Raw genomic sequence first — 57,671 nt, 5'->3', positions numbered from 1 at the left:
TGAGGATACTTTGGCACTTAAAAAGTATCAGTCTGAGCCTTCAAGTGAAGAAGATCTTTTAAAGATTCCTCTACTTAGCAGAGATGATATAAGCAGAGAAGTAAAGATGCCTGAGTATGAAGAAAAGAGTGTAAAGGCTTCGGGAAAAGATATACCTGTAATTCATTCAAATGTGTTTACTGCAGGAATCAATTATATGAAGTTTATCTTCAATATTGACTTTGCAAATGAAGAAGAACTTAATTATTTGGCACTTTTAAAGGAAATACTGGGCTATATAGATACAGAGAAGCAAAGCTATGCGGCACTTTCCACAGATGTAAATTTAAATTCAGGTGGAGTAGGATATGTTATTGAGGCATTTGCAACCGATGCAAATCCTATAGACTTTACATTTGCATTCAGTGTAAATGCAAAAATATTGTATGGCAAAGAATCCTGGCTATATTCAAATGTGGCTGAAGTACTTACAATGTCAAAGCTTGATGATAAAAAGAGAGTTAAGGATATAATTGCGGAAGTAAAAGCAGGTAAGGACAGACTGGTATCATCAGGTCATATGAGCGCACTTACAAGAGCCGGATCTTATATATCCAAGGAACTTTTATTTAATGATTTGACAAAGGGTATTGCTTATTTTAACTTCCTTGAAAATATAGATATAGAAAAAGACTTTGACAGAGTTTATGAAAATCTCTCAAGACTTTTGAAGATTACTTTCAGTGCTGATAATCTTTTGATACATACCATATGTGACGAAAAGGGATATAAGAATGCATTTAACGGAATAGAAAGCCTTACAGACAGTCTTTTTACAGAAGGCAAGAAGCCTAAAAAGGCCGTATTAAAAACGGAAATCAAAAATGAGGGATTTGTAACACCTTCAATGGTAAATTATGTTGCAAGATTCGGAAATTTTGTAAACCATGGCTTTAAATACACAGGAGTATTAAGAGTGCTTAAGGTGCTTTTAAGTTATGACTATCTGTGGAACAATATCAGAGTAAAGGGAGGCGCATACGGATGTAGCGCAATCTTTGGAAGAAGCGGAAACTCAGGTTTTATTTCATTCAGAGACCCCAATGTATCAAATACAAATAAGGTATATGAGGGCGTAGTGGACTATGTGAAAAACTTTACGGCAAATGACAGAGAGATGACAAAGTCTGTAATAGGTGCAATCAGTGAGATGGACACACCTTTGACACCTTCAAGAGAGGGACTGAAGGGATTAATCTCATATTTCTCAAAAGTAAGACATGAGGATTTGGTAAAGGAAAGAGAAGAGGTATTGAATACAAGCGAGGAAGATATCAGAGCTTTGGTACCGCTTATCGAGGCTGTGCTTTCTGACAAACTTATTTGTGCTATCGGTAATGAGGATTTGATAGAAAAGGATAAGGAACTCTTTAAAGAGGTAAAGCATCTTTATAAGGATTGATAGGAGAATATATGAAATCAGGATTTGTTGCCCTTATAGGGAGACCGAATGTAGGAAAATCAACATTGATGAATACGCTGATAGGACAAAAGATAGCTATAACATCAAATAAGCCGCAGACTACAAGAAACAGAATACAGACAGTATTTACAGACGAAAGAGGTCAGATAGTATTCCTTGACACTCCGGGTATACACAAGGCGAAGAATAAGCTTGGAGAGTATATGGTAAAGGTATCTACAAGAACTTTAAGGGATGTGGATATGGTGCTCTGGCTTGTAGAACCGAGTACCTTTATAGGTGAAGGTGATGAGCATATCTTCGAGATTTTATCAAGTGTAAATATACCTGTAATACTTGCCATCAATAAGATGGATTCGCTTAAGCAAAAGGAAGATATGCTTGAGGTAATAGCCAAGTACTCATCAAGAATGCAGTTTGCAGAAGTGGTGCCGGTATCCGCACTTAAGGGAACAAATACGGATAAACTTCTTGATATTATATTTAAATATCTGTCGGAAGGTCCTATGTATTATGATGAAGATACGGTTACAGACCAGCCTATAAAGCAAATAGCGGCGGAGCTTATAAGAGAAAAGGCTCTTAGATTTTTGCAGGAGGAAATACCTCACGGTATAGCTGTGGAGATAGATACCTTTAACTACAGAGACTCCGGAGATATGGTGGATATCGAGGCTGCAATAGTATGTGAGAAAGACTCACATAAGGGAATTATTATAGGAAAGGGCGGCAGTATGCTGAAAAGAATTGGTACTGCAGCCAGAAAAGATATAGAAGGTCTGCTTGAGAGCAGAGTGAATCTTAAGCTTTGGGTAAAGGTCAGACCGAAGTGGAGAGATTCGGATGTGCAGATGAAGAATTTCGGTTACAATCCAAAGGATTTATAATGTGAGAGATTTTGTTGAATTGACGGGCATTGTTATAAAATCAATGCCCATCGGTGATTTTGACAGGCGTGTGACTATCTTTACAAAAGAGAGGGGCAAGATATATGCTTTTGCAAAAGGTGCAAGGCGTATCAACAATCAGATGATGGGATTTGCCAGAATATTTGCATATGGAAAGTTTAAACTGTATGAGGGCAGAGATTCCTATAATATAGTCAATGCGGATATTGCCAATTATTTTGAAGAGGTAAGTGCGGATATTGAAAGTACCTGCTACGGCACGTATTTTCTTGAAATGCTTGATTATTACACGAAGGAAGCTTTGGTGGATATAGAGAGCTTAAAGCTTATATATTATACATTGCTGGCTTTAACCAAAAAATCCATACCGAACAGACTTGTAAGAAGAATTTTCGAGCTTAAGCTTATGACAATAAACGGCGAGTATGATTTGACTCCGGGACTTAAGGATAAAACCGCATTATATACCTGGGAATATATAATATATTCAAAGCCTGAGAAACTTTTTACCTTTGTAATAACAGAGGAGGCACTTACAGAGATAGAAAAATATATGGATATCATGATAAGAAAATATATAGACAGACATTTTCATTCTCTTGATATTCTGGAGGATATTTTATAATTTTATCTGGAGGATATTTTATAATTTTTTCTTGACATTTGAAGAAATTCTGCTAAAATGACTTGTGTTCGGCAAAGACGCCTATGTAGGGAGTCTTTGCCTTTTTATATATATTTAAGATTCAACCGTTTATTTAAGAGTTGAACGTCAGGAGTATTTTGAGTATTCAAAGTACCGACAAAGCCTAGGAGGTAAGAATTATGTCATACGTAGAAGAGATTTTAGAGAAGGTTGTAGCTGCAAACCCGAATGAGCCGGAGTTTCATCAGGCTGTTAAGGAAGTTTTGGAGTCATTAAAGCTTGTTGTTGATGCAAATGAGGAGCTTTACAGAAAGAACGGTATCTTAGAGAGACTTGTAGAGCCTGAGAGAATTATTTCATTCAGAGTTCCATGGGTTGATGACAATGGAAATGTACAGGTAAACAAGGGATATCGTGTACAGTTCAACAATGCAATAGGTGCTTACAAGGGAGGACTTCGTTTCCATCCTACAGTAAACCAGTCAATACTTAAATTCCTCGGATTTGAGCAGGTACTTAAAAACTCACTTACAGGTCTTCCTATGGGTGGAGGAAAAGGCGGTTCAAACTTTGATCCTAAGGGAAAATCAGACAGAGAAGTAATGGCATTCTGCCAGAGCTTTATGAACGAGCTTTATAAGCATATCGGAAAAGACACAGATGTACCTGCAGGTGATATCGGTGTAGGCGGTAGAGAGATCGGTTACCTTTTCGGTCAGTACAAGAGACTTACAACATTGTTTGAGGGTGTTCTTACAGGAAAGGGAATTCCTTTCGGAGGTTCTTTAGCAAGAACAGAGGCTACAGGTTACGGTCTTGTATATATTCTTGATGAGATGCTTAAGGCAAACAACAAGGAACTTGCAGGAAAGACAGTTGTAGTTACAGGTTCAGGAAATGTTGCAATCTATGCAATACAAAAGGCTCAGCAGCTTGGAGCAAAGGTTGTTGCACTCTGCGATTCAAACGGTTATGTATATGATGAGAACGGTATACAGGTAGATATTGTTAAGGATATCAAGGAAGTTAAGAGACAGAGAATATCAGAGTATGCAAACAGAGTACCTTCTGCTAAGTATACACAAGGCAAGGGTATCTGGAATATCAAATGTGATATCTATCTTCCATGTGCTACTCAAAACGAGCTTGATCTTGACGGAGCAAAGGCGCTTGTAGCTAACGGATGCTTTGCGGTAGCAGAGGGTGCAAACATGCCTACAACTCTTGAGGCAACAAAGTATCTTCAGGACAACGGAGTACTCTTTATGCCGGGTAAGGCTTCAAATGCAGGAGGTGTTTCCGTTTCAGGTCTTGAGCAGAGCCAGAACGCTATGAGACTTTCATGGTCATTTGAGGAAGTTGATGAGAAGCTTAAAGGCATCATGAAGGATATCTTTACAAAGGTTGACGATGCGGCTAAGAGATACGGTCAGGAAGGCAACTATGTGGCAGGTGCCAATATTGCCGGATTTGAGAAGGTTGCAAACGCAATGATCTCACAGGGAATAGTATAAAAATATTGTACAAAATTAAATACATAAGCATTTAAAAGCCCTTTTTTAAGGGCTTTTTTTTAATTCCTATTGACTTACTGGGAATTAAGCTTTAAAATTCCAATATACTTAATAGAATACTAGTTTTCTATTATAGATTACCCCTAAGCTCAAGGGAGAGGTGAAAGGAAAGATCAATGTCATTATTAAATGTAAATAATTTAACAGTTTCCATAGAAGATGATGAGAATTTAAAAGAAATTCTTCATGGAGTAAATATAGAAATTAAAAAAGGCGAAACACATGTACTTATGGGACCGAACGGAGCAGGTAAGTCAACTCTCGGCTATGCTCTTATGGGAAATCCGAGATATGTTGTAAACAGCGGAGAAGTCATATTTGACGGTAAAAATATAACTGAAGACGAGGCTGACAAACGTGCAAAGGCGGGAATGTTCTTATCATTCCAGAATCCTCTTGAGGTACCGGGACTTCCACTCAGCAGTTTTATCAGAAATGCTGTAGAGTCTGTAAGCGGCAAGAGAGTAAAGATGATGCAGTTTAAAAAAGACCTTGCAAAGGACATGGAAGTTTTGAACATGGACAGCGAGTATGCAAACAGAGCCTTAAATGTAGGATTTTCAGGCGGTGAGAAGAAAAAAGCCGAGATATTACAGCTTCTTATGCTTTCACCGAAGCTTGCAATACTTGATGAGACAGATTCAGGACTTGACGTGGATGCTGTAAGAACGGTTTCAGCCGGTATCAAGGAATACCAGAAGAAAAAAGACGGTGCTCTCCTTATAATTACTCACAGTACAAGAATACTGGAGTCATTAAAGGTTGACTATACACATATTATGGTAGACGGAAAAATCATAAAGACAGGAGATGCTTCTTTGGTTGATGAAATCAATGAGCATGGATTTGAAAAGTATATTCAGGAGAGCAAATAATGAAGGAAAAGACATATGTAGAAGACATTAACAGAAGTATGTATGACTTCAGAAATGAAGACAAGGACAACTTCAAGATAGCTGCAGGTCTTACACCTGAGTTGGTGTCTCAAATTTCAAAAGAAAAGAACGATCCTGCCTGGATGCAGAATTTCAGATTGCAGGCATTACAAATATATAATCAGATGGAAGTTCCGCCATGGGGTCCGTCTATAGAAGGTCTTGATATTGACAATATTGTTACTTATGTAAGACCTAATACAAAGATGAGCGGCAAGTGGTCCGATGTTCCTGAGGATATCAAAGATACATTTGAAAAGCTCGGTATTCCACAGGCGGAGAGAAAATCTTTGGCAGGTGTAGGTGCACAGTATGACTCAGAGCTTGTATACCACAATGTAAGAGATGAAGTTTCACAGATGGGCGTTGTATATACGGATCTTGAGAGTGCAATGCATGGTGAATATGCAGATATGATACAAAAGCACTTCATGAAGCTTGTAAAGCCGAACGATCATAAGTTTGCAGCATTACATGGTGCGGTATGGTCAGGCGGTTCATTTGTATATGTACCGAAGGGTGTTCATCTTGATATTCCTTTGCAGTCATATTTCAGACTTAATGCAAAGGGTGCAGGACAGTTTGAGCATACACTTATTATCGTAGATGAGGGTGCGGACCTTCACTTTATCGAAGGATGTTCGGCACCGAAGTATAATGTAGCCAATCTTCACGCAGGATGTGTGGAGTTGTATGTAGGAAAGAATGCAAGACTCAGATATTCAACAATTGAGAACTGGTCAAAGAATATGTACAATCTCAACACAAAGAGAGCTGTTGTGGAAGAGGGCGGAAGAATTGAATGGGTTTCAGGTTCATTCGGTTCACATGTATCATATCTTTATCCTATGAGTATTTTAAAGGGTAGAGGTGCAAGAATGGAGTTCACAGGAATTACATTCGCAGGTGCAGGACAAAATCTTGATACAGGTTCAAAGGTAGTACATGCGGCACCTGATACATCCTCATTTATCAATACAAAATCAATTTCAAAGGGTGGCGGTATATCTACATTCAGAAATGCCGTAGTGGTATCTGAAAAGGCAAAGAATTCAAAGTCTGCAGTATCATGTGAGTCTTTGATGCTTGATGATATATCACGCTCGGATACAGTGCCTGCTATGGATATCAGATGTGCTGATGCCGATATAGGTCATGAGGCAAGAATAGGCAGAATCAGTGATGATGCGGTATTCTATCTGATGAACAGAGGTATCAGTGAAGAAGATGCAAAGGCAATGATTGTAAGTGGATTTGCCGACAATGTATCCAAAGAATTGCCGCTTGAGTATGCGGTGGAGATGAATAATCTCATTCAATTAGAAATGAAAGGAAGTATTGGTTAATGAGAGATATTACTTTAAACAGAATACCGGTTCTTACCTGGAGATGGCTAAAGATGAATGAGACTGCTGTTTCTATACCAAGTGAAACAGGCAGTGCAAATATAAAAGTTTTAACTGAAAATGCAAACATTGAACTTTCAAAAGAGATTATTGAAGCTATGAAAGCCCTTCCTACAGGAATGGGAGCAAATATGACAGAGCTTTGTGACTCTGAAAGTGAAGATATTATTATAAATACTCTTGCAGGTGAAAAGTCAAACAGCCATATAAATATATGCAGAGATAAGGAAAGCCTGTCAAAGGTAAGAGTATATATCTATGCGGCGGAAGGCAGTGAAGCCAATGTATGGATGGATTACTCTTCAAATGAGGAGAATACCGGTGCTTTGGCGGTACAGACATTCGTTATTGCTGAGAAAGATGCAAAGGTAAAATTGTACCAGGTAGGACTTCAGTCAGACAGTGATATTTCACTCAATGATATTGGTGCAAAGGTTGAAAAAGACGCTTCATTCGAGCTTGTACAGCTCTTACTTGGCGGAGAGAAGATATTTGCAGGTGCCAGAGCAAGTCTGGTAGGTAAAAGAAGTGAGTTTATATCAGATCTTGGCTACTATGGTAAGGCCGAGGAGCAGATAGATCTTAACTATGTGGCGGATCATATAGGAAAGTCAAGTAATTGCAAAATGATAACCTCGGGAGTACTTAATGACAATTCAAAGAAGCTTCTAAGAGGTACTATTGACTTTAAGAGAGGTGCAAAGGATGCAATCGGTGAAGAGAGTGAGGATGTACTTCTTTTAGGTCAGAATATCCACAATCAGAGTATACCTGTAATACTCTGTGCCGAGGAAGATGTAGTGGGAACACATGGTGCTTCCATAGGAAACCTTGATGAGGAGATGCTTTTCTACCTCACATCAAGAGGCATGGACAAGGAAAGTGTTACAAAGATGGTGGCAAGAGCCAGAATAGATGCTATCAGCAAGAAGCTTGAAAATGCTGAACTTGAAGAAAAGGTAAATCTTTATCTTGGAGGCAGTGAAGATGAGTAAGAGTATATACAGAAATGATTTTCCGCTTTTAGCATCCGACGATGTTATTTACATGGACAATGCGGCTACATCACAGAGACCACAGGCAGTACTGGATGCGATGAATGATTTTTATAAGCATCACAATGCCAACCCTTTAAGAGGAGTATATAAGCTCAGTGTTGAAGCTACGCAGGACTATGAGAATGCCAGAAGCAAAGTGGCAAAGTTCATAAATGCAGCCGGAAGTGAAGAGATAATCTTTACCAGAAATGCATCAGAGAGTTTAAACCTTGTGGCATACAGCTACGGATTGAACAATATAAAGGCCGGTGATGAGATAGTTGTAAGTATACTTGAACATCATTCAAATATGCTTCCATGGCAGATGGTGGCAAGAACTACAGGAGCCAAGCTTGTATTCCTTGACTGTGAGGAAGACGGTGAGATCACAAAGGCTGAAATAGATTCTAAAATAAATGAAAATACAAAGTTGGTAGCTTGTACACAGATATCAAATGTACTTGGAATACCTACACCTATAGAGTATATTATTGAAAAAGCTCATAGTGTGGGAGCTGTAGTAGTGGTTGACGGTGCACAGAGCATACCTCATAAGAAAATAGATGTAAGAGCACTGGATGCGGACTTCTTTGCATTCTCAGGTCATAAGCTTTGCGGACCAATGGGTATCGGTGTACTCTACGGTAAGAAGGAATTACTTGATGCCATGCCTCCGTTCCTTAGCGGTGGAGAGATGATAGAGTATGTTACCAGAGAAAAAGCTACATTTGCGCCATTACCTCATAAATTTGAAGCAGGTACGGTAAATGCGGAAGGTGCTGTAGGACTTGCAGCAGCTATCGACTATATAGAGAGCATAGGCTATGAGAAAATAGAGAGTGTCGAAAGAGAACTTAGTGAGTATGCTATGGAGGTTCTTTCAAAGAATAAGTATATAAGAATACTTGGTTCAAAAGATCCTGCTAAGCATAGCGGTATAATTAACTTTATACTGGATGGAGTACATCCGCATGATGTATCAACGATACTTGATTCAAAGGGTATTGCGGTAAGAGCCGGACATCACTGTGCACAGCCGCTTTTACAACATTTAAAAATAAGTTCAACCACAAGAGCAAGTCTTTCTTTCTATAACACAAAGGAAGAGATAGATGCACTTTCAGCTGCTCTTTTAGAGATAAGAAAGGAGATGGGATACGATGAGTGAGAACAGAGCCTTTTATAATGAAATTCTGACAGAGCATAATTTAAGACCTTATCATAAACATGATCTTGCAGATGCCAATCTTATACTGGACGGTGTCAATCCAAGCTGTGGCGATCATATCACTTTAAAGCTTAAAGTAAACGATGAAGGCATCATAGAAGACGGAGCTTTCGTAGGAGACGGATGTGCCATATCACAGGCTTCAGCAGATATAATGCTTGATATGGTAATAGGTCTTGAAAAGGATGAAGCTATCAGACTTTCAGATATGTTCTTCCGTATGATAAAGGGAGAAGCGAGCGAGGAAGAGATAGAGGAACTTGATGAGGCCGGAGCCCTTAGAGATATCTCTCATATGCCTGCACGAGTAAAATGTGCAGTACTTGGCTGGCATACAATGGGAGAGTTGTTGAAATAATAGATAATAAATAAATGAAAAACAGGGATGAAAGTCCCTGTTTTTTGTATGGAAAAAGATACAGGGGAAATCTATAGTTAGAGAAAGAGTAAAATAAAATTATAATAAGTATTTCGGGTTTACATAATTTATATAAAAAGTATAATAAAGTTAGATGTAAGAAAGGGCATTTAAGCTAATATTATTTGATTAGAAGTTGATAATAGGAGGAGAAGCAATGAAAAGAAGTATATTTTACCTCGCAGGTTTAATGCTGGTTATTTTATGCGGTTGCCAAAATAAAAATAATAAATTCGCATATGAAGTTGATACAAAACATATAGAGTACAGTTCTGTGGCAGGGGATAATTTTGACAGTTATGATGCACTGAGTACCGAAATGACAGATAATGAAATAAATGAAATGAAAAGATTGGGATTTTCACCACAGGAGTTATCGGACACATATACTTCTTTGAAAGAATGTAATGAAGAGGAATTCATTATAGAACTTGCAAACAAGAATTTTGATAAGGTATTTTTAAAAACTCCAAAGGAAAAAGCGACCAAAGAATTTATAGCAGAATATATTCTAAAATTAAGCATGGAGAATGAGGGTGATAATCTTGAGAAGCTATTAAACTCTATGATAAAGCCGGTTGAAAATCCTTCAAATTATCCTGTATATCAGGCTATATACACTTTGAGCAGCAAGCGGGCAAGGGAGTATATAAACATATTATACAGCGAAACCATAGAACTGTTACAAAAGAATAGTGATATATTATTATATGGAGATGTTGGAGATGAGAATAATTATAATTATCTTGTAAGGCGGAGTAATAATTTACTGGGGTTGGCCACATTATTTGGAAGCATAAAATATTTGATAGATGATGTATACAAGGATTTACCGGATAAGTCATATATACAATTTACTCAATTATATATAAGTAACTTGTATTATGATACACATTTAAATGAATCTTATTATCACCTAAATTATGAAAAACAGATGGTTGGGGCAAATAATAGAGGTGTAGTTCTGTCACCTAAAAAGGAGAGTTATAGTGAAGTTATTACAACAGATATATTTAGGAGAAGAGGTAATATAGACCTTGAAATTTTCTTGGAAAATTATAAAAAAGAAAAAAATTCAAATGAGAATATACTAAATGTTGCAGCTTTTAAGTTTGCTGATTTAATGAAGAACATGGCTAATGGAGTAGTGGATTATTTATATAGCTATAAAAAAGAGGATAGGATTATGTCAGAGATCAATCAAAGTATATTAACCCAAAATTATTATTGTGGCGGAACATTTAGTGTAGATAATTATAGGTGTGTCGTTGTTGCAGGTTTATTTGATCCTGATACTATAAAAAGGATAAGAATGGTTAATGAGAGCGGATTTAAAGAACTGTTAAGAGTGGAGTGTGGTATTGAAAATCCTGCTTTTGAGTTTGAAGATGTAGGTAATGAAGAGCATCAAGAAATTATTAAAAAATTGTGGAACGGTGGATGTAATATTTTAGAAGAACCCGCAAAAAATTTTGATAGGATAATTTTTTTAGAAGATCAATATGATGATATGACAAAATCAAAAATATCATTTATGGATATATTGGTAAATGGATATGGGTTCTAACAAAGCAAAAATACACACTTTACAAACCCCAAATTAAGTATTATGATTAAGAAAAAGATATCTTCAGGGCAGGGTGAAAGTCCCTACCGGCGGTAAAGCCCGCGAGCCTATGGCATGATCCGGTGAGATTCCGGAGCCGACAGTACAGTCTGGATGAAAGAAGATTTTGATACGGTTAATTTGCAGATAAATGTATGTAGTATCAAGGCTCTGAGATGGTGAACCATTTCAGAGCCTTTTTAATATATTTATACGGCATAAATAACAGTTGTCACCATCCCTGGAAATATTTTCAGGGGATTTTTTATACCCAAATCTCTAAAAAGAAAGAAGGGATAGAGTTGACTGATAAAGAATATATGCTCAGAGCAATCAGTCTGGCAAAAAAAGGAGAAGGATGGACAAATCCCAATCCCATGGTAGGTGCTGTGATTGTTAAAGATGGAAGGATAATCGGAGAAGGTTATCACAAAAAATACGGTGAGCTTCATGCGGAAAGAAATGCTTTTGCATCGCTTAAAGAATCTGCAAAAGGGGCAACAATGTATGTGACAATGGAGCCCTGTTGTCACTATGGTAAGACTCCGCCATGTACACAGGCAATCATTGAGCACGAAATCGGAAAAGTTGTAATAGGTTCTAAAGATCCGAATCCAAAAGTGTCAGGAAAAGGTGTACAAATCTTAAAAGAGGCCGGGATTAGTGTAGAGGAGGACTTTTTGAGAGAAGAGTGTGACAAATTAAATCCCATATTCTTTCACTATATTAGGACCAAAATGCCCTATGTGGTGATGAAGTATGCCATGACCCTGGACGGAAAGATAGCTACAAAAACAGGAGAATCAAAATGGATTACCGGAAAAGAGGCAAGAGAGGAAGTACAGCATATGCGCCATAGGTATATGGGTATTATGGTCGGGATAGGAACGGTACTTGCAGACGATCCGATGTTAAATGTCAGAGTAAAGGATAAGAAAAGCCCTGTACGAATTATATGTGACAGTAAGCTCAGGATCAAAGAAGACAGTCAAATTGTAAAAACCGCTTTTAATCAAAGAACAATAGTGATATATGCGGATTCACAAAATATTCAGGAAAAATTAGAAAGATTACATTCCTTAGGGGTGGAGACATTATATTGTCCTGATGAGAGAAATCAAATAGATCTTAAAAAACTGATGATATATCTTGGAAATGAAGGTATTGACAGTATTCTTTTGGAAGGTGGGGGCACATTAAATGAAAGTGCCGTAAGAGCGGGAATCGTAAAAGAAGTACAGGCTTTTATAGCACCGAAATTATTCGGAGGTGTAAACAGCAAAACTCCTATAGAGGGTATCGGTGTAAATCTTCCTTCGGAGGCTGTGAGACTGAAATATATCGATATTTGTCAAATCGGTGAAGATATCAAAATCACATGTAAATTGTATGAAAAAGCAGGGGAGGAATAATGTTTACAGGCATAGTGGAAGAACAGGGAGAAATCGCTTATATCAATATAAGAGGGGAATCGGGAAGTTTGGAAGTGAAAGCAAAGAAAGTACTTGAAGGCACGAAAATCGGTGACAGCATTGCAGTGAACGGAGTGTGCTTGACGGTCACATCTTTATTTCCTGACGGATTTAAGGCTGATGTGATGGCGGAAACTGTCAGAAGAAGCAGTTTTAAAAACTGCAAGAGAGGAAGTAAGGTAAATCTAGAGCGTGCAATGGCCGCAAATGGGAGATTCGGAGGCCATATAGTGAGCGGACATATTGACGGTATCGGGGTAATCAGCTCCATGATTCGTGAAGAAAATGCCGTGTGGGTGTCAATTGAAACCCCACATGAAATACTGAATTTGATTGTGGAAAAAGGCTCCGTTTGCATTGACGGAATAAGTTTGACGGTGGCAAAAGTTGATGAAACAGGTTTTAAAGTATCGGTAATACCGCATACAGGAGAAGAAACAACACTTTTATCAAAACAGCCGGGAGATATTGTTAATCTTGAAAATGATGTAATAGGAAAATATGTAGAGAGATTACTTGGAAATAAAAAAGAAAAAAAGGAATCTGAAATTACAATGGAGTTTTTGGAGAAATTCGGGTTTTAGAACAGGAGGATACTATGGAACAAAATAATAACTACAATACGGTTGAAGAGGCGCTTAAAGATTTGCGAGAAGGAAAAATCATTCTGGTTACGGATGATCCCGACAGAGAGAATGAGGGCGATATGATTTGCGCGGCGGAATTTGCCACACAAAAAAATATTAACTTTATGGCGACCTATGCAAAGGGACTTATATGTACACCAATGAGTGAAGAAATTGCCGAAAGACTTAACTTTCCTCCAATGGTTGCAGAAAATACCGACAATCACAGTACTGCATTTACGGTTGTGATTGATCATGTAGATACAACTACAGGTATTTCGGCAACGGAGCGAGCCTTTACTATTATGAAATGTGTGGATGAGAATGCAAAACCGACAGATTTTAGAAGACCGGGACATGTATTTCCGCTTATTGCAAGAAGAGGAGGAGTTTTGGTTCGTAACGGTCATACTGAAGCTACAACAGATCTTATGAGACTTGCCGGTTTGAAAGAATGCGGTGTATGTTGTGAGGTAATGAAGGAAGACGGAAATATGATGCGTACGCCGGAACTTTGGGATATGGCAAAAAAACATAATCTTACATTTATCACAATCAGAGATTTACAGGATTATATAAGAATACATGAAAAACATGTAAAAGAAGAGGCGGTTGCCGACCTTCCGACTCAGTATGGTGATTTTAAAATGCACGGATATATAAACGACATTACCGGAGAACATCATATTGCACTGGTAAAAGGTGATATAGGAGACGGAGAAGATGTGCTTTGCAGGGTACATTCGGAGTGTTTGACAGGGGATGCATTCGGTTCTCTAAGATGTGACTGCGGTTTGCAGCTTCAGACAGCTATGAAGCGTGTGGAAGCTGAGGGCAGAGGTATTATTCTTTATATGAGACAGGAAGGCAGAGGCATTGGCCTGATAAATAAAATAAAGGCATATGCGCTTCAAGAACAGGGTTATGATACCGTAGAGGCCAATGTAAAGCTTGGATTTGCCCCGGATCTTAGAGAATATTGGGTAGGGGCTCAAATCTTATCAGATCTCGGTGTAAAGTCTTTGAGACTTTTGACCAACAACCCTGAGAAAGTATACGGACTTAGCGGATTCGGAATCAAAATCAAAGAAAGAGTTCCGCTTGAGATCAGGCCTCAGAAGTACGATATAAAATATATGAAGACAAAACAGGAAAAAATGGGACATATTTTTAAAGAAATAAATTTATAAAATTTTGATTATTAAGGAGAAAAAAATGAAGAACATCAATTTGGTAGAAGGAAAACTGGTAGCACCTGAGGGAATGAGAGTAGGTATTGTAGCGGCAAGATTCAATGAGATTATTGTGAATAAGCTTTTAGGAGGGGCAGTTGACGGCCTTATAAGGCATGGAGTTAAAGAAGAGAATATCACGGCGGCATGGGTACCGGGCGCTTTCGAGATTCCTATAACGGCACAAAAAATGGCTGTTTCAAAAAAGTATGATGCAATCATTTGTGTAGGCGCAGTTATTCGTGGAGATACTTCTCACTATGATTTGGTATGCAATGAATCTGCGAAAGGAATCGCACAGGTTGAGCTTGCAACAGGAGTTCCGGTATTATTTGGAATTATCACTACTGAGAATATAGAGCAGGCGATTGCACGTGCAGGCAGCAAGGCCGGAAACAAAGGATATGATTGTGCATTGTCTGCAATAGAGATGGTAAATCTTATAAAGCAGCTTTAAATAGTTAATAAAAAATCTCTCCTACCTTGAAAATGAGCCGTTTTTGTGGCATACTTGTTTCTAGTGTCTTAATAAAAATTTGAATATTCTGACATAGTTTAATTGTTATACTGCTTTTGGGCGGATAAATTTATATAGAAGAGGAGTGCTCATGAAAAAGGGATATTTGGCGGCTGCAGCGTTGCTGTTATTTTTGACAGGCTGTGGTGGAAACAAGTCATATTCATACCATCCTGATCAAAGCTCTATATTTATATCCGGGGACGGCACACTAAAGTCCGCCTTGGTTGAAGAAATAGATACGGAAGCGAAGAGCGATGAGCTTGAAAGCTTTGCCAACGCAGAGATAGAAGACTTTAATAAGTTAAATGCAAATAATCAGGTAAAACTTGAAGATGCCGCAATAAAAAAGAATGTGGCAAAACTGGTATTTTCATACAGCTCATTTGAATGTATGAAAGAGTTTGCAAAGTTTACTCAAGACAACAGCTTTGATTTGAATTCTGTAGAGGTATACAATCTTAAAGATATTGATGTATCAAAGATGGATTCAATAGAGATACCTGAGGGGATCAAAGGCAATTATATTGCGCTAATAGACGGTAAGGCCGATGTGTATACAGAGGGGAAGATCACCTATGTATCAAATGATATCGAGTTTGATGATAATACTGCCAAGGTAGATGGCTTTAATTATATTATATTTAAATAAAGGAGAAATTCATGGAATATAGCATGGAAAAAATCATAGCATTGGCTAAATCAAGAGGATTTGTATATCCGGGTTCAGAGATATACGGCGGTCTTGCAAATACCTGGGACTATGGTAACTTGGGTGTTGAATTAAAGAATAATGTTAAAGCTGCCTGGTGGCAGAAGTTTATAAAGGAGTCACCATACAATGTAGGTGTTGACTGTGCCATTTTGATGAATCCACAGACATGGATAGCATCAGGACATTTGGGAAGCTTCTCAGATCCTCTTATGGACTGCAAGGAATGTCATGAGAGATTTAGAGCGGACAAGATCATTGAAGACTATATGCAGGAAAATAATGTTACTATAGACGGTAGCGTGGATGCATGGTCAAATGATGAGATGAAAAAGTACATTGATGAGCATGAAATAGCTTGTCCAACCTGTGGTAAGCACAATTTTACAGATATCCGTCAGTTCAACCTTATGTTCAAGACCTTCCAGGGCGTAACAGAGGATGCTAAAAATGTGGTTTATTTAAGACCCGAGACGGCACAGGGTATTTTTGTAAACTTTAAGAATGTACAAAGAACTTCAAGAAAGAAAGTACCTTTCGGTATAGGACAGATCGGTAAGTCATTCAGAAATGAGATCACTCCGGGTAACTTCACATTCAGAACAAGAGAGTTTGAGCAGATGGAGCTTGAGTTCTTCTGCAAGCCGGGTACAGACCTTGAGTGGTTTGAGTATTGGAGAGGTTTCTGTAGAGACTGGCTTATAGCTCTCGGTATCAAAGAGGATCAGATGAGACTTAGAGATCATGACAAAGAGGAGCTTAGTTTCTATTCAAATGCTACAACAGATATAGAATTCCTATTCCCGTTCGGCTGGGGTGAGCTTTGGGGAATCGCAGACAGAACTGATTATGACCTTGGTCGTCATCAGGAAGTTTCAGGACAGGATCTTACATATTTTGATGATGAGACAAGTGAGAGATACATTCCATATGTAGTAGAGCCTTCACTTGGTGCAGACAGAGTTACTTTAGCATTCCTTTGTGCGGCATATGATGAAGAGACTCTTGAGGGAGGAGATAGAAGAACAGTTCTTCACTTCCATCCTGCACTTGCTCCTGTTAAGATCGGTATTTTGCCGCTTTCAAAGAAGCTTAATGAGGGTGCTCTTAAGATATCTGAAGAATTATCAAAGTATTACAATGTAGAGTTTGATGACAGAGGAAATATCGGTAAGAGATATCGTAGACAGGATGAAATAGGCACACCATTCTGTATTACATATGACTTTGACTCTGAGAATGACAATGCTGTAACTGTAAGAGATAGAGACAGTATGGAGCAGGTAAGAATCCCGATAGCAGAGCTTAAGGCTTATTTTGAGGACAAATTCAGATTTTAAAATTTAACTTATTTTGAGTAGAGCTTTAACTTCACTTTTGTGGAGGGAAGCTCTAATCAACTTTAAACCGGTAGCGAAAGGAAGAGATTATGGCACATTATAATCATAGTGCAATAGAGAAGAAATGGAAGAAAAACTGGGAAGCAAACCCTGTAAATGTTGATGATGGAAAAAAGCCAAAGTACTATTGCTTGGATATGTTCCCATATCCTTCAGGTTCAGGACTTCATGTAGGACACTGGAGAGGATATGTAATATCTGATGTATGGAGCAGATATCAGGTGCTGAAGGGTAATTATGTAATACATCCTATGGGTTGGGATGCATTCGGTCTTCCTGCAGAGAACTATGCAATAAAGATGGGAGTTCATCCTGCTAAGTCTACAGCAGAAAATGTAGCTAATATCAAAAGACAGATAAATGAAATTGCGGCACTTTATGATTGGGACAGAGAAGTAAATACTACAGATCCTAACTTCTATAAGTGGACACAGTGGATATTTGTTCAGATGTTCAAAAAAGGCCTTGCCTATGAGAAAGAATTCCCTATCAACTGGTGTCCTTCATGTAAGACAGGTCTTGCAAACGAAGAGGTAGTAGACGGAAAATGTGAGAGATGTGGAACTCCTGTTACAAAGAAGAATCTTCGTCAGTGGATGTTAAAGATAACAGCATATGCAGACAGACTTCTTAATGATCTTGACAAGCTTGACTGGCCTGAGAAGGTTAAAAAGATGCAGTCGGACTGGATCGGAAAGAGCTACGGTGCAGAGGTAAACTTCAAAGTAGACGGAAGAGATGAGAATATAGTTGTTTATACTACAAGACCTGATACTCTTTACGGTGCTACTTTTATGGTACTTTCACCTGAGCATGAGCTTGCAAAAACTCTGGCTACAGATGAGACAAGAGAGGCGGTAGAGAAGTATATCTTTGACAGCTCTATGAAGTCAAATGTAGACAGAATGCAGTCAAAGGAAAAGACAGGTGTATTTACAGGCTCTTACGCAATCAATCCTTTAAACGGAGCAAAGACACCTATCTGGCTTTCGGACTATGTTTTGGCCGACTATGGTACAGGAGCTATTATGTGTGTACCTGCACATGATGACAGAGACTTTGAGTTTGCAAAGAAATTTGATCTTCCTATAGTTCAGGTTATAGCAAAAGACGGTAAAGAAATTGAAAACATGACAGAAGCCTACACAGATGCTGTAGGAACAATGATAAATTCAGGCGACTGGAACGGTATGGAAAGTGCCAAGTTAAAGCTTGAAGCTCCGCAGATGATAGAGGAGAAGGGTTATGGTAAGAAGACTACAAACTACAAGCTTCGTGACTGGGTATTCTCAAGACAGCGTTACTGGGGAGAGCCTATTCCGATAATACATTGTCCGCATTGTGGAAATGTACCTGTGCCTGAGGATCAGCTTCCTTTAGAGCTTCCTAAGGTTGAGAGCTATCAGCCTACCGGAACCGGTGAGTCACCGCTTGCAGCTATTGATGAGTGGGTAAATACAACATGTCCTGTATGTGGTGCAGCTGCAAAGCGTGAGACAAATACCATGCCTCAGTGGGCAGGTTCAAGCTGGTATTTCTTAAGATATGTGGATCCTCACAATGATAATGAGCTTGTAAGCAAGGAGATGGCGGATAAATACCTTCCTGTAGATATGTATATCGGTGGCGTTGAGCATGCCGTACTTCATCTTCTTTATTCAAGATTCTATACCAAGTTCTTAAATGATATAGGTGTGGTTGATTTTGATGAGCCTTTCACAAAGCTTTTCAATCAGGGTATGATAAACGGCAGTGACGGACAGAAGATGAGCAAGAGTAAGGGAAATGTAGTTTCACCGGATGATCTTGTTCGTGATTATGGCTGTGATGCTCTTAGAATGTATGAGCTTTTCGTAGGTCCGCCTGAGCTTGATGCTGACTGGGATGACAGAGGTATCGAGGGTGTATCAAGATTTTTAAATAAGTTCTATAAGCTTGTAATGGACAATAAGGATAAGAATGTAGAGGCTGACAGAGAACTTTTAAGAGTACGTGCAAATCTTATCTCGGATATTGAGCAAAGATTTAATGCATTCAGCTTAAATACAGTTATTGCAGGCTTTATGGAGTACAATAATAAGCTTAATGAGCTTAGCAAAAAGAACGGTGTGGATAAAGAAACTTTAAAGGCATTTACTATATTGCTTGCACCGTTTGCACCTCATATAGGTGAGGAGCTTTGGGAAGAGCTTGGTGGAAAAGGCTCGGTATTCCATGCTGAGTGGCCTACATTTGATGAGAGCCATAAGGAAGTGGATACAATAGAGGTTCCTGTTCAGATAAACGGAAAGACAAAGCTTGTTATTGAGCTTGATGCCAATGTAAGCAAGGAAGATGCTATAGAGGCAGGTAAGAAGGCTTTATCGGAAGCCGGAAAGCTTGAGGGAACAATAAGAAAAGAAATTTATGTTCCGAAGAAGATTATAAATATAGTTGTCGGATAAAATTAAAAGAAGCCGTCGGGGAAATGACGGCTTCTTTTTGTATTGTAAAAATCATTTCTTGACAGTATAGTTAGGCAGTGCTAACATTAATTTAAAAAATATATCTTTTAGAAGAAGGGGGAGAAATAAATGAAATTAAAAGATATTATTGTAGTAAGTTTGCTTGGAGTGGTGGGTTTTGTTGTCAGCTTGTTATCAGGAATGATAACACAGATCTTTGGGACTTATGGAATTTTTGTACATGTTTCAATAGGAAGTTTATTATGTGCTCCGGTTTATTTTGTTATGTGTCATAAAATTGCTAAAAGAGGAACAATATTCATTTATTATCTGTTATCAGGTATTATTTATGCTGTTATGGGATTTATTCCTATGCTTCCGATTATGCTTGTAGCCGGTATTTTGGGAGAGGCATGTATAGGGGGTAAAGATAATTATATAAATGACGGCAGAATCGCTATATCATATGTAGTTTCACAGGTAATTTATGCACTGCACGGTTTCTTTTTTATACTTTTCCTAGGTGTGGAAGGACTGGTAAAAACTTTCCCGAATCTGTTCACTGTTGAAAAGGCTCAAATGGTTAAAGGGATTTTCTTTAATCCTAAAAATATGGTAATCATATTGTTTATAGAGCTTTTAGCTTCAATTTTAGGTACATTGCTTGGCAAATATATCTATAATAAGTTTTTTAATAAGAGTATTACCAGAGCGGGAATACTATCTTAATATTATGAAGACGGAAATACAAATCAAACCGATATCTGTGGGTATCCTTATGATAATCTATACAAGCATTGTGTTTTTTTGTACAATGCCTGTGTATTGGCTAATGCTGATTTTCAGCTTCTTTTTGGCAGCTGTTGTAAAAAGAAGAAAATCAATTCAGCTGTTTGCTTTTTATATTATTTTATTCGGTTTAATAAATATAGTTCCAAGTGAATACTTTTTGTATGGATGGTTTGGGGCAATGTATACAATGGTACTGATTATACTTAAACTGTTTCCTTTATGGATACTGGCAGGTATAATGTCTGATTTTAGCACATCCACAATGATATACTCTTTAAAGAATATACATTTACCGAATTCTTTATGTATCGGAGTGGGTATCTTTTTTCGCTTTATTCCGGAATACCGAGAATATTTATCAGAAATAAGGGAGGGATTAAAAGCCAGGAATATTGAAATAACTGTTTTCAGACCGATTCACAGTTTGGAAGTCTATCTTGTTCCTATGATTTACAAAGCCTTTGAAACAGGTGAAACTTTATCATGTGCTTTAATTACAAAGGGAATTGAATATGATTGTAAAAAGACTTCTTATCAGGATATCTCTTTCACATGGAGAGATTATGCTGTTATTTTAGTCGGACTTATATTACTTGGTATTACGATATGTCAAAAATTATAAATGTTGATATAAAGAAGTTTTCATATAGTAAGGAAACTATTCTAAAGGATATCACTTTTTCTGTAAATAAAGGTGAATTTATTGTTATTACAGGATTGTCAGGATGCGGTAAGACGAGTTTATTAAGGCTGTTAAACGGATTGATTCCCGCATTATATGAGGGGAATATAATAGGACAAATAAGTATTTTGGAGAAGAGTATTTCAGACTACAAAGCCGGAGAAATCGCAAAGTATGTAGGGAATGTATTTCAAAATCCGAATGATCAGTTTTTTTCAAAGGATGTTGAAAATGAAGTGGCTCTTATCGGAGAGAATATGGGAATGGAACGCAATCTGCTACGCAGACAGGTTCAAAATTCTCTACAGGAAATAGGGATTTCTGATTTAAAAACAAGAAAAGTAAGAGAACTTTCCGGAGGACAAAAGCAAAAAGTAGCCATAGCTTCTACATTGGTATTTGACAGTGAGATTATTTTATTGGATGAGCCTTCGGCAAATTTAGATTATACATCTACAAATGAGCTTGGAAGAATTTTAAAACATTTGAAGGATTGCGGTAAAACTATAATTATAGTGGAGCATAGACTGTCATATTTATTTCAGTTAATAGACAGAATGATAGTTCTTAAAGAAGGAAAGATTGAGGGGATTTTCACATCAAAAGATTTAACATCAGATTTGGAACAAAAAAATGAACTCAGGTCTTTTAACAATAATAATTTAAAATCCGTTATGGAATATCCTGATGATAATCAAATGATAAGAATTGAAGATGTATATATAAGTAATAAAGGCTATAGTCTAAAGGAGGCGGTTAATTTTACTCTAAACATCGGGGAATGTATGGCTTTAATAGGTGATAACGGGATAGGAAAGACAACACTTGCCAAACAGCTTTCAGGTATTATACCATTAAAAAAAGGAAAGGCTTCATACAGCCGTTCTATAAAGGAGCGGCTATCCGATGTAGCAATCAGTCTGCAAAATTGCAACAATATGTTTTTTTGTGAAACTGTTGAAAAAGAATTGATTCCTAAAGATAAAGTAAAAGACAGAAAATATTTGGAGGAGGTTAAAAGATACCTGGTTGAAATGGATTTATGGAATAAAAGAATGCTAAATCCACATGATTTATCAGGCGGAGAAAAACAAAGGCTGGCAGTTATTATAGCATTGCTTAAAAATTCCAAACTCGTTATTTTGGATGAACCTACAGCAGGGCTTGATTACAGGAGAATGAAACTGGTTGCTGATACTATTAGAGAAAAAATAAAGAACACTCCGGTTATCCTTATAACACATGATATTGAGCTGATATTTAAAGTTTGTAACACGGCATATTTACTCTCAAAAAATGGGAACAAGAAGATTATAATTCGTGGAAATGAAGATAAGATATTAGATTTTTTTAAAAAAGGGAGGTGAGAGTGATACAAGGTTTACGGTGATATTTTGTTAAAATGACACTTAAACCGACATTATATTGTCGCATTCTTAAAATAATAATGTAAAAAAGTATAAAAAATCTTGGAATCAGCGTTTGCAGACTCCAAGATTTTTTATTAAATAATTACCAATTAAAAATTTCAATTGCTTTTATAATATCAGCAGATGTAGAAGGGTTTCCTTTAATCTCATTTATCAGTGATAAAAAGTCATTATGAAAAGCGCAGCTTGCATCATTATAGCAACGATGAATCATCCATATATTATGAAATGATGGTTGGAGATAGTCTATCGGTAAATACGGCAATAGTCACTGACAGTCTTCAAACTGTACAATCAGCAACTACTACAAATCTCCGCTATTTTCCGAAAAGCAAACTTGCCATATCTACAGTTAAATGAAATCCATCAATCCAGAATACAAGGAGGACACCAATATGGCATACAAAAGCAGCAGGAAACTTAAAGTTTACAAGCAAAGTGGTTATCGCTATAAACCCACAACTACCATCACGCTCAAAGGGAAATGGCTTGAAGAATTGAGCTTCCCTATCGGAATGCCGATTATTGTAAAATGCAAAGATGGCGTGCTGACCATCACCAGAGCGGATGGATTTAATGCATAAAAATAATACTTATCGAGAGCAGATTAAGTTTTCTTTTTCTCTGCTATCTCCATTTAACAAGATATGATTTGTTATGAGGCCAATTCTATATAGTGCTTAACGTCTTGATAATTTAAATTGTACAGTTCGGCAATAAATCGTTCTCTTTCTTCTGATGGTAATGTTAGAACGGATTCCTTTTCAGTGTCTGTCAATGTGGGAATTCCAAAATTTTTGATATAGTTTTTAGCTAATGCCATAAATCCTTTTGAATATGGTTTACTGGTCATTCTTATATAGAACCAAAACACATCCGACTCTATAAAGTACTTCAGGAGTAGCAACGTCCTCTCGTCTTTAGCAAATACGGCATAACCACAATAAAAAAGCAGGTTTTCATTTTCAGAAATAATTGCTACGCCGCGGTCAGCCATGTAAGGTACCAATACTTTAAGTCCGGTATTGTTCATTCCTTGTGCACGACCATAAGCATACCATGCTGGATAATTATCTGTCTTTCCCTTGTCTCTGCTGTCTAACTTCTCTTTGTACTCTTTCAAAAACCCATATGTACTTGGATAGGTTGATTGCATCTTTTTTTCGGGTATAATGGCTCCTTTTTCATAGGGGAAAATAGCCTTTTCACCTTTTTTAATTAAATCAATCTCAGATCGCATTACATTCGGCTTCGCAACATCAATACAAATATCCTTTTCAATCTTATACGTTTTTTCATTGTATGTTCGATAATAGTATTTTGCATCTTCTTTGTCACTCGTAAAGAAGAATAAATCATTGCATAGCGTTGCAAGACCATTTCTAATGCCGTAATCATCCAACTTATTTGGCTGATGCTCAATCTTATATATTAACCTATCTATGTCTTGGTTTCCAAAGCGCCAAGTTTGATTATCAACATATGTACTGATGTTATAGCTTGTATACTGACATTCATCTAAGATATCACCTTTGCATATGGCATATTCGATTGTCGAATTACCGTCCATGCCAAGCAAAACAATACATGTGTAGCTTGTTATTCCTTGGAATCGCTGTTCACCTTTAAAATTGATAATCCTTGCAGAAGCTTTCTTGTTTCTAATATAGTTTCGTAACCCTCTACCATTGACGCTTTGTAAAAAAGTATTTGGAGAAATATACCCAAGCTTTCCACATGGTTTCAGCAATTCCATTCCCAACTGATAAAACGGGATATACAAATCAACATTTCCTGTAACAACTTCCCATTTATCCAATGATTCCTTGACATTTATATCTATATTTTTGGCTCTTACATAAGGTGGATTACCTATCACAACATCAAACTTGTGCTTATAATTCTTGGTATCGAAATATTCCAACGAATTACAAACAAATAAATTAGGAATATGCCTTATGATTTCTCCATCCGTTTCCAATGCAAGGAGACTGAGAAGCACCTTGCATTTTTCTATACTGTGTTCATCAATATCCGCACCATAAATATATGTAGAGAACAGATCCGTATAGGAAATATTGTGTTTATTCTTAATAGCTTTAACAGACGATATCAAGAATGCCCCGCATCCGCAGGATGGATCTATTAATTTCGGAATATTCTCATTTCCAATTACATTATTAGAAATATAATCTCGTATGATGGGAGGAGTATATACTACCCCTTTATTCTTTTTTTCATTTGAATCTACAAGCATCTCAAAAGCTACAATAAGGTCATCCAAATATTTTATAGAAGCATTGGCATCAATATAGTCTGAAATCAATTCATAATCAGAATCATCACCGGCAAGAAATGAACTTATGATATCACTATCACAATAACGAATTGATTTGTTTCGTGTATACGAAAGAACCAATGCCTTTTCTATAGATCGATTGCAGCATTTAGGAAACTTTGTTTGAATGGATGATATCATTTTTTTCATTCTTCATCGCCTCCAGGAATTCTACTCTCAATGCGACCCACCCTATTTATAAGCATTCTCTCATCATCTTCTATTTCATAAAGGTCCATACAACAAATATCAACCTCTTGCCATTTTGCTTCCATCATATTCCTATAGGATTTTTTGTCTACCATGTTCGACTTATCATATTCTTCCAGTAGTGATTTTATATCATCATACAATCCAACAAGCTTTATAATAAGACTATTTGATGGAGAAATCTTTTCATTTGGTAGCGGAATCGGCTCAATAAACTGCTTATTGAACTTATAATAACCGTTATTCGCTGGATTCGCACCAGATTTTCCAAATACTGAAAACAATGTAGAGTTAATAATCATTGTTAGCGCTTTCATTACGATTTCATTATTACCGCGATAGTTTAAAAACCACACATTTGAATTGTCCATGTATAATCCCTTGTCCGCTACGAAAGTAGCATAGGTTTCTTTTGTCGTCATTGGAACAATAATTTTTGGACTCTCAAAAGAATCATGATTATGTTCTCTTGTATAAGTGTGCCAATATTCACCATCATTGTGCCTTACCTTATCAGTAATGAGTTTTTTATTTCTCTCCAAATATTTATAAGCAAGAGGGTACTTTTCCTGCACTTTTTTAATACTTATTTTTGTTTTATAGTCATTGCCCGTATATGGAAATATTCTATAAGTATCAGGAATAATTTCTCTTAACGGTAAAAACTCTCTGTTGTAAACTACTGGCTTTACCATCTCTTTTTCAATATCAACATGATCACCAAACCCATTTTTCCCGCTAATCACGCCATTAAGTTCCTGATAATCAACAATATCATACGCCTTTTTCCATAATGCCTGAATCCCGTCGCAAACATCTATGTTTTCGTTTTCACCTACAGTACCATACTTTTTTGCATACTTATTCTTAATCTCAAATATAGCTTTCTGTTCAGGTGCCCATACTGGCGACAAAAAATAATCAGCAGGTATACTGTCCGGGGTGCCAGGATTATCAAAATATAACTGCACATCTAATACATCGCCCGGTATTAAATCATATTGAACAGTAGTATTTTTTTCTTTCGTAAGAATCATAATTGAAACATATGTAATCCTGCCCTTAAACAAGGCATTTGTTTCAATATCAAGTAGCTTATGCAAATGATAGCCTTCCATTATGAAAGATCTTGCGGCTTTGCCATAATTGGTTTTAAACCATCTTCTCTGGATAATCATTCCTAATTTCCCAGTTGAGTTTAAAAGCCCCATGGTACGCTCAATAAAAAGAACAGATAAATCCACTTTTCCTTCAAAGGTTTTATAGTGATCATGAAGATAATCGTGTATGCGCAAAGAAGCTGCCTTAAAGTGTTTTGTTTCTACATATGGAGGATTGCCTACAACATAGTCAAATCCACCCTTATCATCAAATACTTTCTTGAATGCAGAACCTTTGATGTTTAGAGGTCTGATATATTTTATTTCAGTTGCATTGCAAGATATATCTATGTCTACAAGAGTATTTCCTATCTTAATATTATTGTGAATGTTGCGGAGTATTTTCTCACCAAATGCACCTATTTCATTCAGATACAATTCATTAGTATCATCCACAACTTTGAGAGCAAGCGACATTTTCGTCACTTCAACAGCTGTAGGATCACAATCTATACCAAACAAACAGTTTTTCATGATTTCCTGTTTGGCTGTTATCGTAAGATATTTCTTACCGTCCTCAATCACACACCACTTATTGCTACTGGAAGTAAGGTTCATCATTATTCCTGCAAAAGTCTCATATGTGGACAGTAGAAATACCCCAGATCCGCAACAAGGATCAAGAACCTTAGTTGATAGTATATCCTGGTAGCTACCGTACGCTTTCTTCTGAACAGTTTCCTTGCATATTGCATCAGCAATAAATTCTTGCGTAGGTATAGCTCCATTCGTTTTAACATAGTCTTCCTTCAACTCTGTGACAACAACTCCGTTCTTTATACGAAGCGAATACGCAAGAAATTCTTCATATATCTTAGCTATAACCTTGGTTGGAATAACATCAAATTTATAAGGATACGGATAATAGAGCTTATTTATGAATGGTTCAAATACATCATTCGACAAGATTATCTGACCAAATTTCTCGTCCCGTGAAAACATTGCCCCATCATAATGATTATAGAAATCAACATAGCAACACTTTTTGAATTCATCCCAGAAATCATTTTTCAGGAATTCTAAAAGCAAGCCTTCTTTTTCAATTTTTCTTGATTCGCAAACCCTGATAAATACAATCCTGTCTAATATTATTTGAACATAATAGTTCAATTCATCTTCGTCAAGAAGATTGGTATTGTTTGCATATAATGCATTTGCCAATTGTAAACGGAAGTCTGATAACAGCTTGTTAAAAATAGAATCCAGTGTTTTTGAACCTTCTACTTTTTCTGAACTATACAGTTTCTGAAGGTTGTTTCCATAAACAAGGAGACGATTGAAATGACTATTCAATTCATCAAATCTTGAAACGTAATGATCTATTGAAATCTGAGTTGCTGCAATGCCTGCATCCTCGCCTTTTTGCGGCGCATAACGGCAATCGAAAACAACCAATTGTTCAAAATTTGTCAAAAATGAGCATGGCAATCCAGCTGACCATCCATATGACCTTACTTGAAATGCGGCTTCCTTGTTCTTAAATATATCTACATCGATTTTTTTTGCATCCAGATATGCTTTTACTGTAGTTCCATTCATCAAGGAATAATCTGGCTTTGTATGCGAGGAGCTTATTTCACCGAGTTTTTCCTTTTGGGAATCATCTACGATTTTCTCCTGTTGAACCTGCTGTATATTCAAAACATCCCAATCAAAAATCCTCAAGAACTCATTAATCCAAGATCTCGTTGATTCTTCGCTTAATTCTTTCGCTTTCTTTTCTTTTTTATATTTTATATATTTTTCAATCAGAGCCTTTAATTGTTCTTTAGCATCCATATACCATAACCTCCGTTTTTTGCGCAAAGCAGCGATTTTTCACTCGGGTTTCCCGGTATTGACCTCCATTTTGTCTCTTTTAATGATTGAATTCGCTTCTATTAACGCAGTTCGTCTTATAAACTCACTATATGAAGCGTATGCCTCCAATCGTGCTGCCTGCTTAAGTTTGTTCAGATCATCTTCACTTACTTTGATACTTATTGATATGCTTTTACCCATAGTACACTATAGTATAGTAGAGGTGTGCAACAAGAGCAATACATATTTCCACAAAATCATTCCGTGCTAGCCTTTTTCCTCTTGTAATATGCCATTGCCTTGCAATTATTCCGTGTCGCTTGATAGTTAGGGTTGCTGCAGTACCTCTGGTGGCTGGAATGGCGCACAAAGTATTCTCTGCAGGCCATACAGGTAAGGATTGAACCCTGCGAGAATTCATAATCGGGATCAACATCTGCCGGAGGCGCGACATCTGCCACCATACGGGCAAAAGTGTACCATGCGATATCGAATACAGACTTTATTTCAGCCGTCAGTTCCGCATTATGCGTCTTCTTATCCTGTTTTAATCTCAGCTTAAAGTCCGGGAACATCACCAACAGATTAAAAAATAGATTGTCGTATTCCTCGTCAAAGTGCTTCAGATACTCTTCATCATCCGAGTACTGCAGGAAATGCTCAAGAAAAGCAAGACTATCGCAGTGCTTCCATTCATAGTAAAGATTCCTTCCGGCTTCTACATTCCGATTATATTTTACGCTCGTAAGGATATCATAGTATTCAAACGCCCTGCCAAGCCTACATACATCATCCACGAAGTCATCAACATCAAAGGTGGTATAATATTTTCAGGCCTTCAAGGAAATCCACGTCCGCGAGGTTTCTGGCTTCTATCTCGTCACATAACTCATCAATGCGATACGGATGGATGTTGTTTCTGCACCATTGCCATACAAGCTCAGTCGTATGTTCGGAATAGTCTGGGCGTTTATCTTTTTATATAAGTTGCAAAGCCCTGCGAGTATGTCCTGTCACGTTATCGAATAGTCCGTTCCCACCGTAGGATTATGCAACACCGTAAAGAGTGGAACGATAATATCCACCTTCCTTGCATGGTCATACTCCGGAACATACTCAGGGAAGCGTAAAGCCTTATATATCATTTCTCCTACACCGCAAATCTCCGTAAGCGAATAAAACTCAGTCGGTATCTGCTTCATTTGAAAACCTCTTTTCTTACCGATAGTATTACTGATGAAAAATGTAATTCGGTAAGATTATAGTCTATAATGCGGTTAAATACAAGAACAAACAATACAATCTCTTGTATGAGCGGATGTCAACCGACAGGCTGTTTCTCGCAACCGAGGGAGCAGTAGTCTGTCCAAAAACGTAAAGACTGGGACAGAAAGCAGCAAAGGGCAAATCGAAAGATGAAGCATCATGAGGAGCTGCTAGATAAACGCAGTGGATACGGATACAAGGACCTAACACCTTATAACGCCGTAATCAGAATGAAAAGCGGAGAGAACGCCCCTGTTGCTCTGAAGTAATCAGATGGATGCCATCCTCGGAAATGGAGGTGGTGTTTTTAATGCCGTAAATAATACGTAAACGGAGGAAGAGAAGGCTATGGAGAAAACAACCATGAGCGTACAGGAAATGGCCTTGCAGATGGGTATCTCACTCCAGAAGGCTTACGAGCTTGTAAAGCAGCTGGGATACCCGAGTATCTGCATCGGTACAAGGATCCTGATTCCGATTGACGATTTTAAGGAATGGCCAGTCATAACTTCCAATAAGCAAGAGTCATGACAGCTATACAAAATCCGAAGTAAAGGAGGGATTCCGGATGCAAACGTTGAAGGAACGACGAATATGGGGATGCTGGATTTTTACCGTTGTAAAGGTGAAAAAGACCAAAAAGCCGATATCCGTACACGTCGGTGAGACCGGAGCCGATGAATCGCATTCCTGTACCTGGGGAACATATAAAGAGGCAGCCGAAGCAAAAGAAAAATACGGCAAGGAACAATAAGAAAAGAAATTTATGTTCCGAAGAAGATTATAAATATAGTGGTTGGATAAAACAATTAAAGCGACATTTAACCGACATTCAAACCGACATTTATATAATATAAACCGACATTATATTGTCGCATTCTTAAAATAATAATGTAAAAAAGTATAAAAAAAATCTTGGAATCGGCGTTTGCCGGCTCCAAGATTTTTTATTAAATAATTACCAATTAAACATTTCAATTGCCTTTATAATATCAGCAGAGGTAGAAGGGTTTTCTTTAATCTCATTTATCAGTGATAAAAAGTCATTATGAAAAGCACAGCTTGCATCATTATAGCAACGATGAATCATCCATATATTATGAAATGTAGGATTTTTCTTTACCGATTCAATAAGTGCCTTTTCATAGCCCTTTTTATAAAACTTTTCTACAAAGTGGACCAATTCTCCGGGAGATCCGAAGTCGACACTCGGGTTTTGTGATATTATTTCCAAGATAGGTTTTACAAATTGGAACGGGTCGGGATACTCAAGCATTGCATCTATTATTTCATTATCAATATAATACTCTTCATCAGGTATTACCGCTTCTTTTAGTGCGGTGATTATATCTTCTTTATTCATAATTCTTACATTTACAAATTACTGTAATCCCTTTTTAAAGAAATTTTTAAACTCGGCCACTTCTGCAGATGATTGAGTGATTGAAACTGAATGTCTTGCACCGGCAGTTATACCCGGTTCATATGTCATAGGAACAAATTGCAGAGAAACTTCAGAATTTCCTACAAAACAAAAGCCTAGAGATGTCTTTGTAAAACTCTCATTTGCTTTATTAAATACCATTGCATCCCCATATTCTGTAAGTTCTGCATTTACAGGAATAACTACAACTTCACCTTCCTTGTACCCTACAATAAAGTTACTATGTCTTGTAACCTTAACTATAACAGCATTGGTACAGTTTTCCATATGGCAATAAATCAGCTTGTAATCATCACCGTTTGCAACACTGCTGTTAAATATTTCTCTCATTCTGGCTTTGTTTTTTCGATTTTCCTCGTCAGTTGCTCCCATAAAAGCCTTTTTAAACAAATCCATTAACGCCATAATAATCTCCATTCCGTCATCACAAGTGATGGCATAAATATATTAATGTCTAAACCAGGGTATGACCCTGTTAACATGTTTACAATACTCTATATATTCCGATCCGAATTTATCAAGCAACCACTTTTCTTCGGTCAGCTTCATCAGTACAGTTAAGAATATATATAAAACTACCGGAATTATAAGCAAGTACACATTATGTGCAGTTATCAAAATACCTGTACACACACATAAAAATGCGAGGTATATAGGGTTTCTGACAATGGAATATATTCCGATTGTTACCAAATGCCCGCTGCTTATCTCTTTACTGATTCTTTGAATGATCACAGCATATATCCACAATGAGACTCCGATAAAAATGAGCATAAAGCCTATACGCATTGCTTCAGATTTTAAGCCGGGAAGATCTCCGCCATTTAGAAATCCTTTCTTTTTTAAGAAAAGCCCGAAGGCGGTTAGAAGAAAACAACTGACGGCATAAATAGGACCGACACCAAAAACAGGTAATGTATTCTTTTTCATATAAGCCCCCTTTATATAAACTTTTTATACATTAAATCTAAAGAGTATTACATCTCCGTCCTGTACTACATATTCTTTACCTTCTATACGAACAAGCCCCTTTTCTTTGGCAGCAGATGTAGAGCCACAGTCAAGAAGATCCTGATAGTTGATAACCTCAGCTTTGATAAATCCACGCTCAAAGTCTGAGTGGATCTTTCCTGCCGCTCCCGGAGCCTTTGTGCCTTTCTTTATAGTCCAGGCTCTACATTCATCCTCACCGGCTGTAAGATAGCTTAAAAGCCCAAGCAGATCATAGCTGGCTGCAATAAGCTTATCAAGACCTGATACGGAAATTCCAAGAGCATCAAGATATTCTGCTTTTTCCTCATCATCAAGCTGTGAAATTTCTTCTTCGATGGCTGCACATACAACAAATACCTTTGCGTTTGATTTTGCGGCATATTCTTTTACCTTAGCCACATACTCATTTGACGCACCGTCATCAGCAAGGTCATCCTCAGCTACATTTGCGGCAAAGATAACAGGCATATATGTGATAAGTCCTAGTGACTTTACGAATGCTAAGTCCTCTTCATCAGAAGATGTGTAGCTGCTTGCCATATTGTCATTTTCAAGTATATCCTTGAGTTCCAAAAGGATATCAAGCTCATGCTTTAAGGCTTTGTCATTCATAGCAGCTTTTTTAGTCTTTGCAATTCTTCTTTCCAAAATCTCAATATCGGAGAATATAAGCTCTAAGTTGATAGTTTCAATATCTCTGATAGGATCAACACTTCCTTCTACATGGATGATATTTGAATCATCAAAACATCTTACCACATGGATTATGGCATCACATTCACGAATATTTGATAAAAACTGGTTTCCAAGACCTTCACCTTTGCTGGCACCTTTTACAAGACCTGCGATATCTACGAAGTCTATAAGTGCAGGTGTAACTTTCTTTGTATTATATAATTTGCCAAGTTCCTTTAATCTGTCATCCGGTACCGCTACAACACCTACATTAGGATCAATGGTAGCAAAAGGATAGTTTGCGGCAGTAGCACCTGCCTTTGTCAATGAGTTAAATAATGTACTCTTGCCTACATTCGGCAAGCCAACGATTCCTAGTTTCATATAAAAACCTTCTTTAAAATATTTTTGCTTTGAATAAGTATATTCACAATAAAACCTGAATAAATCTCCAGGTTAACCTGTTATATTTTAACATATAGGTATATAATTTAAAAGAGTAAAGCAAGGAGCTTTTAGGGAAGGATGATGAAATAAAATTAACATATGAAGAAATCAAATATTATTTTAAAATGAATATTACAAATAGGAATTTGTAGAGGGAATTTGAATGAAAAATGTTGTTATATATGTTCATGGTAAGGGTGGTAATGCAGAAGAAGCTAATCATTATAAACAATTTTTTGATGATAATTTTGATATAATTGGATTTGATTATAAATCAGATAAACCATGGGATGCAAAAATTGAGTTTAGCAATTATTTTAATTCAATTATTCCTCAATATAATAAAATCTATCTAATCGCTAATAGTGTAGGTGCATTTTTCTCATTAATATCTTTATCAGATAAACCTATCGAAAAGGCAATGTTGTTTTCTCCTATTGTAGATATGGAAAGAGTGATTTTAGATATGATGAAATGGGCAAATATTTCAGAAGATGAACTTATGCTAAAAAAAGAAATTAAAACATCCTTTGGAGAACTTTTGTCATGGGAATATTTATCCTATATTAGAAATAATCCTATTAACTGGAATATCCCTACTAATATTCTTTTTGCGGATAAAGACAATATGACATCAGTAAATACAATGACAAATTTTGCTAATAAAATAAATGCAAATCTGACAATAATGAGAGATGGGGAACATTGGTTTCATACAGATGAACAAATGGATTTTTTAGACAACTGGTTTAAAAAGAATATTTAACAATCCCAGTTTATAGAGATGGACAAATTAGAAGTTGAGGTTAAGATATGAGAAAAGTAAAACTGTTTATAGCTATGAGTGTAGATGGCTATATTGCTGATAAAAATGGGGGTGTCACTTTTCTGCAAGGTCATGAAGATTGTTTAGAAAACGAAAGTACCTATTCTGAGTTTATAAAAAATATAGACACAGTTCTGATGGGTTGGAATACTTACAATCAGATAATAACTGAGTTATCCCCTGATAATTGGGTTTATGACAATTTATTGACTTATGTTTTCACTCACCGAGAACAACAAGATTCAGATAAGATCATTTTTACAAGTGATAATTTGGAGGAATTGATCAAGAAATTAAAATGGGTTGAAGGAAAAGATATTTGGATATGTGGAGGAGCAAACTTAGTTCAACAAGCCATTTCTTCAGATGTGATTGATGAGTATCTTATATCCATTATTCCGACAATTTTAGGGAATGGTATAAAATTATTTAGCCAAAATGATGCGGAACATAAATTGAAATTAATCAACACGATAACAAATAATGGAATTGTCGAGTTGAATTATATTCGTAGATAAAAATTAAATTGTAGATGACGATAATATCTACAGGTAAATCCCAGTTTATAGAGATGGACAAATTAGAATTTGGAGTTGCAATGGAGTGGTGCTTAATGACTACATTAAAGATAATACTAATAACGGTCAGTGTTGCATTTATTATGTTTGGATATTAGATTTATTTTCAAAAGAAATATACGTCGACTTAAAGTAATTGGAGACCCAAATCAATGAATAATATATCAATAGAAAAATTATATAACCCTGAGTATGATCTACTTTCCGTGTACGATAAGAAGGAATTATTAAATAATATTGCGAATACATATGATTTGGAAGTAATAGGCTTTAAAGAATTTTCCGTTTTTAATAAGTCTACATATACGGCAGAGTTTCGCTCAAAGGAAGGTATCGAATTTGTTTTCGTTCCGGGAGAGTGTGTTAAGCTGGGAATTGACTTCAAAGGTAGAAAGCCTTCTGAGATTTTCAATGAAGAAAATTTATATGATCTCGCATACTCATTTATAGACGAGTATGAAGATGACAGTCAGGATTCTATTACAGAGAAGATAAAAGAAAAGCTTGAAGATAATGAATTTGTATCAATGATAGAAGACTATCTTAATAACAATTTCAGTAAGGAGGAGACTATTTTAATACACCCTCTGTTAGTACAAAAAGACTACAGTGAAACCTGTTGGGAGGATATTTCGGATGATGAACTTAAAGAAAACAAAGAATTGCAAGCAAAGATTAAAAGTGCTGAAAAGAAGGGTATATCTGAAATAACAGTTCATAAGAGTATTTGTCTATATAAAGAAAATGGAAGTTGGCATGGTAAGCTGTATAGAGAAACCACATTTAAGGAGCTTTTACAGGATATAACATATACCGGTTACTCTCTTCCAACAAAAAGAGAGTGGGAGTATTTAGCAGGCAAGGGCTGTAGAAGCATATTTCCTTGGGGCAACAATATGGATTTTTCTATGAAGCTTAGGCATATAGAGCTTATGGATGATGACGAAGAGTATGTCTTGGAGAAAGAAAATTTTTTTGGAATTTATATAGCGGATGATCCGTATTGCAGAGAAATTGTATATGATGACGGAGCGTTTTCATATAAAGGTGGAGACGGAGGCCGCAATATATGTGGCGGACTGGGGCCTGTTTGGGGATATTTTCCGGTTTCACCATATTTTGAAAATAAGGATGAAGAGATAGGTGAGTATATAAACGGGGGCTATGACTTCTTTAGAAGAGTTGTTAGGATTGTGAAAAGGTAGGAGAAAGGATAAGTGGAAAATGAGAACATTTGATGATATGTTGAATGAACAGCTTGAAGATATAAAATTCAGAAAAGAATACGAAGATATGCAACCGGAAATGGATGTTATAAGGGCTATCGTTGATGCCAGAACAGCACAAGGAATCCAACAGTAAGTCTTTTGAAAAGGCCGGCTGAAGGAATGGGAATAGAACTTAGGATACAATTTATTCCTAAAAATAATATTTCGAGATAGTATTAAGGTATTGTAAAATCTTAATATCAGAGTAGGGAATCGTTCTATGAAGTCAATTATAAAAGAGTTATTGTACTTATTTTTGATATTAATTGTGCAAATGTTTGTTTTTATCTATTTTATAAAACATGGATGGACTCTAAAAGAACTTGTATCCGACGATGCCTTTATAATATTTTGGAGAGCATATGCGGTATGTAGGATATTTGTTCATATAATAAAAACAAAATATGGTAAGAATAAGAAAGATAAGAAGGTACAATAGCTATTAAAATCACATCATGTAAAAGCAAACATTCTATGTGATAACATAGGGTGTTTTTTGTAAAGCCTCGAATTGAAACTATTCCTTTAACATATTTTATACCAATTTTCACATTGAAGGATATATGATTTACAATGTATTGACATATATAAAAATTCATAATACTATGCTATATATAAAGAGGTAATAAATATGGCTACAACAAATATTAATATAAGAGTAGATTAAGAATTGAGGCATTCAGCTGAATAGTCGTTTAATGATTTAGGTTTAAATATGTCATCAGCTGTTACGATGTTTTTAAAAAGTGCTGTCAGTCATTACGGAATACCGTTTGAGCTAAAGAGAAATGCTCCAAATACAAAAATCAAAATTGACCTTAGCGAATATTAGAAACTTATGTTGGGGGAGAATATGATAAATAGAAAATTAAAATTTGGTGTCATAAAAGAAATTTTCAGTTGGGTATCTGTACTGGTTGTGGCTGCTGTAATAGCAATAGTCTTAAATCTTTTTATTATAGCAAATTCAAGAGTGCCGACTCCTTCTATGGAGAATACTATAATGTCAGGTGACAGAATTATCGGATTCAGACTCACTTATCTTTTTAATGAGCCAAAGCGTGGAGATATTATAATCTTTAAGTTTCCTGATGATGAGAAGAAGTACTATGTAAAAAGAATTATCGGTGAGCCGGGAGATATTGTGGATATTAAGAATGGAGGAGTGTATTTGAACAATTCCGAAACCCCTCTTGAAGAAAATTATATAAAAGAGCCTATGATTCCGGAAGCAGATATGCATTTTGAAGTTCCTGAGGGAGCTTATTTTTGTTTAGGTGATAACCGGAACGCATCCGAGGACTCCAGAAGATGGGTTCATTCATATGTATACAAAGAAAAAATAATTGCAAAAGTAATATTCAGATATTTTCCGGGATTTAAGATGCTAGAATAATTATCTGAAGTTTTTAGATATACTGAACCGGTAAAGTTGCTTCATAATATAAAAGGAATTGTCAAAAAGAACAGGAATAAATCAGGCTGATATAAGCAGATTAGAAAACGGTACAAGGAATCCAACAGTAAGTCTTTTGAAAAGGCTGGCTGAAGGAATGAGAATGGAACTTAGGATACAATTTATTTCTAAAAATAATATTTCGGGGTAGTATTAAGGTATTGTAAAATCTTAATATCAGAGAAGGAAATCATTCTATGAAGATAATTATAAGAGAGTTATTGTATGTATTTGTAATTTTGGTTGTACAAATGTTGTTTTTTATGTATTTTATAAAGCAGGGATGGACTCTAAAAGAACTTGTAACCGGCGATGCATTTAGAATGTTTTGGATAATACATGTGGTATGTAGAATATTTGTTAATATAGTAATAATAAAATATGGTAAAGATAAGAAAGATCAGTAATTCTAATATCTATTAGAATTACAGCAGCAGGCACTCTATGTAAAAACATAGGGTGTTTTTTGTAAAGCCTTAAATCGAAACTATTTCATTAATATATTTTATACCAATTTTCGCAGTGCTATATCCCTTCTAATATGCTATACTATGAAGATATAAAAATACTTAGGAGGTTATGATGGACGTTGCTTTTCCACATTTAGGGATTTATATAAAACATTTGGTAAATCATATTGATGTATTTGGGTTCAGTATTGCTTTTTATGGAATAATAATAGGGCTTGGAATGCTTGCAGGAATAAATATTGCCTGTGCAGATGCAAAAAGAAGAGGACAAAATCCTGATATATATTTGGATTTTGCCATGTATGCGATAGTTTTTTCAATAATAGGTGCAAGAATCTACTATGTAGTATTTGAGTGGGATATGTATAAAAATGACTTGATTCAAATATTAAATCTTCGTGGTGGAGGACTTGCCATATACGGTGGCGTAATAGCTGCAGTAATTACACTGACAGTATACTGCAAAGTAAAAAAACAGTCGTTTTTTTCAATGGCCGATACCGGAGTATTGGGACTTATACTCGGACAGGCTATAGGAAGATGGGGGAATTTTTTCAATGCCGAGGCATTTGGAGGATATACAGATTCACTTTTTGCACTAAGATATAAGCTTGATATAGTAGGTGCCGGAATGTTAAATGATGATGTATTAAACCATGTAACGGAGATTGACGGAATAAAGTATATTCAGGTTCACCCTACTTTCCTGTATGAGAGCTGCTGGAACTTGATGGTACTTGCTTTTATGTTGTGGTACAGAAAGAGAAAGAAATTTGACGGAGAGGTATTCTTTATCTATCTTGGAGGATACGGTCTTGGAAGAATGATAATAGAGAGTCTTAGAACAGACAGCCTGCTTTTGCCGAATACCAATATCGCCGTATCACAATTATTGGCAGGACTCTGTTTTGTAGTTTCTATAGTGTGTATAACAGTTGGAAGAAAGAGAGTAAAGAATGCGACTAAATAAATTTCTGGCAAGTATAGGTGTCTGTTCCAGAAGAGAAGCGGACAAAGCTATAGAAGCCGGCAGAGTTATGATAAACGGACAGGTGGTAGAGCTTGGAGCTACAGTGGGTGATGAGGACCTTGTAAGCTTTGACGGCAGATATATAGGTATGGGCAAGGATGTAGAGAAGATAAAGCCTATAATAATAGCATTCAACAAGCCTGAGGGACTGGTATGCACCACATCGGATAATGACGGTGCAATGAATGTAGTGGACTATATAGGAATGAAGGAGAGAATATATCCTGTAGGAAGACTTGATAAGGATTCAAGCGGATTATTGCTTCTGACAAATCAGGGTAGTCTTACAAATTCCCTTTTAAGAGCTGCAAACTATCACGAAAAAGAATATATAGTAAAAGTAAATAAGGATATAGATGATGCCTTTATAAATAAAATGGCAAACGGTATATATCTGTATGAGTTAAAGACTAAGACAAGAAAATGTAAGGTAAAAAAGCTGAATAAAAATACTTTCAGTATCGTTTTGACTCAAGGGTTAAACAGGCAGATAAGACGAATGTGTCTTGCCTGTGGGATGAAAGTTCAAAAGCTGAACAGAGTAAGAATAGTAAATATAAAGCTTGACGGACTTGCAGTAGGTGATTACAGAAACCTAAGTGATGAGGAAGTAAAGAAATTATACAAGGAACTTGGGATAAGGGAAAATGGATAAGAAAAAGAGAATTAAGGAACTGGTTGAAATACTTAATAAGGCTGCAAAAAGCTACTATGTGGATGCAGTTGAGATAATGCCCAATATAGAATATGACAAACTCTATGATGAGCTTTTAGAATTGGAAAAAGAAACAAATGTGGTTTTATCTAATTCACCTACTCAGAATGTAGGCTATGAAATAGCAGGTGAACTTCCAAAGAAAGCCCATGAAAGCCCTATGCTTTCACTGGATAAGACTAAAAGTGTGGAAGATCTTAGAGAATGGCTTGGTGATAATAAAGCATTACTTTCATGGAAAATGGACGGACTTACTATAGTATTGACCTACAGAGACGGTGAACTGGCGGAGGCCGTTACAAGAGGTAACGGAACTATAGGAGAGGTCATTACAAATAATGCCAAAAATTTCCAAAATATACCTCTAAAGATAGAGTTTAAGGGTGAGTTGATACTTAGAGGTGAGGCGATTATAAAATATTCCGACTTTAAGAGAATAAATGATGCCATAGAGGATGCAGCTGCCAAGTATAAGAATCCGAGAAATCTTTGCTCGGGTTCTGTAAGACAGCTTAATCCTGCCGTTACAAAGTCAAGGATGGTATATTGTAATATTTTCAATGTGGTAAAAGCCGACGGCATAGACTTTGAAAACTCAAAGGCAAAGCAATTTGAATGGGTAAAAAGTGAAGGCTTTGATGTAGTGGAATATAAATTCACAGACAGCAAAAGCATTGCAGATGATATAGCCGAGTTTGAGTCAAAGATAGAGAGCAATGATATTCCTTCAGACGGATTGGTGCTTTTACTTGATGATATCGCACTTGGAGAAAGACTTGGAAGTACTTCAAAATTCCCGAGAAATGCTATGGCATTTAAATGGAGTGATGAAAGACAGATAACAAAACTTAAATATATAGAGTGGAGTCCGTCAAGAACGGGGCTTATAAACCCTGTGGCTGTATTTGAGCCTGTAGAACTTGAGGGAACTACCGTTTCAAGAGCAAGTCTTCACAATGTAAGTATTTTTGAAGATTTGATGCTTGGAGTCGGTGATGAAATATCTGTCTATAAGGCTAATATGATAATTCCACAGGTATATGAGAATCTTACAAAATCAAATACTGAAAAAGTTCCCGATACCTGCCCTGCGTGTGGAAGCCATGCAAGTATAAAGCAGGACAATGAGTCCAAGGTACTTTTATGTACAAATCCGGACTGTCAGATAAAGCATATAAAGCAGTATGCTCTTATGGCGTCCAGAGATGCATTAAATATTGACGGACTTTCAGAGTCGACATTGGAGAAATTCCTCTCAAAGGGCTTTATAAAAAATGACAGTGATATATTTAAGCTTGACAGATATAAAGATGAGATTATAAATATGGAGGGCTTTGGAAAGAGGAGCTATGAGAAGCTTATGGCGGCACTTGAAGAGGCAAAACATACAAATGTGGCAAGATTTTTATATTCACTTGGAATAAACGGAATAGGAAGTGCCAATGCCAAGATGATTGCAAAGTATTTCGACAATGATATCGACAAAATCATTACTGCAGGAAAAGATGAGCTGCTTGAAATAGAGGGAATCGGTGAAGTGTTGGCAAATTCCATAGTTGAGTTCTTTAAGGATTCTAAGAATATAGAAAATGTAAAGAGCCTTAGAGAGATTCTCATATTTGAAGCGGAAGAGTCTGCCGGAAGTGATTCATTTGCCGGAAAAGTTTTTGTAATCACAGGCTCACTTGAACATTTTACAAACAGAAATGAATTGAAAGAGCTTATAGAAAAGAATGGAGGAAAGGTATCGGGAAGTGTATCAAGCAAGACAAACTTCTTGATAAATAATGATACCGCATCAAATTCTTCTAAAAATAAAAAGGCTAAAGAGCTGGGTGTTGAGATAATCTCAGAAGAGGACTTCTTAAAACTTTTAGAAGGATAATATGTTTATTTGTAGACAGCTTTGTCTACCGGAAAAGAGGTACTATGCCGATAAAAATACAAAAAGGACTACCTGCAAAAGCAATACTTGAATCTGAGAATATATTTGTAATGGATGAGGAGAGGGCTATAGCTCAGGATATTCGTCCATTGCAGATATTGATACTTAATCTGATGCCTATAAAGGAGGATACCGAGACACAGATTCTCAGAGCATTGTCAAATACTCCTTTGCAGGTGGACTGTTCATTTTTGATGATGAAGAGTCATCATTCAAAGAATACAAGTCAGAGTCATCTGAATAAATTTTATACATTTTTTGAAGATATAAAGAATGATAAATATGACGGTATGATAATTACCGGTGCGCCTGTGGAACTTATGGATTACGACAAGGTGAATTATTGGAGTGAGCTTTGTGAAATAATGGAATGGTCAAAGACTCATGTAACATCCACTCTGCATATTTGCTGGGCGGCACAGGCAGGTCTTTATTATCATTTCGGAATACCCAAATATGAGAGAAAAGAAAAGCTGGCAGGAGTGTTCGTCCATGAGATTTTAAAGAAAAAAGTTCCTTTGGTCAGAAGCATGGATGATTTTGTAAACTGCCCACATTCGAGAAATACGGAAGTTAAATTGGAAGATGTATTAAAACATCCTGAGCTTCAGGTTTTGGCCAAGTCTGACGAAGCCGGAGTACTCCTTGTGCTTAATGAGTATGGCAGCGGATCTCAAGTTTTTATACAGGGACATCCCGAGTATGACAGAATGACTCTCAGCAATGAGTATCACAGAGATGTGGCCAAGGGTTTGAATCCTTCATTGCCGAAGAACTATTTCAGTGACAATGATCCTTTTTCAAGACCTGTATTAAGCTGGAGAAATTTTTCCAATACATTATACGGAAACTGGCTGAATTTCTATGTATATCAGAACACACCGTATGAGCTTTCCAACAATTTTGATTGGGTAATTTAAATCCCGAAAGGTGTCAAAATATTTTTTGAATACAAGATTATTTTGAGTAAATAAGTTCAAAAAATATGGATTTTATGATAGAATTGAGCTATATAATTTAAAGGAGTATGTTTATGAGCGGAAAATATGTTGCCTATGTGGGATCTTATTCATATACAGGAAAAGCAAAGGGAATTACAATATATGATGTGGATACTGAGAAGGGATGTTTTGTCAAAAAAGATGAAGTGGATGTAGACAACTCTTCCTATGTCATCAAATCAAGAGACCAGAAGACATTGTATTCAATTGCCGATGAAGGAATCGTTTCATTCAGAATTCTGCCTGACGGAGGTCTTGAAAGATTAAACTCTGTAAAGATAAACGGAATGAGAGGTTGTCATCTTTCAACAGATGTAAATGATAAATTTATATTTGTATCCGGATATCATGACGGAAAAATCACGGTTTTAAAGCTCCATAAGGACGGAAGTGTGGGAAAGATAGTGGATGAAGTTTATCACAAAGGACTCGGTTCCATAGCGGAGAGAAATTTCAGACCTCATGTAAGCTGTACAAGAACAACTCCTGACGGACATTTTGTTATGGCTGCCGACCTTGGAATAGATCAGGTGAAAATATATCATTTTGACAATAAAGATGAGAGACTCTCACTTGTCGATATGATTCCATGCGATATAAATTCCGCACCGAGATTTTTTGAATTCTCGAGAGACGGAAAATTTCTATACCTGATGTATGAGATGAAAAATGTGGTGGATGTATTTACTTATGAAGCTAAGCCGGGTTGCAGAATGCCTCAGATTGAGAAGATTCAAACAGTTCCTACAACAGGAAGCAATAAGCTATCGGAACTTACAGCCGCAACCACATTGACACTTAATGCCGATGAGAAATTCCTGTTTACAACAAATGCAGGTGACAATTCGGTATGTCTGTATGAGAGAGATGCCGAGACAGGACTTTTAAAAGAAAAAATGTGTCTTCCAATAAGCGGTGAGTATCCGAAGGATGTGGCAATTTTCCCTGATAATCATCATATTGCATCCATAAATCATGAGAGCGGAAGTATTACATTCTTTAAGATAGATTATTCAACAGGTCTGATTGTGATGTGCTCAAATATAATAAAAGTTAATCAGCCTAATTGCTGTGTCATAGTGGAGGTATAATGGCAGGTTCAAGTTTTGGAAAAAGCTTTGTAGTTACAACTTTTGGAGAGTCTCATGGTGTAGCTTTGGGCGCTATAGTGGACGGTGTGCCGGCAGGTATAGAACTGAGTGAAGAGGATATCCAAAAGTTTCTGGACAGAAGAAAACCGGGACAGAGTACCGTTACAACATCCAGAAATGAAAGCGATAAATGTCGTATTTATTCCGGAGTATTTGGCGGTAAAACAACAGGTACACCTATTATGGTGATGCTTGAAAATCAGTCTCAAAGATCACAGGACTACGATGAACTGGCCATTACTTACAGACCGGGACATGCAGACTTTTCATTTGATTCAAAGTACGGCTTCAGAGATTACCGTGGTGGAGGAAGAAGCTCGGGCAGAGAAACAATAGGCAGAGTAATAGGAGGTGCCATAGCCATAAAGGCACTTGAAATGCTGGGTATCAAGGTACAGGCATTTACTCAAAGCATCGGAAATGTATATGCCGAAAACTTTAATCTTGAAGAGTGCAGTGAAAATGATGTATATATGCCGGATAATGAAGCTGCCGCTCAGGCAATAGAGCTTATAAAAAGAGCCAAGGAAGAGAAAGATTCTTTGGGCGGTATCATAGGCTGTATAGCTACAGGTGTAATGCCGGGACTTGGAGAACCTGTATTTGATAAGCTTGATGCAAGACTTTCTGCAGCTGTTATGAGTATAGGTGCTATAAAGGGAGTGGAGTTCGGTGCAGGTTTTCATGTAAGTACTATGAAGGGCTCACAAAATAATGATCCTTTCTTTGTAGATGAGGATGATACCGGACTTCATATCAGAAAAAAGACAAATATGTCAGGCGGTATACTTGGAGGAATCAGTGACGGTTCTCCTATAATTATCAATGCGGCAGTAAAGCCTACACCTTCTATTGCAAGAAAGCAGGAAACTGTGAATGCGATAAATGAAGAGGTGGAGCTTGAGATAAAGGGCAGACATGACCCTGTTATAGTTCCAAGAGCTGTAGTGGTGGTAGAAAGCATGGTTGCGATTACCTTGTTTGATATGGTACTTGAGAATATGAAATCCAAAATGGATAATATTTTGAAAGTTTATAAAGATAAAATATAAAGTTAAGTATAGGGGCTTTTAATTCACGAATGGATTCGTGGATTTAAAAGCCTTGTTTTTAAGGAGATACTATGAAGTGGTATGATAGTGCGGTGTTTTATCATATTTATCCTATCGGAATGACAGGAGCACCGAGAACAAATTCATTTGAAATAAGTGAGCACAGATTAAATAAGCTTTTGCCTTGGATAGGTCATATAAAAAAGCTTGGCTGCAATGCGATATATATTGGGCCGCTATTTGAGTCCGTAGGCCATGGTTATGAGACTGTTGATTATAAAAAGCTTGATTCAAGACTTGGGGACAATGAGGACTTAAAGGCTTTTATAAATACCTGTCATGAAAATGATATAAAAGTTGTAGTAGACGGTGTATTCAATCATGTAGGCAGAGAGTTCTTTGCATTTAAGGATGTAAAAGAGAGAAGAGAAAACAGTGCATACAAGGACTGGTTTAAAAATCTGCATTTTGATTGGAACAATGATTATAATGACGGATTGTATTATGACAGCTGGGACGGGCACGGTACTCTTATAAATCTTAATCATCAAAATCCTGCAGTCAGAGAGTATATGATGGGTGTGGTAAGATTTTGGATAAGCGAATTTAATATAGACGGTATAAGACTGGATGCGGCTGATGTACTTGACTTTACCTTTATGAGCGAGCTTAGGTCTGTGACGGATTCCTGCAAGCAGGATTTCTGGCTTATGGGTGAAGTGATTCACGGAGATTATACCAGATGGGTAAATGAAAATATGCTTCAGTCGGTAACCAATTATTGGCTGCACAAGGCTCTTTACTCAGGACACAATGATCACAATTACTTTGAGATAGCGCATACCGTAAAGCGCTGTGCAGATATGGGAATGCATATCGCCAATGCTTTTTATAACTTTGTGGACAATCATGATGTGGCAAGAATCTATACAAAGCTGAATAATAAGAAGCATTTTGCACCTGTACATGTGCTTTTATACACATTGCCGGGTAAACCTTCAATATACTACGGTTCCGAGTTTGCCATTGAGGGAGAGAAGAAACCTTATGCAGATGATATACTTAGACCAGAGTTAAATTTTGAGGATTATAATACCGCCTTGGAATCAAATGAAAATACAAAACTTATTGCAGCCTTGGGAAATATGAGAATTTCAAACCTATGGGTTGGAGAGGCAGGCTATAGAGAACTTTTACTTACAAACAGACAGTATGCATTTTTAAGAGAATATGGAGATAAAAGACTTGTTGCCATAGTAAATAATGATGACAATAATGCAGATGTTCATTTAAATATCAGCGGTGAATTTACAGAAATCTTTTCAGGAGAAAAAAGGAATTTCGACGGGAATATGCATGTAAATATCCCCGGAAATTCCGGACAGGTATGGATAGGGTAAAACCTATCCTATTTCTTTAATTTAAGATAATCAACCACTATCAATCCTATATCCAAAACAGACAAAAGAGAAAGTATTATCTGTGTTGTAATATATGCCTGCATAAATGATAATTCACTGTAGTTGTTATTTTCATAATTATAAAGGAATATACGTGGTGCAATTGTATCCGCATTAAATATCAATATCAACAGTACAAGCAGTATTGCAACCTTGTAAGCTATATAGGTTATGCTGTTATCATCGTTTCTATTCATAATGAACCTCCTGAAGTGCGCGGCCAAAGTAGGTACTACTAACATAAATATATATTATTTGAAGTTAAAGTTCAATAGTACACATATTATATATATATTATACTCCTCCTCTTATATATCTGTCACTAGAACAATTCAGAATGACTTCCCACCCTATTTAACATCAGTACAAGTATCTCTTCACGAATTTCATATATAAGTAACCAATCCGGTTCTATATGACATTCTCCGGTATCTTTATAATTACCTGTAAGCTCGTGATCTCTATACTTTGCCGGCAATTGGTTTCCGTTTGCCAAAATCTCAATTATCTCAAACAGTTTATCGATATTCTTATTTTGCTTTTTTGCAAGTTTCAAATCTCTTTTAAACTGAGTAGTAAATTTTATAGTGTACTTCATACATCCAAAGCATCTCTTAGTTCTTTAATGCTGTTATATCCTTTGACAGAATCGTCATTAAAGAGCTTGCGTCCTTCTTCAATAGCAGCGTTTGTATCCTTGTTAGGTGTGTCAAGCTTCAGCTCAAACGGGATGCCGTTTTCTCTGACTGCCGTTCTCAAAAATATATTTATAGCTGTTGTCATATTGAGACCAAGTTGGTTGAAAATTTCTTCAGCCTGATCCTTTATATTTTTATCTGTTCTTATATTTAGATTTGTAGTCATACATCTACCTCCAATATCTAAAATATAGTTTAAAATTCGTGCAATGTCAATACATTGTAATAATAATAAACAGTTTATATAAGCCATATTTATAAGCATATATTTTATATTGAAAACAGAATAAAAAACTTGATAGATACAATTGAAATGTTTATACTGTTAGCGATTAATTTTGAGTTTTGTATTTATAGAAAGGTGATATATATTAGATGAAGAAAATAATAATTGCGATTGCAATAATAATTGTACTTGTTGCAATCGGATGGTATTGCAGATTTATTCTTGGTCTTGCATCACAGATAGCCGCACCGAATGTATCCACACTTGATAAAGAGATATCTTGGGAGAAGGAGCATGGACTTTGGGGAAATTATGACTCATATGAAAAGGAGGAGTATACAGTAAAAGGATATAAAGACTATGAGTTGCATGTTACTTTGGTAAAAAATCCTGTAGAGACCGATAAATATGTAATTATAAGCCACGGTTTTAAGTCAAACAGATATGGTGCCGTAAAATATGTGGATACTTATATGGACCTTGGATTTAACTGTATTATTTATGATTTAAGAGATCATGGCGAGAATGAAAAAACAGCCTTAAGCCTTGGACAGTTTGAGTCTGAAGATCTTGAAAAGCTTATCGAAGACAGTTATAGTAGATACGGCAATATTAAGCTTGGACTTCACGGTGAATCTATGGGAGCAGCCACTTCTTTGACGGTACTTGCTAAAAAGCCGAAGGTGGATTTTGTGGTGGCGGACTGCGGTTTTTCAAATCTTTATGATTTGATTTATAAAGCTTATGATCTTGCTAAGACTCCCTTTGTCTTGCCGAGTGTAAATACAGCCATGAAGCTAAGATACGGATATGATATGAAAAAGACTTCACCAAAGGATGCACTTGTGGGAAATGAAGTACCTATATGCTTTATACATGGCGAGGCGGATACCTTTATTTTGCCTGAGAATTCGCAGGTAAATAAGGCCGCTACAGCAGGGTATTCAGAGCTTCATTTGGTACCTGATGCCGCACACGCAAGATCCAGAGAAGTTTTGGGCGAAGCTGAGTACAGGGGTATAATCGGTGACTTTTTGAATAATATAGACTTTAAATAAAGATTTTTGATATTAAAAAAAAACCTGACAAGTACAAGGCATTAGCTTTGTGGCTTGTCAGGATACATAAACATATCCTCCTTACGATACCAAATTAGTGAAATTCTACATTATGACGATTCAAGATATCTACAGTCAAATCAAACTTTTCTTTATTATAAACATAATTTTCTCTGGCATAGTGTTCAATGAATATTTCGTCCTTAATAAATAGGGAGAAAAACGGCAACAAATTTTCTTCTTCATCTTCTTCTGTAGTTTGAACAAAACTTTTTAGACTCATAATTTTATTTAAATCGAGCATATCTGTAGTCCCACTAAGTCTGATTAAGAATTGTTTTATCTCAATTACTCTAAATCCCAAATCAATTGCCAGATTTATAGCATCAATTTCATCATTCCAGCAATTTAGTTCCACTTCTCTTTTTTTATCTAAAAACAGCTTCAATACCTCAATTAGACAATCGTTGTCCTGCCAGTCATCAAGCTCAAAACTATAGTATTTTAGCAATAGTTTAATCTCCTCTATATAAAATAAATTATGCCTTACCGACTTCAATATATCATAGCAAGTATTAAAATACAATTTAAATAACATAAAGAAAATGATAAGAGCTTATTTTTTAGTTTAATATAACTTTACAGATTTATTTATGCATAGTGCAATAAAATTTGTTGGGCAAGCTAGTGAAAAATAAAATAATGAATAAAAATAAAGTGCTTGACAGTTGCTTCAGATAATGTATAATATTCTTTATTTAATAACACTAAACTTTTTACTTAGAAATAGTGTGCAACACAAAGAAAGGCTTTTTATGGAGATCGGTTCAAAACTAAAAAGACTCAGAGTGCTTGCGGGACTTACACAAGAAGAGCTTGCTGATAGAGCGGAATTGTCCAAAGGATTTATTTCGCAGCTGGAGAATGATCTGACTTCACCGTCTATAGCAACTCTTCTTGATATTTTGCAATGCCTTGGAGTGGAAATAAAGGACTTCTTTGATGAAGAAACCGAAACGCAGGTGGTTTTTACCGAAGAAGATTACTTTATTAAAGAGGATAAAGAACTTAATAATACCATCGAATGGATAATACCGAATGCACAAAAAAATATGATGGAGCCTATACTTCAGACTATTGAACCGGGAGGTATGACATATCCTGATAACCCACATGACGGAGAGGAGTTCGGATACATTCTTTCCGGAACTGTGGAGATACATAGGGGAAATGATGTGTATTTGGCAAAAAAAGGAGAGGCTTTTTATTTTACATCTGATAAAAAGCATTATATCAGCTCAAAGCGAGGTGCAAGACTTATTTGGGTCAGCACACCGCCTAATTTTTAAAAATTGGAGGAAGTATGTCGACATCCCTTATTGATTTGGAGCATATCTCAAAGAGTTTTGACGGAGAGATTGTTTTGGATGATTTAAATTTATCAATTAAAGAAAATTCATTTGTAACTTTACTCGGTCCTTCGGGTTGCGGTAAGACGACCACCCTTAGAATAATAGGTGGATTTGCACAGGCGGATACCGGAAGAGTAATTTTTGACGGCAAGGATATATCAAATCTGCCGCCGAATAAAAGAAATTTAAATACGGTATTTCAAAAGTATGCATTATTTCCTCATATGAACATTGCGGAAAATATAGCTTTCGGTTTGAAGATAAAGAATAAATCAAAGGCATATATTGATGATAAGATAAAATATGCGCTTAAGCTGGTAAACCTCTCAGGATATGAAAACAGAAATATAAACCTGCTGTCAGGCGGACAGCAGCAAAGAATTGCAATTGCAAGAGCTATAGTAAATGAGCCGAAGGTACTCTTACTTGATGAGCCGCTTGGGGCACTTGATTTAAAACTTCGTCAGGATATGCAATATGAGCTTATCAGACTTAAAAATGAGTTGGGTATCACTTTCGTTTATGTTACACATGATCAGGAAGAGGCGCTTACAATGTCTGATACTATTGTGGTTATGAATCAGGGATATATACAGCAGATGGGTACTCCTGAGCAGATATATAATGAGCCTGAAAATGCCTTTGTAGCGGACTTTATAGGTGAATCTAATATAATCGGTGGAACCATGGTACAGGATAAGCTTGTAGATATATTCGGAGCAAAATTTGCCTGTGTGGATGTAGGATTTGGAACAAATAAGCCTGTTGACGTTGTAATAAGACCTGAGGATATTGATCTTGTAGAACCTGAAAAGGGAACTTTGGTAGGCAGAGTTACTCATTTGATATTTAAGGGCGTGCATTATGAGATGGAAGTTACTACTCCGAACGGATATGAGTGGTTGGTACATTCTACAGATATGTTCCCGGTAGGCAAGGAAGTCGGCATCAGTGTGGATCCTTTTGATATACAGATAATGAACAAGCCTGAGTCTGAGGATGAGGAGGCTGTGGGTGTAAATGAATAAGGATTTAAGAAAAGTACTTGCATTCCCATATATTCTTTGGATGATAGGTTTTACAATAATACCTCTTTCACTGATTTTTATATATGGATTGACTGATAGGAGCGGAAGCTTTACAGCGGCAAATGTGCTTTCAATATTTGCAAAAGACCATTTTAAGGCACTTGTACTGTCAATAATATTATCAATTGTAAGTACTGCTATTTGCCTTGTAATGGCATTTCCGCTGGCGCTTACTTTGAAAAGCAAAAAGCTTAATAAAGGAAGTCTGATAGTATTTATATTTATTTTACCTATGTGGATGAACTTCCTGCTTAGAACTCTTGCATGGCTTTCACTTTTGGAGAAAAACGGAATTATAAATACGATTTTAAACTTCTTGCATCTGCCGAGTTTAAATATCATCAATACGCCGGCAGCTATTATACTCGGTATGGTTTACAACTATCTGCCTTTTATGGTACTTCCTATATACAATGTACTTGAAAAGATAGATGATAATACAATAAATGCCGCAAGAGATCTTGGTGCAAATACAATGCAGACGCTTACAAAGGTAATAATACCTCTGAGCATTCCGGGTATTGTCAGCGGCATAACAATGGTATTTGTGCCGGCACTGACAACATTTGTTATCAGTAATATCCTTGGCGGAAGCAAGGTGCTTTTGATAGGAAATGTAATAGAGCAGGAATTTACAAAGGGAAGCAATTGGAATCTCGGTTCCGGACTTTCGCTGGTAATGATGATCTTTATACTTATCAGTATGGCATTTATTGCCAAGTATGATAAAGACGGGGAGGGCATGAGCGTTTGATTTATTCAAAGATAAGAAAAGTACTGGGAGATTTTTACCTGGTATTTATATTGATTTTTTTATATGCCCCGATAGCGACTCTTATGATACTGAGTTTTAATGCTTCAAAGTCAAGGAACAGATGGGGTGGATTTACTTTTGACTGGTATGGCGAGCTTTTTAAAAGTGCCACAATAATGTCTGCCTTCAGAAACACATTGGTTATCGCATTTTTATCTGCACTTATTGCAACCATTATAGGAACTGTGGCGGCATTAGGTATCAACAATATGAGAAAGGTACCTAAAACTGTGGTAATGGCTGTCAACAATATTCCTATGCTGAATGCGGATATTGTAACAGGTATCTCTTTGATGCTTGGATTTATAGCTTTCGGAATAAGCCTTGGATTTAAGACTATTCTTATAAGTCATATAACATTTAATATTCCGTATGTAATACTGTCTGTAATGCCGAAGCTTAAGCAGACTGAGAGAGTTACATATGAGGCGGCGCTGGATCTTGGTGCTACACCTGTTACGGCATTTTTTAAGGTAGTATTTCCGGATATATTCCCGGGAGTAATATCGGGCTTTTTGCTCGCCTTTACCATGTCGCTGGATGATTTTATAATAACACATTTTACAAAGGGTGCAGGTATAAATACTATATCAACTCTTGTATATTCAGAGGTTAGAAGAGGTATAAAGCCGAGTCTGTACGCCCTTTCTACAATCATTTTTGCTACCGTTTTGATACTGCTGATAGTATCAAATATTGCACAGAATAAAATAAAGAAAAAATAAATAGAAGATAAGAGGAAATAAACGTGAAAAAGAAATTTGTAAGTATAATGACATTGATGAGCCTGCTTTCTGTGGCTGTATTATCAGGATGCGGAAAAAGCAATGCAGGTGCCAAGGCAGGCAGTGCAGGCGAGCTTTATGTATACAACTGGGGTGAGTATATTGACGAGAGTGTTGTAGAGGAGTTTGAAAAAGAAACCGGTATCAAGGTTGTTTATGATATGTTTGAGACCAATGAGGAGATGTATCCGGTACTTGAGGCAGGCGGTGTGGTATATGATGTAGTATGCCCTTCAGATTATATGATTGAAAAGATGATACAAAATGATATGCTTGCAGAGATTGACTTTAACAATGTTCCGAATGTAAAGAATATCGACCCTAAATATATGGAGATGTCAAAGGCTTTCGACCCTGAGAACAAGTACTCGGTACCGTATACATGGGGAACTGTGGGTATACTTTATAACACTTCCATGGTAAAGGACGATATAACAAGCTGGGGAGACCTTTGGAATCCCAAGTATCAGGGAAATATCCTTATGCAGGACTCTGTAAGAGACGCTTTTATGGTGGGTGGGAAGCTGCTCGGATATTCTATGAACACTACCGACAAGTCGGAACTTGAAAAGGTAAAGGATAAACTTATAGAGCAAAAGCCTCTTGTTCAGGCTTATGTTGTGGATCAGGTTAGAGATAAGATGATCGGCGGTGAGGCTGCTATAGGAGTTATCTATTCAGGTGAGATGCTCTATGTTCAAAATGAGGTTGCAAAGGCCGGCGGAGACTTTGAACTTAAGTATGTGATACCTAAAGAGGGTACAAATGTATGGATTGATTCATGGGTAATTCCGAAGAATGCAAAGAATAAGGAAAATGCGGAGAAGTGGATAGACTTCTTAAACAGACCTGAGATTGCAAAGAAAAACTTTGAATATATTACATACCCTACACCTAACAAGGCTGCATATGATTTACTTGATAAGGATTTGCAGGACAATACGGCGCTCTTCCCGACAGATGATATGTTAAAGAACAGCGAAGTATTTAAGTATCTCGGAGATGAGGGCGACAGCCTTTACAATGACCTTTGGAAAGAAGTGAAAGGAAACTAGAAAAGTACTGCCGTGGACTTAGTCCATGGCATTTTTTATTGTGTTTACTTATGACCAAATTTGGTATATAATTTAGGCATAATTCGGAGGTGATATTATGCAGATTGTGCCTATGAGGGATTTGAAAGATACTGTGCAGATTGAGAAGAAATGTCAAAACGGCCCGGTATTTGTGACTAAAAACGGTTACGGAAAGCTTGTAGTTATGAACATGGAATACTACGAGTCTAAGATTGCTAAAATTGCAGAGGCTGATTTTGTCAATGAAGGTATTGTGGATTTTGCAAATGAGAAAATAAATGATGGAAAAGAAGTAATGAAAAAATTGAAGGATAAATATGGAATACAATAATTTCTCATATTATCTTACTGATCGTGCGCAAAATGATTTAGCTAATATAGTTGAATATATTGATAGAGAATTATGTAATAGAGATGCTGCAATCTCATTTATTCAGCATTTTGAAAAAGAAATGGAAAATTTATGTAAATTTCCAAATATAGGTTCAAGATTAAACAATATATATTTGAAAAGAAATGATATATGTAAGGTAACGGTTAAAAATTATATAGTGTATTATTTTGTTGAAAAAAAGAAAGAACATGATAGTAGTAGTAAGAATAGGACATTCTTTGCAAAATCAAGATAGATACTTGAATCATAATAGCCACATTGGTTTTTCTTTAATTCTTTGTTCATTGTAATACTTTATGTATCGTTCGATTTCTGACTTTAGCTCATCATAGCTATAGTAAATAACACCATAATAGATTTCTTGTTTAAGCAATCCAAAGAAGTTCTACATAACCGAGTTATCATGACAGTTTCCCGTAAGAGACATACTTTGTAAGATTCTTTCTTCTTTGAGACGATGAGAGTATGCTTCCATTTGGTAAGCTCAGCCTTAATCTGAATGGAAAGTTCTTCTATATTTGCAATCGGATGTTATAGCAATAGCTTGTTCCAATGCATCCATAACATTTTTTGCTGAAGAGTGCTTGTCAATTTCGTAGCTTATAATTTCACCATTACACATATCCATAAATGAATCCGGATAAAGCTTATGCATTGTCATGTGACCTTTAGCATTAATATCATAATACTTAAACTCTGTAGTATCTGTTGTAATCTTCTGATGTGGTATATATGTATTAAATCGTCTCCTTATACGATTAGAAGGAATTGTTCTAACTTTACCTTTGTACGAACTGTATTTACGGCTTTTTCGAATGAAAGAAGTAACCTGTAAACCAAGCTTCTGTATTATACGTTGTACTTTCTTTTTGTTTACACAGTAGCCTTTATTTCTTAATTCTCCAACCACTCGACGATAACCATAATCCTTGTGAGTCTCTCTGATTTCAAGAATCTTATTCTTGATTTCTTTGTCAGGGTTTTTCCTATCGAATCTTTTCTGCCGGTACATATATGTTGCTTTAGGTATACCTGTATAAGAGAGAAGGTCTTTTAGTTTCCTTTCTTCCGCTTCCTGAGCTTTAATATCTATTTTAGGCTTATCCAATGTATTCTTTCGACCTTTCTTGCAAGATTTCAAAGCATCAGGGCAGGCGGCATGATAGCGATTAACCCAGTTAGCAATCATACTTGTATTGCTTATACCGTCTCGGATCGACAAGTCTTGATATGAAATCTCACTTGATAGATATAACTCTACAACAGAAATCTTCTTTTCAAAAGAGTATTTTATTTGTTTACTAGAACGCATTAATCCTTCATCAACGAGTGCATTGTATGCATTAATCCATTTGCGTAGCTGTGAATCAGAACCAAGTCCATATTTTTCAGAAAGATATGGAGTTTCACCTTTGCCATCCAAATATTCTAAAACAACTTTCTTCTTGAATTCAAAACTATGTTTTGCCATAAAAATACTGACCTCCTAATCGTTAGATTTTGGTCTGACTTTTGGGGGGCAGTACATTTTGATAGACTCTTCTTATTTATATAAGTTGAATAAAAGTTGAAATATAAAATGCAATAAAAATTCCCATCAATATACTAAAAAAATTACAAAAATAAGATATAAATTTTGTAATAGGTTATGCGTTTAACCGTTGTGAAAGTTAAATTCCTATTGTACAATGAATTTACTGAAAGGGGAATATATCCTTTTGGGCAATGTAGAAATGATGCACCGGTGTAATGTATCATTGATATTTAATTAAAATCAGAAATGGTAGAGCAAACCTCTTTATTATACAATACATTAGCAAAGTAGTAATAAGGCTAACATCACAACACACCGGATAATAATGGGAAAAGAAGGGATTATATGGCACAAAGCAGAGTTAGGATCGTTGATGTTGCAGATGCGCTGGGTCTTAGTACAGCGACAGTTTCAAATGTGATCCATGGTAAAACCGGTAAGATTTCGGATGAAACGGTAAAAAGGGTTCAACAGGAGCTTGAAAAGACCGGATATATTCCTAATATGGCAGGAATTTTGCTTGCAAGAAATAATTCAAGAATTATCGGAGTGGTAGTGAATGATCATCCCAAATATGAGGGCAGAGTTTTAGAAGATGGATTTGTAATGTCGTCATTAAACGCACTTTCTTATGAGTTAAATAAAAAAGGATATTTTCTTATGATAAAGACGACAACAGATATAAATGAAATCATAGCATTTGCTTCAATGTGGAATATGGACGGGCTGATTCTGATGGGATTTTGTGAAGAGAATTATGAAAGACTGCGAAATCAGATGAGGATATCTTTTGTTGTATATGACGGCTATTTTGATAAATGCTCAAAATTTGTTAACCTTGTGATTGATCATTATGATGGAGGTTATAAGGCAGGGGAATATTTTAAGAAGCTTGGACATAAAAAAGCATTATGTATTTCAGATAATTATATATGTATGGACAAGGAGCGTATTGATGGATTTTGCAAAGCCTTTGAACCCGGGGAAACTGTAATCTGGAAAATACCTAATACAAAGAAAGGGAGAGTACAATTTTATAAGGATAAGTTTTTGGAACTTTCAAGGCTTGATATTACCGGAGTTTTTGCAGTATCCGATTATTATGCACTGGACTTTATGCAATTTTTACAGGCCGGAGGTATTCGGATTCCGAAAGATTTGCAAATAATCGGGATGGATGACAGTATGGCAAGCAGGGAAAGCGTTCCGGCATTGACTACAATTCATCAGGACGCATATTTAAGGGCAAAGGCTGCAATCAAATGTATTGAAGATATGCGTGACGGGAAGGAATATGATACAAGAATAGTTCTTCCGGTGAAACTTATAAAAAGAGAAAGTACAAGGGAATTATAATGTCAGAGTTTAGTAAATCATTATGTAAAATAGCTGTTCCTGTTACATTGCAGAGTATGTTGCAGTCATCATTTTCAATTATTGACCAGATAATGATCGGTCAGCTGGGGGAAATAAATATATCGGCAGTTGGACTTTATGGTAATTTTTCTTTGATTTTTCATGTGGTAACAGGTACGGTGGGAACTGTTGCAGGAATATTAACAGCACAGTTTATCGGAGCAAAGGATATGAAAGAAGCATGGAGCAGCTTTGATATAAGCATGGTCTGTGCAGTGATAATATCTGCATTATTTTTGTTTGCATCAGGAGTTTTTCCGGCACATATTCTTGGACTGTATACAAAGGATGCAGATATTATAAATATGGGTGCTGTGTATTTTCGCATTGTAGCATTTTCATATATTCCGATGGCAATCAGTATCATTTTATCCACATGGCTGCGCTGTAAAGAACATGCTGTCATACCGTTTTTAGCAAGCCTGTTAGCTGTAGGTATAAATACAGGACTTAATTATATACTTATATTTGGAAAAGCCGGATTTTTACCTATGGGAATAAAAGGTGCGGCAATAGCAACCCTTGTTTCTCAGTTATTTAATCTCGTATTTATTCTTATCGGATTTATTATTTGCATTAAAAAAGATGGGGATAAGCCGATATTGTCATTACATTTAAAAAGGATCAGCATACCGGATTATTTTATAATGGTTATACCTATTCTTGTAAGTGAGTTTCTCTGGAGTCTGGGGCAGAATGTGGAAACCGGAGTGTATGGGCATCTTGATACGGCAAATCTTGCAGCATATATGCTTACGGCTCCGATTCAGGGACTGGTTATGGGTGCTTTAAGCGGTTTGTCGGCTGCGGCAGGTGTTATGGTCGGAAAGAGGCTTGGAAAGAAAGAGTATGAGGAGGCATATAGGGAATCAGGGAAAATTATGATTGCGGGGTTAATAGGTGCAGTCTTTATATCATCAATTCTTATATTGTTGGCAGGAGTCTATACAGGATTTTATCAGGTGGATTATAATGTAAAAGAGCTTGGGAAAATTCTTCTTGTAATATTTGCCCTATATGCTCCGGTAAAGGTTGAAAATATGATCCTTGGAGGAGGCATTATAAGAAGTGGAGGAAACACAAAAATTATAATGATTATTGACATTATAGGAACATGGTGTATAGGAATTCCTCTTTGTATGCTTGCAGCATACATATTTAAATGGGGAATTGTAGGTGTATATACATTGCTTACTACAGAAGAGATATTCAGACTTGTTGTATCACTTGTTATTTTTAAGAAACGCACATGGATGATAAGTTTATCATAGAGATATCTATTATATACAATTGATGAGTTTAGTAATCAGTGGGACTGTGAAATAAGTCCCTAAAAGAAATAGGACCATTCGATCATT

The 57,671-nt window shown here is 36.4% G+C and carries 60 protein-coding genes, 3 pseudogenes and 1 riboswitch (1 of these 64 running past the window's edge); of the genes and pseudogenes, 49 read left to right on the top strand and 14 right to left on the bottom strand.

Going from position 1 to position 57,671, the window contains the following annotated elements:
• The 21 genes from HMPREF1495_RS09715 to HMPREF1495_RS09615 all read left to right on the top strand — a co-directional run.
• On the top strand, positions 1-1,441 hold the end of the coding sequence (locus HMPREF1495_RS09715) for an insulinase family protein (RefSeq protein ID WP_034214302.1). The gene continues 1,532 nt to the left of window position 1, outside the view; only the last 1,441 of its 2,973 coding nucleotides appear in the window; the start codon falls outside the window, past its left edge; it ends in the stop codon at positions 1,439-1,441.
• An 11-nt stretch (positions 1,442-1,452) separates the two neighbouring features.
• On the top strand, positions 1,453-2,349 hold the full coding sequence (era, locus tag HMPREF1495_RS09710) for a GTPase Era (RefSeq protein WP_007593685.1): 897 nt from the start codon (positions 1,453-1,455) through the stop codon (positions 2,347-2,349).
• Between the two features lies 1 nt (position 2,350).
• On the top strand, positions 2,351-2,995 hold the full coding sequence (gene recO / locus HMPREF1495_RS09705) for a DNA repair protein RecO (RefSeq protein ID WP_007593684.1): 645 nt from the start codon (positions 2,351-2,353) through the stop codon (positions 2,993-2,995).
• Between the two features lie 200 nt (positions 2,996-3,195).
• The gene (gene gdhA, locus HMPREF1495_RS09700; RefSeq protein WP_034214301.1) at positions 3,196-4,530 is read left to right on the top strand and encodes an NADP-specific glutamate dehydrogenase; all 1,335 of its coding nucleotides are present in this window, start codon (positions 3,196-3,198) and stop codon (positions 4,528-4,530) included.
• A 176-nt stretch (positions 4,531-4,706) separates the two neighbouring features.
• Positions 4,707-5,465 (top strand): Fe-S cluster assembly ATPase SufC, encoded by a 759-nt coding sequence (gene sufC, locus HMPREF1495_RS09695; RefSeq protein WP_034214300.1) that lies wholly within the window; start codon positions 4,707-4,709, stop codon positions 5,463-5,465.
• On the top strand, positions 5,465-6,871 hold the full coding sequence (gene sufB, locus HMPREF1495_RS09690) for a Fe-S cluster assembly protein SufB (protein WP_034214299.1): 1,407 nt from the start codon (positions 5,465-5,467) through the stop codon (positions 6,869-6,871). The genes sufC and sufB overlap by 1 nt, the downstream gene beginning before the upstream one ends.
• Positions 6,871-7,926 (top strand): SufB/SufD family protein, encoded by a 1,056-nt coding sequence (locus HMPREF1495_RS09685; RefSeq protein ID WP_034214298.1) that lies wholly within the window; start codon positions 6,871-6,873, stop codon positions 7,924-7,926. Before sufB ends, HMPREF1495_RS09685 begins: the two co-directional genes overlap by 1 nt.
• Entirely contained in the window at positions 7,919-9,136 is a 1,218-nt protein-coding gene (locus tag HMPREF1495_RS09680) for an aminotransferase class V-fold PLP-dependent enzyme (protein WP_034214296.1), read from the top strand. Before HMPREF1495_RS09685 ends, HMPREF1495_RS09680 begins: the two co-directional genes overlap by 8 nt.
• Positions 9,129-9,554 carry a Fe-S cluster assembly sulfur transfer protein SufU gene (gene sufU, locus HMPREF1495_RS09675; RefSeq protein WP_034214294.1) on the top strand — a complete coding sequence of 142 codons (426 nt, stop codon included), beginning with the start codon at positions 9,129-9,131 and terminating at the stop codon, positions 9,552-9,554. The genes HMPREF1495_RS09680 and sufU overlap by 8 nt, the downstream gene beginning before the upstream one ends.
• Positions 9,555-9,933: 379 nt before the next feature.
• Positions 9,934-11,181, top strand: coding sequence for a hypothetical protein (locus HMPREF1495_RS09670; protein WP_156912994.1), 1,248 nt, complete (start codon positions 9,934-9,936; stop codon positions 11,179-11,181).
• A gap of 55 nt (positions 11,182-11,236) precedes the next feature.
• Positions 11,237-11,350: riboswitch (FMN riboswitch) on the top strand.
• Positions 11,351-11,522: 172 nt separating this feature from the next.
• Positions 11,523-12,632, top strand: a complete 1,110-nt coding sequence (gene ribD, locus HMPREF1495_RS09665) for a bifunctional diaminohydroxyphosphoribosylaminopyrimidine deaminase/5-amino-6-(5-phosphoribosylamino)uracil reductase RibD (RefSeq protein ID WP_034214291.1) — start codon at positions 11,523-11,525, stop codon at positions 12,630-12,632.
• Positions 12,632-13,276: a riboflavin synthase gene (ribE, locus tag HMPREF1495_RS09660; RefSeq protein ID WP_034214290.1), complete on the top strand. Its 645-nt coding sequence runs from the start codon at positions 12,632-12,634 to the stop codon at positions 13,274-13,276. Before ribD ends, ribE begins: the two co-directional genes overlap by 1 nt.
• 14 nt (positions 13,277-13,290) lie before the next feature.
• Positions 13,291-14,508, top strand: coding sequence for a bifunctional 3,4-dihydroxy-2-butanone-4-phosphate synthase/GTP cyclohydrolase II (locus HMPREF1495_RS09655; RefSeq protein ID WP_034214289.1), 1,218 nt, complete (start codon positions 13,291-13,293; stop codon positions 14,506-14,508).
• Positions 14,509-14,533: 25 nt separating this feature from the next.
• A complete protein-coding gene (gene ribH / locus HMPREF1495_RS09650; RefSeq protein WP_034214288.1) occupies positions 14,534-15,007 on the top strand; it encodes a 6,7-dimethyl-8-ribityllumazine synthase in 474 nt (157 codons plus the stop codon).
• A gap of 151 nt (positions 15,008-15,158) precedes the next feature.
• Complete coding sequence (locus tag HMPREF1495_RS09645; protein ID WP_051402824.1) at positions 15,159-15,719, top strand: hypothetical protein; 561 nt, start codon at positions 15,159-15,161, stop codon at positions 15,717-15,719.
• Between the two features lie 11 nt (positions 15,720-15,730).
• Positions 15,731-17,119: a glycine--tRNA ligase gene (locus HMPREF1495_RS09640; protein ID WP_034214286.1), complete on the top strand. Its 1,389-nt coding sequence runs from the start codon at positions 15,731-15,733 to the stop codon at positions 17,117-17,119.
• A gap of 89 nt (positions 17,120-17,208) precedes the next feature.
• Positions 17,209-19,623: a leucine--tRNA ligase gene (leuS, locus tag HMPREF1495_RS09635; RefSeq protein ID WP_034214284.1), complete on the top strand. Its 2,415-nt coding sequence runs from the start codon at positions 17,209-17,211 to the stop codon at positions 19,621-19,623.
• 129 nt (positions 19,624-19,752) lie between these two features.
• The gene (locus tag HMPREF1495_RS09630; protein WP_034214282.1) at positions 19,753-20,352 is read left to right on the top strand and encodes an MptD family putative ECF transporter S component; all 600 of its coding nucleotides are present in this window, start codon (positions 19,753-19,755) and stop codon (positions 20,350-20,352) included.
• Between the two features lie 4 nt (positions 20,353-20,356).
• On the top strand, positions 20,357-21,037 hold the full coding sequence (locus HMPREF1495_RS09625) for an energy-coupling factor transporter transmembrane component T family protein (protein WP_034214280.1): 681 nt from the start codon (positions 20,357-20,359) through the stop codon (positions 21,035-21,037).
• Positions 21,022-22,464 (top strand): ABC transporter ATP-binding protein, encoded by a 1,443-nt coding sequence (locus tag HMPREF1495_RS09620; RefSeq protein WP_034214278.1) that lies wholly within the window; start codon positions 21,022-21,024, stop codon positions 22,462-22,464. Before HMPREF1495_RS09625 ends, HMPREF1495_RS09620 begins: the two co-directional genes overlap by 16 nt.
• Positions 22,465-22,922: 458 nt before the next feature.
• On the top strand, positions 22,923-23,111 hold the full coding sequence (locus HMPREF1495_RS09615; protein ID WP_034214276.1) for a SymE family type I addiction module toxin: 189 nt from the start codon (positions 22,923-22,925) through the stop codon (positions 23,109-23,111).
• A gap of 71 nt (positions 23,112-23,182) precedes the next feature.
• On the opposite strand, the gene HMPREF1495_RS09610 is transcribed toward HMPREF1495_RS09615, so the two are convergent.
• From HMPREF1495_RS09610 to HMPREF1495_RS09590, 5 genes are all read right to left on the bottom strand, one after another.
• Positions 23,183-25,015 carry an HsdM family class I SAM-dependent methyltransferase gene (locus tag HMPREF1495_RS09610; protein ID WP_034214274.1) on the bottom strand — a complete coding sequence of 611 codons (1,833 nt, stop codon included), beginning with the start codon at positions 25,013-25,015 and terminating at the stop codon, positions 23,183-23,185.
• A complete protein-coding gene (locus HMPREF1495_RS09605; protein ID WP_034214271.1) occupies positions 25,012-28,014 on the bottom strand; it encodes an Eco57I restriction-modification methylase domain-containing protein in 3,003 nt (1,000 codons plus the stop codon). The genes HMPREF1495_RS09610 and HMPREF1495_RS09605 overlap by 4 nt, the downstream gene beginning before the upstream one ends.
• A 39-nt stretch (positions 28,015-28,053) precedes the next feature.
• Complete coding sequence (locus tag HMPREF1495_RS14350) at positions 28,054-28,236, bottom strand: type II toxin -antitoxin system TacA 1-like antitoxin (RefSeq protein ID WP_034214268.1); 183 nt, start codon at positions 28,234-28,236, stop codon at positions 28,054-28,056.
• 56 nt (positions 28,237-28,292) lie between these two features.
• Positions 28,293-28,832 carry a hypothetical protein gene (locus HMPREF1495_RS09595; protein ID WP_034214265.1) on the bottom strand — a complete coding sequence of 180 codons (540 nt, stop codon included), beginning with the start codon at positions 28,830-28,832 and terminating at the stop codon, positions 28,293-28,295.
• Positions 28,833-29,048: 216 nt separating this feature from the next.
• Entirely contained in the window at positions 29,049-29,237 is a 189-nt protein-coding gene (locus tag HMPREF1495_RS09590; protein ID WP_034214263.1) for a hypothetical protein, read from the bottom strand.
• Between the two features lie 412 nt (positions 29,238-29,649).
• Between HMPREF1495_RS09590 and HMPREF1495_RS09585 the strand changes: the two genes are divergently transcribed.
• A complete protein-coding gene (locus HMPREF1495_RS09585; protein ID WP_034214260.1) occupies positions 29,650-29,832 on the top strand; it encodes an excisionase family DNA-binding protein in 183 nt (60 codons plus the stop codon).
• Positions 29,833-29,869: 37 nt separating this feature from the next.
• Positions 29,870-30,055 carry a hypothetical protein gene (locus HMPREF1495_RS09580; protein WP_034214257.1) on the top strand — a complete coding sequence of 62 codons (186 nt, stop codon included), beginning with the start codon at positions 29,870-29,872 and terminating at the stop codon, positions 30,053-30,055.
• Between the two features lie 204 nt (positions 30,056-30,259).
• Here HMPREF1495_RS09580 and HMPREF1495_RS09575 read toward each other — a convergent pair whose 3' ends face one another.
• The 4 genes from HMPREF1495_RS09575 to ychF are packed head-to-tail and all read right to left on the bottom strand — an operon-like array spanning position 30,260 to position 32,797.
• Positions 30,260-30,664 carry a hypothetical protein gene (locus HMPREF1495_RS09575; RefSeq protein ID WP_034214254.1) on the bottom strand — a complete coding sequence of 135 codons (405 nt, stop codon included), beginning with the start codon at positions 30,662-30,664 and terminating at the stop codon, positions 30,260-30,262.
• A gap of 18 nt (positions 30,665-30,682) precedes the next feature.
• The gene (locus tag HMPREF1495_RS09570) at positions 30,683-31,150 is read right to left on the bottom strand and encodes a hypothetical protein (RefSeq protein WP_034214251.1); all 468 of its coding nucleotides are present in this window, start codon (positions 31,148-31,150) and stop codon (positions 30,683-30,685) included.
• Positions 31,151-31,192: 42 nt separating this feature from the next.
• Complete coding sequence (locus HMPREF1495_RS09565; RefSeq protein WP_034214248.1) at positions 31,193-31,675, bottom strand: methyltransferase family protein; 483 nt, start codon at positions 31,673-31,675, stop codon at positions 31,193-31,195.
• 24 nt (positions 31,676-31,699) lie between these two features.
• A complete protein-coding gene (ychF, locus tag HMPREF1495_RS09560) occupies positions 31,700-32,797 on the bottom strand; it encodes a redox-regulated ATPase YchF (RefSeq protein WP_009446855.1) in 1,098 nt (365 codons plus the stop codon).
• Positions 32,798-33,023: 226 nt separating this feature from the next.
• On the opposite strand from ychF, the gene HMPREF1495_RS09555 reads away from it, so the two are divergent.
• From HMPREF1495_RS09555 to HMPREF1495_RS09490, 16 genes and pseudogenes are all read left to right on the top strand, one after another.
• Complete coding sequence (locus HMPREF1495_RS09555) at positions 33,024-33,626, top strand: alpha/beta hydrolase (protein WP_034214242.1); 603 nt, start codon at positions 33,024-33,026, stop codon at positions 33,624-33,626.
• Between the two features lie 47 nt (positions 33,627-33,673).
• Positions 33,674-34,204 carry a dihydrofolate reductase family protein gene (locus HMPREF1495_RS09550; protein WP_034214239.1) on the top strand — a complete coding sequence of 177 codons (531 nt, stop codon included), beginning with the start codon at positions 33,674-33,676 and terminating at the stop codon, positions 34,202-34,204.
• Positions 34,205-34,416: 212 nt separating this feature from the next.
• On the top strand, positions 34,417-35,469 hold the full coding sequence (locus HMPREF1495_RS09545; protein WP_034214236.1) for a hypothetical protein: 1,053 nt from the start codon (positions 34,417-34,419) through the stop codon (positions 35,467-35,469).
• A gap of 19 nt (positions 35,470-35,488) precedes the next feature.
• Complete coding sequence (locus tag HMPREF1495_RS14280; protein ID WP_330368707.1) at positions 35,489-35,626, top strand: hypothetical protein; 138 nt, start codon at positions 35,489-35,491, stop codon at positions 35,624-35,626.
• 180 nt (positions 35,627-35,806) lie between these two features.
• Positions 35,807-35,971 (top strand): hypothetical protein, encoded by a 165-nt coding sequence (locus HMPREF1495_RS09540; protein WP_242832889.1) that lies wholly within the window; start codon positions 35,807-35,809, stop codon positions 35,969-35,971.
• Between the two features lie 270 nt (positions 35,972-36,241).
• A pseudogene (locus tag HMPREF1495_RS14105) lies at positions 36,242-36,364 on the top strand (type II toxin-antitoxin system RelB/DinJ family antitoxin); the annotation flags it as partial.
• Positions 36,365-36,385: 21 nt separating this feature from the next.
• Positions 36,386-36,928, top strand: a complete 543-nt coding sequence (gene lepB / locus HMPREF1495_RS09535; protein WP_034214231.1) for a signal peptidase I — start codon at positions 36,386-36,388, stop codon at positions 36,926-36,928.
• A 52-nt stretch (positions 36,929-36,980) separates the two neighbouring features.
• A pseudogene (locus HMPREF1495_RS09530) lies at positions 36,981-37,139 on the top strand (helix-turn-helix domain-containing protein); the annotation flags it as partial.
• 46 nt (positions 37,140-37,185) lie between these two features.
• A complete protein-coding gene (locus HMPREF1495_RS09525) occupies positions 37,186-37,395 on the top strand; it encodes a hypothetical protein (protein WP_034214228.1) in 210 nt (69 codons plus the stop codon).
• Positions 37,396-37,570: 175 nt separating this feature from the next.
• Complete coding sequence (gene lgt, locus HMPREF1495_RS09520; protein ID WP_034214226.1) at positions 37,571-38,428, top strand: prolipoprotein diacylglyceryl transferase; 858 nt, start codon at positions 37,571-37,573, stop codon at positions 38,426-38,428.
• Entirely contained in the window at positions 38,415-39,143 is a 729-nt protein-coding gene (locus HMPREF1495_RS09515; RefSeq protein WP_034214223.1) for a pseudouridine synthase, read from the top strand. Before lgt ends, HMPREF1495_RS09515 begins: the two co-directional genes overlap by 14 nt.
• Positions 39,136-41,088: an NAD-dependent DNA ligase LigA gene (gene ligA / locus HMPREF1495_RS09510; RefSeq protein ID WP_034214220.1), complete on the top strand. Its 1,953-nt coding sequence runs from the start codon at positions 39,136-39,138 to the stop codon at positions 41,086-41,088. The genes HMPREF1495_RS09515 and ligA overlap by 8 nt, the downstream gene beginning before the upstream one ends.
• 44 nt (positions 41,089-41,132) lie before the next feature.
• On the top strand, positions 41,133-42,068 hold the full coding sequence (metA, locus tag HMPREF1495_RS09505; RefSeq protein WP_034214218.1) for a homoserine O-acetyltransferase MetA: 936 nt from the start codon (positions 41,133-41,135) through the stop codon (positions 42,066-42,068).
• A gap of 113 nt (positions 42,069-42,181) precedes the next feature.
• Positions 42,182-43,240, top strand: coding sequence for a lactonase family protein (locus tag HMPREF1495_RS09500; protein ID WP_034214215.1), 1,059 nt, complete (start codon positions 42,182-42,184; stop codon positions 43,238-43,240).
• Positions 43,240-44,352 (top strand): chorismate synthase, encoded by a 1,113-nt coding sequence (gene aroC, locus HMPREF1495_RS09495; protein WP_034214212.1) that lies wholly within the window; start codon positions 43,240-43,242, stop codon positions 44,350-44,352. The genes HMPREF1495_RS09500 and aroC overlap by 1 nt, the downstream gene beginning before the upstream one ends.
• A 71-nt stretch (positions 44,353-44,423) precedes the next feature.
• On the top strand, positions 44,424-45,752 hold the full coding sequence (locus HMPREF1495_RS09490) for an alpha-amylase family glycosyl hydrolase (RefSeq protein WP_034214209.1): 1,329 nt from the start codon (positions 44,424-44,426) through the stop codon (positions 45,750-45,752).
• An 8-nt stretch (positions 45,753-45,760) separates the two neighbouring features.
• On the opposite strand, the gene HMPREF1495_RS09485 is transcribed toward HMPREF1495_RS09490, so the two are convergent.
• From HMPREF1495_RS09485 to HMPREF1495_RS09475, 3 genes are all read right to left on the bottom strand, one after another.
• A complete protein-coding gene (locus tag HMPREF1495_RS09485; RefSeq protein WP_034214206.1) occupies positions 45,761-46,009 on the bottom strand; it encodes a hypothetical protein in 249 nt (82 codons plus the stop codon).
• A gap of 125 nt (positions 46,010-46,134) precedes the next feature.
• Positions 46,135-46,410 carry a type II toxin-antitoxin system YafQ family toxin gene (locus HMPREF1495_RS09480; protein ID WP_007593553.1) on the bottom strand — a complete coding sequence of 92 codons (276 nt, stop codon included), beginning with the start codon at positions 46,408-46,410 and terminating at the stop codon, positions 46,135-46,137.
• A complete protein-coding gene (locus HMPREF1495_RS09475) occupies positions 46,407-46,676 on the bottom strand; it encodes a type II toxin-antitoxin system RelB/DinJ family antitoxin (protein ID WP_034214202.1) in 270 nt (89 codons plus the stop codon). The genes HMPREF1495_RS09480 and HMPREF1495_RS09475 overlap by 4 nt, the downstream gene beginning before the upstream one ends.
• A 209-nt stretch (positions 46,677-46,885) precedes the next feature.
• On the opposite strand from HMPREF1495_RS09475, the gene HMPREF1495_RS09470 reads away from it, so the two are divergent.
• Positions 46,886-47,794: an alpha/beta hydrolase gene (locus tag HMPREF1495_RS09470; protein ID WP_034214199.1), complete on the top strand. Its 909-nt coding sequence runs from the start codon at positions 46,886-46,888 to the stop codon at positions 47,792-47,794.
• Between the two features lie 94 nt (positions 47,795-47,888).
• Here the strand turns inward: HMPREF1495_RS09470 and HMPREF1495_RS09465 are convergent, their stop codons facing one another.
• Positions 47,889-48,392 (bottom strand): hypothetical protein, encoded by a 504-nt coding sequence (locus tag HMPREF1495_RS09465; RefSeq protein WP_242832887.1) that lies wholly within the window; start codon positions 48,390-48,392, stop codon positions 47,889-47,891.
• Between the two features lie 217 nt (positions 48,393-48,609).
• Between HMPREF1495_RS09465 and HMPREF1495_RS09460 the strand changes: the two genes are divergently transcribed.
• The 7 genes from HMPREF1495_RS09460 to HMPREF1495_RS09430 all read left to right on the top strand — a co-directional run bounded on the left by HMPREF1495_RS09460 (position 48,610) and on the right by HMPREF1495_RS09430 (position 53,598).
• Positions 48,610-49,143 carry a helix-turn-helix domain-containing protein gene (locus HMPREF1495_RS09460; protein WP_007593546.1) on the top strand — a complete coding sequence of 178 codons (534 nt, stop codon included), beginning with the start codon at positions 48,610-48,612 and terminating at the stop codon, positions 49,141-49,143.
• A 14-nt stretch (positions 49,144-49,157) separates the two neighbouring features.
• Positions 49,158-50,234, top strand: a complete 1,077-nt coding sequence (locus tag HMPREF1495_RS09455) for an ABC transporter ATP-binding protein (protein WP_007593544.1) — start codon at positions 49,158-49,160, stop codon at positions 50,232-50,234.
• On the top strand, positions 50,227-51,048 hold the full coding sequence (locus HMPREF1495_RS09450; RefSeq protein WP_007593541.1) for an ABC transporter permease: 822 nt from the start codon (positions 50,227-50,229) through the stop codon (positions 51,046-51,048). Before HMPREF1495_RS09455 ends, HMPREF1495_RS09450 begins: the two co-directional genes overlap by 8 nt.
• Positions 51,045-51,833: an ABC transporter permease gene (locus HMPREF1495_RS09445; RefSeq protein ID WP_007593539.1), complete on the top strand. Its 789-nt coding sequence runs from the start codon at positions 51,045-51,047 to the stop codon at positions 51,831-51,833. The genes HMPREF1495_RS09450 and HMPREF1495_RS09445 overlap by 4 nt, the downstream gene beginning before the upstream one ends.
• A 23-nt stretch (positions 51,834-51,856) precedes the next feature.
• On the top strand, positions 51,857-52,948 hold the full coding sequence (locus HMPREF1495_RS09440; RefSeq protein WP_034214191.1) for an ABC transporter substrate-binding protein: 1,092 nt from the start codon (positions 51,857-51,859) through the stop codon (positions 52,946-52,948).
• A 97-nt stretch (positions 52,949-53,045) separates the two neighbouring features.
• Positions 53,046-53,300 (top strand): antitoxin PHD, encoded by a 255-nt coding sequence (locus tag HMPREF1495_RS09435; protein ID WP_034214190.1) that lies wholly within the window; start codon positions 53,046-53,048, stop codon positions 53,298-53,300.
• The gene (locus HMPREF1495_RS09430) at positions 53,287-53,598 is read left to right on the top strand and encodes a type II toxin-antitoxin system RelE/ParE family toxin (protein ID WP_034214187.1); all 312 of its coding nucleotides are present in this window, start codon (positions 53,287-53,289) and stop codon (positions 53,596-53,598) included. Before HMPREF1495_RS09435 ends, HMPREF1495_RS09430 begins: the two co-directional genes overlap by 14 nt.
• Before the next feature lie 9 nt (positions 53,599-53,607).
• Here the strand turns inward: HMPREF1495_RS09430 and HMPREF1495_RS13645 are convergent.
• Positions 53,608-54,834 (bottom strand): annotated as a pseudogene (locus tag HMPREF1495_RS13645) (IS3 family transposase).
• Between the two features lie 408 nt (positions 54,835-55,242).
• Here HMPREF1495_RS13645 and HMPREF1495_RS09420 point away from each other — a divergent pair.
• On the top strand, positions 55,243-56,253 hold the full coding sequence (locus tag HMPREF1495_RS09420) for a LacI family DNA-binding transcriptional regulator (protein ID WP_034214184.1): 1,011 nt from the start codon (positions 55,243-55,245) through the stop codon (positions 56,251-56,253).
• Positions 56,253-57,584 carry an MATE family efflux transporter gene (locus tag HMPREF1495_RS09415; RefSeq protein WP_034214182.1) on the top strand — a complete coding sequence of 444 codons (1,332 nt, stop codon included), beginning with the start codon at positions 56,253-56,255 and terminating at the stop codon, positions 57,582-57,584. Before HMPREF1495_RS09420 ends, HMPREF1495_RS09415 begins: the two co-directional genes overlap by 1 nt.
• Positions 57,585-57,671 lie beyond the last annotated feature (87 nt).

Source organism: Lachnoanaerobaculum sp. MSX33, assembly GCF_000512995.1.
In the GTDB taxonomy this organism is placed as follows: domain Bacteria; phylum Bacillota; class Clostridia; order Lachnospirales; family Lachnospiraceae; genus Lachnoanaerobaculum.
The sequence above is the reverse complement of the archived record's forward strand: the minus strand, read 5'-3'. Positions and strand labels throughout refer to the sequence as shown.

Excerpts from the sequence above, each read along its gene's own strand:
- era (WP_007593685.1), top strand. The coding sequence starts at position 1,453 with ATGAAATCAGGATTTGTTGCCCTTATAGGGAGACCGAATGTAGGAAAA.
- gdhA (WP_034214301.1), top strand. The coding sequence starts at position 3,196 with ATGTCATACGTAGAAGAGATTTTAGAGAAGGTTGTAGCTGCAAACCCG.
- sufC (WP_034214300.1), top strand. The coding sequence starts at position 4,707 with ATGTCATTATTAAATGTAAATAATTTAACAGTTTCCATAGAAGATGAT.
- sufB (WP_034214299.1), top strand. The coding sequence starts at position 5,465 with ATGAAGGAAAAGACATATGTAGAAGACATTAACAGAAGTATGTATGAC.
- HMPREF1495_RS09685 (WP_034214298.1), top strand. The coding sequence starts at position 6,871 with ATGAGAGATATTACTTTAAACAGAATACCGGTTCTTACCTGGAGATGG.
- HMPREF1495_RS09680 (WP_034214296.1), top strand. The coding sequence starts at position 7,919 with ATGAGTAAGAGTATATACAGAAATGATTTTCCGCTTTTAGCATCCGAC.
- sufU (WP_034214294.1), top strand. The coding sequence starts at position 9,129 with ATGAGTGAGAACAGAGCCTTTTATAATGAAATTCTGACAGAGCATAAT.
- HMPREF1495_RS09670 (WP_156912994.1), top strand. The coding sequence starts at position 9,934 with ATGACAGATAATGAAATAAATGAAATGAAAAGATTGGGATTTTCACCA.
- ribE (WP_034214290.1), top strand. The coding sequence starts at position 12,632 with ATGTTTACAGGCATAGTGGAAGAACAGGGAGAAATCGCTTATATCAAT.
- HMPREF1495_RS09655 (WP_034214289.1), top strand. The coding sequence starts at position 13,291 with ATGGAACAAAATAATAACTACAATACGGTTGAAGAGGCGCTTAAAGAT.
- ribH (WP_034214288.1), top strand. The coding sequence starts at position 14,534 with ATGAAGAACATCAATTTGGTAGAAGGAAAACTGGTAGCACCTGAGGGA.
- HMPREF1495_RS09645 (WP_051402824.1), top strand. The coding sequence starts at position 15,159 with ATGAAAAAGGGATATTTGGCGGCTGCAGCGTTGCTGTTATTTTTGACA.
- HMPREF1495_RS09640 (WP_034214286.1), top strand. The coding sequence starts at position 15,731 with ATGGAATATAGCATGGAAAAAATCATAGCATTGGCTAAATCAAGAGGA.
- leuS (WP_034214284.1), top strand. The coding sequence starts at position 17,209 with ATGGCACATTATAATCATAGTGCAATAGAGAAGAAATGGAAGAAAAAC.
- HMPREF1495_RS09630 (WP_034214282.1), top strand. The coding sequence starts at position 19,753 with ATGAAATTAAAAGATATTATTGTAGTAAGTTTGCTTGGAGTGGTGGGT.
- HMPREF1495_RS09625 (WP_034214280.1), top strand. The coding sequence starts at position 20,357 with ATGAAGACGGAAATACAAATCAAACCGATATCTGTGGGTATCCTTATG.
- HMPREF1495_RS09620 (WP_034214278.1), top strand. The coding sequence starts at position 21,022 with ATGTCAAAAATTATAAATGTTGATATAAAGAAGTTTTCATATAGTAAG.
- HMPREF1495_RS09615 (WP_034214276.1), top strand. The coding sequence starts at position 22,923 with ATGGCATACAAAAGCAGCAGGAAACTTAAAGTTTACAAGCAAAGTGGT.
- HMPREF1495_RS09610 (WP_034214274.1), bottom strand. The coding sequence starts at position 25,015 with ATGAAAAAAATGATATCATCCATTCAAACAAAGTTTCCTAAATGCTGC.
- HMPREF1495_RS09605 (WP_034214271.1), bottom strand. The coding sequence starts at position 28,014 with ATGGATGCTAAAGAACAATTAAAGGCTCTGATTGAAAAATATATAAAA.
- HMPREF1495_RS14350 (WP_034214268.1), bottom strand. The coding sequence starts at position 28,236 with ATGGGTAAAAGCATATCAATAAGTATCAAAGTAAGTGAAGATGATCTG.
- HMPREF1495_RS09590 (WP_034214263.1), bottom strand. The coding sequence starts at position 29,237 with ATGAAGCAGATACCGACTGAGTTTTATTCGCTTACGGAGATTTGCGGT.
- HMPREF1495_RS09585 (WP_034214260.1), top strand. The coding sequence starts at position 29,650 with ATGGAGAAAACAACCATGAGCGTACAGGAAATGGCCTTGCAGATGGGT.
- HMPREF1495_RS09580 (WP_034214257.1), top strand. The coding sequence starts at position 29,870 with ATGCAAACGTTGAAGGAACGACGAATATGGGGATGCTGGATTTTTACC.
- HMPREF1495_RS09575 (WP_034214254.1), bottom strand. The coding sequence starts at position 30,664 with ATGAATAAAGAAGATATAATCACCGCACTAAAAGAAGCGGTAATACCT.
- HMPREF1495_RS09570 (WP_034214251.1), bottom strand. The coding sequence starts at position 31,150 with ATGGCGTTAATGGATTTGTTTAAAAAGGCTTTTATGGGAGCAACTGAC.
- HMPREF1495_RS09565 (WP_034214248.1), bottom strand. The coding sequence starts at position 31,675 with ATGAAAAAGAATACATTACCTGTTTTTGGTGTCGGTCCTATTTATGCC.
- ychF (WP_009446855.1), bottom strand. The coding sequence starts at position 32,797 with ATGAAACTAGGAATCGTTGGCTTGCCGAATGTAGGCAAGAGTACATTA.
- HMPREF1495_RS09555 (WP_034214242.1), top strand. The coding sequence starts at position 33,024 with ATGAAAAATGTTGTTATATATGTTCATGGTAAGGGTGGTAATGCAGAA.
- HMPREF1495_RS09550 (WP_034214239.1), top strand. The coding sequence starts at position 33,674 with ATGAGAAAAGTAAAACTGTTTATAGCTATGAGTGTAGATGGCTATATT.
- HMPREF1495_RS09545 (WP_034214236.1), top strand. The coding sequence starts at position 34,417 with ATGAATAATATATCAATAGAAAAATTATATAACCCTGAGTATGATCTA.
- HMPREF1495_RS14280 (WP_330368707.1), top strand. The coding sequence starts at position 35,489 with ATGAGAACATTTGATGATATGTTGAATGAACAGCTTGAAGATATAAAA.
- HMPREF1495_RS09540 (WP_242832889.1), top strand. The coding sequence starts at position 35,807 with ATGTTTGTTTTTATCTATTTTATAAAACATGGATGGACTCTAAAAGAA.
- lepB (WP_034214231.1), top strand. The coding sequence starts at position 36,386 with ATGATAAATAGAAAATTAAAATTTGGTGTCATAAAAGAAATTTTCAGT.
- HMPREF1495_RS09525 (WP_034214228.1), top strand. The coding sequence starts at position 37,186 with ATGAAGATAATTATAAGAGAGTTATTGTATGTATTTGTAATTTTGGTT.
- lgt (WP_034214226.1), top strand. The coding sequence starts at position 37,571 with ATGGACGTTGCTTTTCCACATTTAGGGATTTATATAAAACATTTGGTA.
- HMPREF1495_RS09515 (WP_034214223.1), top strand. The coding sequence starts at position 38,415 with ATGCGACTAAATAAATTTCTGGCAAGTATAGGTGTCTGTTCCAGAAGA.
- ligA (WP_034214220.1), top strand. The coding sequence starts at position 39,136 with ATGGATAAGAAAAAGAGAATTAAGGAACTGGTTGAAATACTTAATAAG.
- metA (WP_034214218.1), top strand. The coding sequence starts at position 41,133 with ATGCCGATAAAAATACAAAAAGGACTACCTGCAAAAGCAATACTTGAA.
- HMPREF1495_RS09500 (WP_034214215.1), top strand. The coding sequence starts at position 42,182 with ATGAGCGGAAAATATGTTGCCTATGTGGGATCTTATTCATATACAGGA.
- aroC (WP_034214212.1), top strand. The coding sequence starts at position 43,240 with ATGGCAGGTTCAAGTTTTGGAAAAAGCTTTGTAGTTACAACTTTTGGA.
- HMPREF1495_RS09490 (WP_034214209.1), top strand. The coding sequence starts at position 44,424 with ATGAAGTGGTATGATAGTGCGGTGTTTTATCATATTTATCCTATCGGA.
- HMPREF1495_RS09485 (WP_034214206.1), bottom strand. The coding sequence starts at position 46,009 with ATGAATAGAAACGATGATAACAGCATAACCTATATAGCTTACAAGGTT.
- HMPREF1495_RS09480 (WP_007593553.1), bottom strand. The coding sequence starts at position 46,410 with ATGAAGTACACTATAAAATTTACTACTCAGTTTAAAAGAGATTTGAAA.
- HMPREF1495_RS09475 (WP_034214202.1), bottom strand. The coding sequence starts at position 46,676 with ATGACTACAAATCTAAATATAAGAACAGATAAAAATATAAAGGATCAG.
- HMPREF1495_RS09470 (WP_034214199.1), top strand. The coding sequence starts at position 46,886 with ATGAAGAAAATAATAATTGCGATTGCAATAATAATTGTACTTGTTGCA.
- HMPREF1495_RS09465 (WP_242832887.1), bottom strand. The coding sequence starts at position 48,392 with ATGTTATTTAAATTGTATTTTAATACTTGCTATGATATATTGAAGTCG.
- HMPREF1495_RS09460 (WP_007593546.1), top strand. The coding sequence starts at position 48,610 with ATGGAGATCGGTTCAAAACTAAAAAGACTCAGAGTGCTTGCGGGACTT.
- HMPREF1495_RS09455 (WP_007593544.1), top strand. The coding sequence starts at position 49,158 with ATGTCGACATCCCTTATTGATTTGGAGCATATCTCAAAGAGTTTTGAC.
- HMPREF1495_RS09450 (WP_007593541.1), top strand. The coding sequence starts at position 50,227 with ATGAATAAGGATTTAAGAAAAGTACTTGCATTCCCATATATTCTTTGG.
- HMPREF1495_RS09435 (WP_034214190.1), top strand. The coding sequence starts at position 53,046 with ATGCAGATTGTGCCTATGAGGGATTTGAAAGATACTGTGCAGATTGAG.
- HMPREF1495_RS09430 (WP_034214187.1), top strand. The coding sequence starts at position 53,287 with ATGGAATACAATAATTTCTCATATTATCTTACTGATCGTGCGCAAAAT.
- HMPREF1495_RS09420 (WP_034214184.1), top strand. The coding sequence starts at position 55,243 with ATGGCACAAAGCAGAGTTAGGATCGTTGATGTTGCAGATGCGCTGGGT.
- HMPREF1495_RS09415 (WP_034214182.1), top strand. The coding sequence starts at position 56,253 with ATGTCAGAGTTTAGTAAATCATTATGTAAAATAGCTGTTCCTGTTACA.